The 56,038-nt window shown below is 62.4% G+C and carries 57 protein-coding genes (1 of these 57 cut by a window edge); 25 read left to right on the top strand and 32 right to left on the bottom strand.

Going from position 1 to position 56,038, the window contains the following annotated elements:
- Both HWE17_RS19110 and HWE17_RS19105 read right to left on the bottom strand, forming a co-directional pair.
- Positions 1-382, bottom strand: the 5' portion of a protein-coding gene (locus HWE17_RS19110; RefSeq protein ID WP_176389814.1) for a phytase. It extends 1,478 nt beyond the left edge of the window; 382 of the gene's 1,860 nt are visible here — the first part of the coding sequence; it begins with the start codon at positions 380-382; its stop codon lies beyond the left edge, outside the window.
- A gap of 17 nt (positions 383-399) precedes the next feature.
- Positions 400-2,937, bottom strand: coding sequence for a TonB-dependent receptor (locus HWE17_RS19105; RefSeq protein WP_176389813.1), 2,538 nt, complete (start codon positions 2,935-2,937; stop codon positions 400-402).
- A 306-nt stretch (positions 2,938-3,243) separates the two neighbouring features.
- On the opposite strand from HWE17_RS19105, the gene HWE17_RS19100 reads away from it, so the two are divergent.
- The 6 genes from HWE17_RS19100 to HWE17_RS19075 all read left to right on the top strand — a co-directional run bounded on the left by HWE17_RS19100 (position 3,244) and on the right by HWE17_RS19075 (position 10,278).
- The gene (locus HWE17_RS19100) at positions 3,244-4,146 is read left to right on the top strand and encodes a GGDEF domain-containing protein (RefSeq protein ID WP_099402085.1); all 903 of its coding nucleotides are present in this window, start codon (positions 3,244-3,246) and stop codon (positions 4,144-4,146) included.
- Complete coding sequence (locus HWE17_RS19095) at positions 4,146-5,171, top strand: AraC family transcriptional regulator (RefSeq protein ID WP_099377250.1); 1,026 nt, start codon at positions 4,146-4,148, stop codon at positions 5,169-5,171. The genes HWE17_RS19100 and HWE17_RS19095 overlap by 1 nt, the downstream gene beginning before the upstream one ends.
- Before the next feature lie 264 nt (positions 5,172-5,435).
- Positions 5,436-6,830 carry a class I SAM-dependent methyltransferase gene (locus tag HWE17_RS19090; RefSeq protein WP_099402083.1) on the top strand — a complete coding sequence of 465 codons (1,395 nt, stop codon included), beginning with the start codon at positions 5,436-5,438 and terminating at the stop codon, positions 6,828-6,830.
- Positions 6,830-8,173 (top strand): sensor histidine kinase, encoded by a 1,344-nt coding sequence (locus HWE17_RS19085; RefSeq protein WP_176389812.1) that lies wholly within the window; start codon positions 6,830-6,832, stop codon positions 8,171-8,173. The genes HWE17_RS19090 and HWE17_RS19085 overlap by 1 nt, the downstream gene beginning before the upstream one ends.
- 1 nt (position 8,174) lies before the next feature.
- The gene (locus HWE17_RS19080) at positions 8,175-9,272 is read left to right on the top strand and encodes a hybrid sensor histidine kinase/response regulator (protein ID WP_176389811.1); all 1,098 of its coding nucleotides are present in this window, start codon (positions 8,175-8,177) and stop codon (positions 9,270-9,272) included.
- Complete coding sequence (locus HWE17_RS19075) at positions 9,265-10,278, top strand: response regulator (RefSeq protein ID WP_051958603.1); 1,014 nt, start codon at positions 9,265-9,267, stop codon at positions 10,276-10,278. Before HWE17_RS19080 ends, HWE17_RS19075 begins: the two co-directional genes overlap by 8 nt.
- A gap of 58 nt (positions 10,279-10,336) precedes the next feature.
- Here the strand turns inward: HWE17_RS19075 and HWE17_RS19070 are convergent, their stop codons facing one another.
- Entirely contained in the window at positions 10,337-10,864 is a 528-nt protein-coding gene (locus HWE17_RS19070) for an SRPBCC family protein (RefSeq protein WP_176389810.1), read from the bottom strand.
- Positions 10,865-11,068: 204 nt separating this feature from the next.
- Here HWE17_RS19070 and HWE17_RS19065 point away from each other — a divergent pair, with 204 nt between their 5' ends.
- Together HWE17_RS19065 and HWE17_RS19060 are read left to right on the top strand one after the other, a co-directional pair.
- Positions 11,069-11,854: a DNA/RNA non-specific endonuclease gene (locus tag HWE17_RS19065; RefSeq protein ID WP_176389809.1), complete on the top strand. Its 786-nt coding sequence runs from the start codon at positions 11,069-11,071 to the stop codon at positions 11,852-11,854.
- Positions 11,855-11,878: 24 nt separating this feature from the next.
- The gene (locus HWE17_RS19060) at positions 11,879-12,133 is read left to right on the top strand and encodes a hypothetical protein (RefSeq protein WP_176389808.1); all 255 of its coding nucleotides are present in this window, start codon (positions 11,879-11,881) and stop codon (positions 12,131-12,133) included.
- Between the two features lie 15 nt (positions 12,134-12,148).
- On the opposite strand, the gene HWE17_RS19055 is transcribed toward HWE17_RS19060, so the two are convergent.
- The 6 genes from HWE17_RS19055 to HWE17_RS19030 all read right to left on the bottom strand — a co-directional run bounded on the left by HWE17_RS19055 (position 12,149) and on the right by HWE17_RS19030 (position 20,329).
- A complete protein-coding gene (locus HWE17_RS19055; protein ID WP_176389807.1) occupies positions 12,149-14,485 on the bottom strand; it encodes a M28 family metallopeptidase in 2,337 nt (778 codons plus the stop codon).
- 185 nt (positions 14,486-14,670) lie between these two features.
- Complete coding sequence (locus HWE17_RS19050; protein ID WP_176389806.1) at positions 14,671-17,556, bottom strand: pitrilysin family protein; 2,886 nt, start codon at positions 17,554-17,556, stop codon at positions 14,671-14,673.
- Positions 17,557-17,632: 76 nt separating this feature from the next.
- Positions 17,633-17,965: a type II toxin-antitoxin system RelE/ParE family toxin gene (locus HWE17_RS19045; RefSeq protein WP_176389805.1), complete on the bottom strand. Its 333-nt coding sequence runs from the start codon at positions 17,963-17,965 to the stop codon at positions 17,633-17,635.
- Between the two features lies 1 nt (position 17,966).
- Positions 17,967-18,254 carry a type II toxin-antitoxin system Phd/YefM family antitoxin gene (locus HWE17_RS19040; protein ID WP_099377240.1) on the bottom strand — a complete coding sequence of 96 codons (288 nt, stop codon included), beginning with the start codon at positions 18,252-18,254 and terminating at the stop codon, positions 17,967-17,969.
- Positions 18,255-18,335: 81 nt separating this feature from the next.
- Positions 18,336-19,334 (bottom strand): diguanylate cyclase, encoded by a 999-nt coding sequence (locus tag HWE17_RS19035; protein ID WP_176389804.1) that lies wholly within the window; start codon positions 19,332-19,334, stop codon positions 18,336-18,338.
- An 89-nt stretch (positions 19,335-19,423) separates the two neighbouring features.
- Positions 19,424-20,329, bottom strand: coding sequence for a sensor histidine kinase (locus tag HWE17_RS19030; protein WP_176389803.1), 906 nt, complete (start codon positions 20,327-20,329; stop codon positions 19,424-19,426).
- Positions 20,330-20,615: 286 nt separating this feature from the next.
- Here HWE17_RS19030 and queE point away from each other — a divergent pair, with 286 nt between their 5' ends.
- The 8 genes from queE to HWE17_RS18990 all read left to right on the top strand — a co-directional run bounded on the left by queE (position 20,616) and on the right by HWE17_RS18990 (position 29,262).
- Positions 20,616-21,251: a 7-carboxy-7-deazaguanine synthase gene (gene queE / locus HWE17_RS19025; protein ID WP_035819193.1), complete on the top strand. Its 636-nt coding sequence runs from the start codon at positions 20,616-20,618 to the stop codon at positions 21,249-21,251.
- A gap of 22 nt (positions 21,252-21,273) precedes the next feature.
- Positions 21,274-21,720, top strand: a complete 447-nt coding sequence (gene queD / locus HWE17_RS19020; protein ID WP_035819191.1) for a 6-carboxytetrahydropterin synthase QueD — start codon at positions 21,274-21,276, stop codon at positions 21,718-21,720.
- Positions 21,713-22,225, top strand: a complete 513-nt coding sequence (gene tadA, locus HWE17_RS19015; protein WP_035819189.1) for a tRNA adenosine(34) deaminase TadA — start codon at positions 21,713-21,715, stop codon at positions 22,223-22,225. Before queD ends, tadA begins: the two co-directional genes overlap by 8 nt.
- Before the next feature lie 228 nt (positions 22,226-22,453).
- Positions 22,454-24,811, top strand: a complete 2,358-nt coding sequence (locus tag HWE17_RS19010) for a TonB-dependent hemoglobin/transferrin/lactoferrin family receptor (protein ID WP_176389802.1) — start codon at positions 22,454-22,456, stop codon at positions 24,809-24,811.
- A gap of 63 nt (positions 24,812-24,874) precedes the next feature.
- On the top strand, positions 24,875-26,029 hold the full coding sequence (locus HWE17_RS19005; RefSeq protein ID WP_176389801.1) for a hemin-degrading factor: 1,155 nt from the start codon (positions 24,875-24,877) through the stop codon (positions 26,027-26,029).
- Positions 26,030-26,191: 162 nt separating this feature from the next.
- On the top strand, positions 26,192-27,109 hold the full coding sequence (locus HWE17_RS19000) for an alpha/beta fold hydrolase (RefSeq protein WP_035819182.1): 918 nt from the start codon (positions 26,192-26,194) through the stop codon (positions 27,107-27,109).
- 42 nt (positions 27,110-27,151) lie between these two features.
- Positions 27,152-28,069: a muramoyltetrapeptide carboxypeptidase gene (gene ldcA, locus HWE17_RS18995; RefSeq protein ID WP_176389800.1), complete on the top strand. Its 918-nt coding sequence runs from the start codon at positions 27,152-27,154 to the stop codon at positions 28,067-28,069.
- A gap of 50 nt (positions 28,070-28,119) precedes the next feature.
- Positions 28,120-29,262, top strand: coding sequence for a DUF418 domain-containing protein (locus HWE17_RS18990; RefSeq protein ID WP_369681750.1), 1,143 nt, complete (start codon positions 28,120-28,122; stop codon positions 29,260-29,262).
- 9 nt (positions 29,263-29,271) lie between these two features.
- Here the strand turns inward: HWE17_RS18990 and HWE17_RS18985 are convergent, their stop codons facing one another.
- Positions 29,272-29,988, bottom strand: coding sequence for an SOS response-associated peptidase (locus tag HWE17_RS18985; RefSeq protein WP_176389799.1), 717 nt, complete (start codon positions 29,986-29,988; stop codon positions 29,272-29,274).
- A gap of 145 nt (positions 29,989-30,133) precedes the next feature.
- Between HWE17_RS18985 and HWE17_RS18980 the strand changes: the two genes are divergently transcribed.
- Positions 30,134-30,355, top strand: coding sequence for a hypothetical protein (locus HWE17_RS18980; protein WP_035819178.1), 222 nt, complete (start codon positions 30,134-30,136; stop codon positions 30,353-30,355).
- 7 nt (positions 30,356-30,362) lie between these two features.
- Here the strand turns inward: HWE17_RS18980 and HWE17_RS18975 are convergent, their stop codons facing one another.
- The 10 genes from HWE17_RS18975 to HWE17_RS18930 form a co-directional block, all read right to left on the bottom strand.
- Positions 30,363-30,608, bottom strand: coding sequence for a hypothetical protein (locus tag HWE17_RS18975; protein WP_035819175.1), 246 nt, complete (start codon positions 30,606-30,608; stop codon positions 30,363-30,365).
- 72 nt (positions 30,609-30,680) lie between these two features.
- Positions 30,681-30,986 (bottom strand): hypothetical protein, encoded by a 306-nt coding sequence (locus HWE17_RS18970; protein WP_176389798.1) that lies wholly within the window; start codon positions 30,984-30,986, stop codon positions 30,681-30,683.
- A gap of 237 nt (positions 30,987-31,223) precedes the next feature.
- A complete protein-coding gene (locus HWE17_RS18965) occupies positions 31,224-31,430 on the bottom strand; it encodes a hypothetical protein (protein ID WP_070259409.1) in 207 nt (68 codons plus the stop codon).
- Between the two features lie 106 nt (positions 31,431-31,536).
- Positions 31,537-32,106, bottom strand: a complete 570-nt coding sequence (gene mntP / locus HWE17_RS18960; protein WP_070218395.1) for a manganese efflux pump MntP — start codon at positions 32,104-32,106, stop codon at positions 31,537-31,539.
- A gap of 57 nt (positions 32,107-32,163) precedes the next feature.
- A complete protein-coding gene (locus tag HWE17_RS18955; RefSeq protein WP_176389797.1) occupies positions 32,164-33,018 on the bottom strand; it encodes an undecaprenyl-diphosphate phosphatase in 855 nt (284 codons plus the stop codon).
- Positions 33,019-33,112: 94 nt separating this feature from the next.
- The gene (locus tag HWE17_RS18950; RefSeq protein ID WP_176389796.1) at positions 33,113-33,979 is read right to left on the bottom strand and encodes an alpha/beta hydrolase; all 867 of its coding nucleotides are present in this window, start codon (positions 33,977-33,979) and stop codon (positions 33,113-33,115) included.
- A gap of 85 nt (positions 33,980-34,064) precedes the next feature.
- Positions 34,065-34,706 carry a hypothetical protein gene (locus HWE17_RS18945; RefSeq protein WP_176389795.1) on the bottom strand — a complete coding sequence of 214 codons (642 nt, stop codon included), beginning with the start codon at positions 34,704-34,706 and terminating at the stop codon, positions 34,065-34,067.
- Between the two features lie 93 nt (positions 34,707-34,799).
- On the bottom strand, positions 34,800-35,132 hold the full coding sequence (locus HWE17_RS18940) for a hypothetical protein (protein WP_176389794.1): 333 nt from the start codon (positions 35,130-35,132) through the stop codon (positions 34,800-34,802).
- A gap of 25 nt (positions 35,133-35,157) precedes the next feature.
- Positions 35,158-35,844: a hypothetical protein gene (locus tag HWE17_RS18935; RefSeq protein ID WP_176389793.1), complete on the bottom strand. Its 687-nt coding sequence runs from the start codon at positions 35,842-35,844 to the stop codon at positions 35,158-35,160.
- Positions 35,845-35,947: 103 nt separating this feature from the next.
- Positions 35,948-37,612: a DUF6138 family protein gene (locus HWE17_RS18930; RefSeq protein WP_176389792.1), complete on the bottom strand. Its 1,665-nt coding sequence runs from the start codon at positions 37,610-37,612 to the stop codon at positions 35,948-35,950.
- A 431-nt stretch (positions 37,613-38,043) separates the two neighbouring features.
- Here HWE17_RS18930 and HWE17_RS18925 point away from each other — a divergent pair, with 431 nt between their 5' ends.
- Entirely contained in the window at positions 38,044-38,736 is a 693-nt protein-coding gene (locus HWE17_RS18925; RefSeq protein WP_034784631.1) for a DUF3334 family protein, read from the top strand.
- A gap of 70 nt (positions 38,737-38,806) precedes the next feature.
- On the opposite strand, the gene HWE17_RS18920 is transcribed toward HWE17_RS18925, so the two are convergent.
- From HWE17_RS18920 to HWE17_RS18910, 3 genes are read right to left on the bottom strand one after another with little or no spacing between them, the layout of a single operon-like run.
- Complete coding sequence (locus HWE17_RS18920) at positions 38,807-39,253, bottom strand: GNAT family N-acetyltransferase (protein ID WP_176389791.1); 447 nt, start codon at positions 39,251-39,253, stop codon at positions 38,807-38,809.
- Between the two features lie 48 nt (positions 39,254-39,301).
- Positions 39,302-39,973: a hypothetical protein gene (locus tag HWE17_RS18915; protein WP_176389790.1), complete on the bottom strand. Its 672-nt coding sequence runs from the start codon at positions 39,971-39,973 to the stop codon at positions 39,302-39,304.
- A gap of 12 nt (positions 39,974-39,985) precedes the next feature.
- Entirely contained in the window at positions 39,986-40,528 is a 543-nt protein-coding gene (locus HWE17_RS18910) for a DUF2939 domain-containing protein (RefSeq protein WP_176389789.1), read from the bottom strand.
- 210 nt (positions 40,529-40,738) lie between these two features.
- Between HWE17_RS18910 and HWE17_RS18905 the strand changes: the two genes are divergently transcribed.
- The 4 genes from HWE17_RS18905 to HWE17_RS18890 all read left to right on the top strand — a co-directional run bounded on the left by HWE17_RS18905 (position 40,739) and on the right by HWE17_RS18890 (position 45,326).
- Entirely contained in the window at positions 40,739-42,337 is a 1,599-nt protein-coding gene (locus HWE17_RS18905; protein ID WP_034756044.1) for an ABC-F family ATPase, read from the top strand.
- A gap of 228 nt (positions 42,338-42,565) precedes the next feature.
- Entirely contained in the window at positions 42,566-43,699 is a 1,134-nt protein-coding gene (nadA, locus tag HWE17_RS18900; RefSeq protein WP_035819150.1) for a quinolinate synthase NadA, read from the top strand.
- The gene (gene nadC / locus HWE17_RS18895) at positions 43,696-44,562 is read left to right on the top strand and encodes a carboxylating nicotinate-nucleotide diphosphorylase (protein ID WP_176389788.1); all 867 of its coding nucleotides are present in this window, start codon (positions 43,696-43,698) and stop codon (positions 44,560-44,562) included. The genes nadA and nadC overlap by 4 nt, the downstream gene beginning before the upstream one ends.
- Positions 44,562-45,326 carry an ABC transporter substrate-binding protein gene (locus HWE17_RS18890; protein ID WP_176389787.1) on the top strand — a complete coding sequence of 255 codons (765 nt, stop codon included), beginning with the start codon at positions 44,562-44,564 and terminating at the stop codon, positions 45,324-45,326. Before nadC ends, HWE17_RS18890 begins: the two co-directional genes overlap by 1 nt.
- A gap of 45 nt (positions 45,327-45,371) precedes the next feature.
- On the opposite strand, the gene HWE17_RS18885 is transcribed toward HWE17_RS18890, so the two are convergent.
- Positions 45,372-46,265: a neutral zinc metallopeptidase gene (locus HWE17_RS18885; protein ID WP_176389786.1), complete on the bottom strand. Its 894-nt coding sequence runs from the start codon at positions 46,263-46,265 to the stop codon at positions 45,372-45,374.
- A 165-nt stretch (positions 46,266-46,430) separates the two neighbouring features.
- On the opposite strand from HWE17_RS18885, the gene HWE17_RS28735 reads away from it, so the two are divergent.
- Positions 46,431-47,324: a GNAT family N-acetyltransferase gene (locus HWE17_RS28735; RefSeq protein WP_255206307.1), complete on the top strand. Its 894-nt coding sequence runs from the start codon at positions 46,431-46,433 to the stop codon at positions 47,322-47,324.
- Positions 47,325-47,333: 9 nt separating this feature from the next.
- On the opposite strand, the gene HWE17_RS18870 is transcribed toward HWE17_RS28735, so the two are convergent.
- A complete protein-coding gene (locus HWE17_RS18870) occupies positions 47,334-48,032 on the bottom strand; it encodes a hydrolase (protein ID WP_176389785.1) in 699 nt (232 codons plus the stop codon).
- A gap of 107 nt (positions 48,033-48,139) precedes the next feature.
- Here HWE17_RS18870 and HWE17_RS18865 point away from each other — a divergent pair, with 107 nt between their 5' ends.
- Positions 48,140-48,814, top strand: coding sequence for a TetR/AcrR family transcriptional regulator (locus HWE17_RS18865; RefSeq protein WP_176389784.1), 675 nt, complete (start codon positions 48,140-48,142; stop codon positions 48,812-48,814).
- On the opposite strand, the gene HWE17_RS18860 is transcribed toward HWE17_RS18865, so the two are convergent.
- The 7 genes from HWE17_RS18860 to HWE17_RS18830 all read right to left on the bottom strand — a co-directional run bounded on the left by HWE17_RS18860 (position 48,777) and on the right by HWE17_RS18830 (position 54,126).
- Entirely contained in the window at positions 48,777-49,457 is a 681-nt protein-coding gene (locus HWE17_RS18860) for a DNA alkylation repair protein (RefSeq protein ID WP_176389783.1), read from the bottom strand. The genes HWE17_RS18865 and HWE17_RS18860 overlap by 38 nt on opposite strands.
- Positions 49,458-49,523: 66 nt before the next feature.
- Positions 49,524-50,300, bottom strand: coding sequence for a peptidylprolyl isomerase (locus tag HWE17_RS18855; protein WP_034756072.1), 777 nt, complete (start codon positions 50,298-50,300; stop codon positions 49,524-49,526).
- Between the two features lie 111 nt (positions 50,301-50,411).
- Entirely contained in the window at positions 50,412-51,191 is a 780-nt protein-coding gene (locus HWE17_RS18850) for a peptidyl-prolyl cis-trans isomerase (protein WP_131686481.1), read from the bottom strand.
- A gap of 84 nt (positions 51,192-51,275) precedes the next feature.
- On the bottom strand, positions 51,276-51,563 hold the full coding sequence (locus tag HWE17_RS18845; RefSeq protein WP_035819127.1) for a BolA family transcriptional regulator: 288 nt from the start codon (positions 51,561-51,563) through the stop codon (positions 51,276-51,278).
- Positions 51,560-52,189, bottom strand: a complete 630-nt coding sequence (locus tag HWE17_RS18840; protein WP_099402052.1) for a septation protein A — start codon at positions 52,187-52,189, stop codon at positions 51,560-51,562. Before HWE17_RS18840 ends, HWE17_RS18845 begins: the two co-directional genes overlap by 4 nt.
- A gap of 83 nt (positions 52,190-52,272) precedes the next feature.
- The gene (msrB, locus tag HWE17_RS18835; RefSeq protein WP_035819122.1) at positions 52,273-52,674 is read right to left on the bottom strand and encodes a peptide-methionine (R)-S-oxide reductase MsrB; all 402 of its coding nucleotides are present in this window, start codon (positions 52,672-52,674) and stop codon (positions 52,273-52,275) included.
- Between the two features lie 9 nt (positions 52,675-52,683).
- Positions 52,684-54,126: a YdiU family protein gene (locus tag HWE17_RS18830; RefSeq protein ID WP_255206310.1), complete on the bottom strand. Its 1,443-nt coding sequence runs from the start codon at positions 54,124-54,126 to the stop codon at positions 52,684-52,686.
- Between the two features lie 260 nt (positions 54,127-54,386).
- Here HWE17_RS18830 and HWE17_RS18825 point away from each other — a divergent pair.
- On the top strand, positions 54,387-56,038 hold a 1,652-nt coding region (locus tag HWE17_RS18825; protein ID WP_099402051.1), incomplete at its 3' end, for a 3-(methylthio)propionyl-CoA ligase.

Raw genomic sequence — 56,038 nt, 5'->3', positions numbered from 1 at the left:
CGCGGTACAAACACGACGCTTCCACGGAAAAGGTGGGGACGGGAAACGGCGCCAGCTTGACCAGCTTGCCGGCCTGCACATCGACGGACACGGGAAGCGGGCGCTGCGTGTCCGCTTCCAGGAACACGGCCAGCACCTTGCCGCCATCGATGCGCGTGTCGAGCTGCTTGGCACGCACGGCGATGCTGTCCTGTTCCTGGCCGGCAGCGTTGAACAGATGCAAGCCATGCTTGTCGAGAAGCAACCAGCCGCCGCCGGGCAGACGCGCCAGTTCTTCCGCTTCCTGCGTGAAGGAAGGAACAGTCTGGTTAGGTGCGGCTTGCACCGTGCCCGCGAGGCAAAAGGCAGCCAGCAAAGCGCTGCAGAGTACGGTTTTTTTCATGGTAGGTAAAATCATCATCAGAAGGCGCTGGCTTTCAGGCTCACTTTGAAAGTGCGGCCGTATTGTTCGTTCTGCACGTTGTATTGCTTCGTGCCTTGGTAAACATAGTATTTCTCGTTGTTCAGGTTGGCCGCCTCGAACATCAGCTGGAACTGTTTGTTGATCTGGTAGGACAGCGAGAAATCGAGCTGCTTTTGGCTGGCGACGATATGGTCCTGGCTTTGGTCGAGGATATCGTTGCCCATTTCCAGCAGATACGGCGACTTGTAGTTGAGGGCCAGGCGGGCGCTCACCGGTCCCGTTTCATAGCCCAGCATCAAGTTCATCACCTGGTTCGACTGGCCCGGCAGGCGGATGTCGCGGTTCATCTGTTTGTTGCTGGCCTTGTCGAAGCGGCCGATTTGCGCGCTCGACGTGCTCAGGGTGCCATTCACGCCGACGAGGAATTTATTGAACGGCGCCGGCAGCATGCGCAGCGGCTGCATGTAAGCCAGTTCGATGCCTTTGACTTTGGCTGCGTCGCCGTTCGCATACGAGGTGGCCATCGTGTAGCCCGTCCATTGACCCGTGCCGGCCAGGTTGGTCGTGTAGGTAAAATTCTTGATGTCCTTGTAGAAACCGTAAGCCGACATCACGCCGTCGTTGCCCAGGACTCTTTCGATGCCGAGGTCCAGATTGTTTGCTTTCAAGGGTTTCAAGTCCGGGTTACCGATCACGGCTTCCGTGTTGCTGGCCAGGCTGATGCCCGGCGCCAGCTGGCTGAAGTTGGCGCGCACCACGGCTTGCGTCCACGCGGCCCGCACGCTGGTCTTTTGATCCAGGTCATAACGGGTTTGCAGGTTTGGCAGCCAGTTGGTGTACGAACGTTCGCGCGTCAATGGCGTCGCGACGCCGGCGCTGTTCACTTGCGAGCCGGTCGCCTCGAAACTGGTACGTTCGGCGCGCACGCCGCCGAGGATGTGCCAGGCGTCGAAGTCGTAGCTGTTTTGCACATACATGGCGTTGATGTCTTCATGCATGCGGTAGTCGTTGATGATCGATTCCGTGGCCAGGCGCGCCTTGGCGCGGTCCAGGCCGGCCACTCTGGCGCGGATCAGCGTGGGGTCGAGCGCCACGCCGATGTTGCCCAGGTCGTAGTCGAGGGTATGGCCTTGCACGAAATTGCTCATCGAGGTGGAACCGCCACCCCAGTAATTGCCGCTCGTGGCCTTGCTGCTGTTATACGCCCATTGATCCGTGTCATTGGTTTTTTCGCGGCGGCTGACTTTCGCGCCGAATTTCAGGGTAGCGATGTCGAACTTGCGCGCCAGGTCGATGCGTGCATGGTGTTCATTGTCCTTCGAGTAGCGCTTTTGCAGCGTGATGGCATTGAGCGCGTAATTGGCCGGGTCGTACAGCGAGGCGGGGCCGCTCAATTTCGGCTCCTGCGTATCCGTGAAGCTGATGCCGTTAAAGTTGCTGAGGCCCCGGAAACGGCCGTCGTTCAGGGATTCCGGCGTGTCCTCGGTGGCGCGGCTCATGCCGCCTTTCACGTCCAGAGTCCAGTCGCCCGATTTCTGCTGCGTGCCCAGCACGAGCGAACGCACTTGCTGCGTGTATTTGCGCTGGCGGATGCGGCGCTCGGCGCGCGCGCTGGCCGTCTGCTCTTCGGCCAGGCTGCCGCCCGCGATATTGCTGATGGTCAGGCGGTCGCGCACTTCATTGTCGGAAAATTCGCTCACAAAAGAGCGCAGGAACCAGCTGTTGCCCGCTTCGGGGCGGTAGTCGAGATTGACGGCCAGGGCGCCGCGCTTGCGCACGGGCAGGTAGTCGCGCAATTCCAGGCCCGACAATTTCCCCTTGCTCCAGGCGCCACCCGTTTCCACGTCATCGGAACCGAACGAGCGCTTTTCCGCGCTCAGGCCGGCTGCCACGCCCAGCTTGCCGTCGAGGAAGCGCTGGGCCCACAGGGCGCCGCCGCTGGGGCTGGTTTTGCCCGTCTTTTCATCGTAGCTGGCGCCCACGTTGGCCGACAGCAGCTTGCCCGGCAAGTCGAAGGCGGACAGCGATTTGACTTCGACCGTGGCGCCCAGCGAGTTGGCGTCCATTTCTGGCAGCAAGGTTTTCGACACTTCAAGAGTGCGGATCAGGCCGGCAGGCAGGATGTCGAGCGCCACAGCGCGGCGGCCCGCTTCCGGCGACGGTACGAGGGCGCCGTTGATGGTGACGGCGTTCAAGTCCGGCCCAAGACCACGCACCGTGATATAGCGGCCTTCGCCCTGGTCGCGCTGCACGGATACGCCGGGCAAGCGGGCCAGCGCTTCGGCCGCGTTTTTGTCCGGCAAGCCGCCGATATCGTCGCTGCTGATGACGCTGATGATGTTGTCGGCTTTCTCTTGCGCGGCGATGGCGTTGCGCAGGCTGGCGCGCTGGCCGCTGACGACCACGGTGGCGGCCGGCTGGCCGTCCTCACCTTGCGCTTGTGCATGGCTTTGACCGCTGAAGACGGCCATGATGCCGAGGGCCACGGCCGTCAGGCGCAGCGGGGAGGGGAACGATGTGTGCATGGTTTTCATGAAGAGCTCGGTTAGGGGAGGGAACCGGGCGGATTCTAGGCAGCAAATATGACGGTTGCGTGACAGGCAAGGGCTTGCCGCCCTGAAAACAACGGCCTGTGAACGCTTTGCGGCCAGAAATGAAACATGGTGAGCTGAAATGACCTGCCGCCGCAGGGCGCATGGGCAATGGCATGCCGTATTTGCATCAGCGCCCAAGGTAATGCTGAGCCGTTTGCACCTGCCGCACGGGCGTGGGGCATGTCATCGTGCCGTCATGGGCGGGCGCTATCGTGGCGACAGCACCACTTTTAAAGGTTTTCCCACATGCTGCCATTGCACCGTAACAGCCTGATTGCCGCCGCACTGGCCTTGCCCTTGTTCTTGTTCCTGTACGCCACTTTAGGGCACCCTAAACCGATTGCCGTCTGGAAGTGGATGGATATCGTCTGTGAAGGCGGCACGGCCGTCATGGCAGGCATCTGGTTTTTGTTTACCCTCAGCAGCCGTCCGCGCGGACTGGTGACGAGTTTGATCGCGGGCGGCCTGTGCGCCATCATGCTGGGCTCCTGGGCCGATTGCCTCGATGAATTCTTTGCCGTCGATAAGAGCGCCGTATGGGATAACTGGCTCGAAGCCTTGATTCCGTTCGGCATGCTGGTGCTGACGATCGGCATGTATTACTGGCGCCAGGAACAGTTTCGTCTGAACGAGCACCTGCAAAAGCGCGAACGCCTGTTCCGCGACCACCGCGCCTTCGACCGCATCACGCAGCTGGCCGACGCCAGCTATCTGCGCACGCAGATGCGCCTGGAGCAGGAGCGCCGGCCCGGCCTCGATTGCGCGCTGGTCTTGCTCGACATCGACAGCTTTCATTTGATTAACCGCGAATACGGCCACCGCGAAGGCGACCGCGTGCTGCAAGCCGTCGGCCACATGCTGCTGTTGAACTTGCGCAATGACGATTTGCTGTGCCGCTATGCGGGCGACCGCTTTGCCGTGCTGATGCCGGGCGTGTCGCGCGAGGATGCGGCCGTGAAGGCGCGCCACCTGTGCGCCATGGTGGGGCAGATGCGCCACCACGCCAACGATAACCGTGAAATCCGCCTGAGCCTGCGGCATGCGTGCTCGCTCACGGATGGCGTGCCGGAAGTGGTGCTGGCCGAGCTGAGCCGGGCCGTGGAAACGCCACGCTCCGGTGCCGGGATCAGTGCCGCCGCGCCTGCCTGATGCCGCTGAACCAGCAGGGCGATCCCAGCATCGCTGCCCACCATCAGCCGGCACTGGTGCTCGATTACGCGCGCAGCAGGGAACTGGCTGTGGCGCCGCTGCTCAAGGGCACGGGTCTCGACGGGGGCGCGCTGCCGTCCGCGGAAAGCCAGGTCAGCGCCGCGCAATACCTGCAATTGCTGGCCAACGTGGCGCGCGGCCTGGACAGTGCCGACACCAGCTTCATGCTGGGCCAGCAAATGCTGCCCGGCCATTACGGCGCGGCCAGCCACGCCTTGCTGCAGGCGCAGAATCTGCGCCAGGCGCTCAGCATCCTGTGCGACTTTCATACCTTGCTGTGCCCGTTGCTGCAACCGCGCTTGCGCGAGGCTGGCGACATGCACGTGCTGTACTGGGTCGATGCGTTCGGCGCGCCGAGCCAGCTGCCTTTTCTGGTCGAAATGCACATGACGGCGCTGGCGGCCATGTGCCGCTGGCTGGCCGGAGAGTCCTTGCCGTGGCGCTTCTGCTTCAACCGCGCGCGGCCCCGCCACGTGGAGCAGCATGAAGTGCACCTGGGCCAGGCCCTGCGTTTCGATTGCCAGGTCGACGCCATGCTCATCGATTCCAGCTGGCTCGATAAACCCTGGCCACGCGGCAATGCCACAGCAGCCGCGCTGGCCTTGCGCGCGGCGGCCCTGGCGCCCGTGCCCGCCGCCAGCCTGCTCGGCGCGCTGTACGACTATCTGCTGGCGAACATCCGCTGCGCCCCCACGCTGGAGCGCACGGCGCAGGAATTCGGCGTCAGTCCCGCCACCCTGAAGCGCCACCTGGCGCGCCATGGCACGCATTTCCAGGCCGAGCTGGACCAGGTGCGCGCGCACAAGGCGATTTATCTGTTCCAGGCGCATGGCTACGACAACGATGCCGTGGCCGCCTACCTTGGCTTTCATGATGCCACCAACTTCCGCCGCTCGTTCAAGCGCTGGACGGGGCAAACGCCGCAACTATTGCGTCACGCGCTGGCCTTGTTCGTCGCTGGATGATCGAAGGCGTTGCGCGCCAGCGCCACGGACAGTCGTTCCTGAGGGAACAATTGCTCGTTCTGCTACATCCATAGTACACTCGATCAGAGAGCGAACAGACGCGCTTTGAGGCGCTCCGGCACGGCGTCACGCGACGCCGCAATACCGCCATTTTGATGGCGGTGCCGGCGGCAAACGACCGGTGTGCCGTGCCTTAACCCAGCCTGGAATCTGGTGTCACCAGTGTGGTGCGCCGGGAACCGGGCAACTTGATAATGCTCAATCGTGTATTCACAATCGCAGATCGATCCAGTCGTCAGTTTCCGCAACACCCAGGGTGAGGCGGTGCGCGGCACGATTTTCAACTTGCAGCGCAATTCGCTGGTCATGGAAATCTACAATCCATACTCGATTGTGCAGGTCAGCGAAGTGCTCAATGACGTGACGGTGCGCATGGGGGCGAAAAACGCCTACGTGGGCAAGGCCGTCGTCATCAGCAGCGTCAACACGGGCCTGACCGCCATCGTTTCCGTGACCCTGATCGACGAGTGGCGCGAGCTGAGCGACGTGGTCGTCGTCAAGGGCGCCGTATTGAAAGAGTCCAGCGCCTTTGTCGCCGGCTGGGGCGAGCGCTTCCGCATCCGCCGCGATTACCAGATCGTTGTCAACGAAATGCGCGCCTTTTTGTCGGAAGTGGCGCGCTGGGTCGAGCAGGTCGACTTGTCCGATTCGCTGCCGAAGGAAAACGGCCGCCTGCGCCCCGACATCTTCGATGAACTGGCCCTGCCGCTGATGGAGCAGACCCAGCTGTACCTGCGCCAGCTCGAGGTGGAAGCGTCGCTCGTCGAGGAAGAGCGGGCGCCGGCCCACCGCGCCTTCGCCCAAGCCGCGCTGCACCCCTTGATCCTGCGCGCGCCGTTCGTCTTCCGCACGTTTACCAAGCCGCTCGGCTATGCGGGCGACTACCAGATGGTCAACCAGCTGCTCGACGATCCACGGCAAGGGCCGAGCACCTATTTTCAGATCGTCAATGCGGCCTTTTTGCAGGCGGCCGTGGCCACGGCGCACCGTAACCGCATCGATATCCTGACGGAATTCCTGTCGCAAAAGGCGGCCGCGGCGCGCGTTGCCGGGCGTGTGTATAAAGTGCTCAACGTGGGCTGCGGCCCCGCCATTGAAGTGCAGCGTTTCCTGGAAACCTGTCCGGACGCGCAGTGGCTGGCCTTCGAGCTGGTCGACTTCAGCAGCGAGACCCTGGACTGGACGCGTGCGCGGTTGACCACCATCATGCAGCGCACGGGAAGAGTGGTCGAGATCGATTACGTGCACGACTCCGTGCACAACCTGCTCAAGCGCCGCCATGGCTCGGGCGTCACGGGCTTGCCCGGCAGTTTCGACGCCGTGTATTGCGCCGGCCTGTTCGATTACCTGTCCGACAAGGTCTGTGCGCGCCTGCTGATGCACTTCGCCTCGCGCGTGGGGCCGGGCGGACGTTTGCTCGTCACCAATGTGCACGCGAACAATCCGGGCAAGTTCGGCATGGAGCATTTGCTCGAATGGCATTTGATCTATCGCAATGAAGAGGGGCTGTCAGCCTTGCTGCCCGAGCACGCGACGGATCCGCTGATCTATGTCGATCCCACGGGCGTGAATGTGTTCGCGGAAGTGAGCATTCCTTGATGGACACTCCAGGCCTGCACGCTGGCTACACGGCCGTTTTGCGCGACTTCCGCCTGGAATTCAGCCGTGGCGGGGCCTACACGGGCATCGTGCTGATCTTGCTGGGCATGGGCCTCGATTCTGCCCTGTATCCGGACAAGCAATCGGCGTTCACCAGTGCGCGCATCCTGGTGTCGGTGCTGATTTTTTGCGTCGTGCTGGCCATGCGCACGCGCTGGGCGCAAGACCGCATTCAGGGCCTGACCTTTGTCTGGCTGATCCTGCCGCAAATCATGATCGCCTGGATGATCGCCGTCACGGAAGGCGCCACCTCGATCTATTATGTGGGCATGACCCTGGCCATCTATTCGTCGGGCATCGTGCTGGCTTTCGGGCTGTGGCAAAACATGGTCTTCGGCGCCATCTCCTGCCTGCTGTACGTGGCCGCCTGCGCCTGGCATGCGGGCGGCTTCGACCTGGCCGGCACGTTCGTCGTCAACTGTCTGTTCCTCATCATGTCGGCCAGCATCAGCGCCGTATTTACCTATTTTAATGAGCGCGCCCGCTTCATGCTGTTCCAGTTGAAGGCGGAAGTGGCGCAAAAGAATACGCAGCTGGAAGAAACGAATAAGAGCCTGGCCGATATCAAGGGGCAGATGCTGCAGCAAGAGAAAATGGCGGCCATCGGCACCCTGGCCGCCGGCATGCTGCATGAAGTCAATAATCCCGTGAATTTCTGCATGATGGCCATCGAGGTGGCCATCGAAGACCCGGCCGCCAAGCAAAGCGCGCTGGTGAGCGAATGCCTGGCCGACGCCAAGCAAGGCATGCTGCGCGTGCAGCACATCGTGTCCGACTTGAAAACCTTTGCCTATCGCAAGAGCGGCAACCAGCTGGAGACGGGACACTTCCAGTTTCGCAGCGCGCTCGACGCGGCCATCCGCCTGGTGGGCCATGAAACGAAAAATGTCAGCATCAGCCACGACTTGCCGGTCGATACCCTGGTGCGCGGCGACGAGGCGGCCATCGTGGGCGTGCTGATCAACTTGTTGGGCAATGCCGTGCTGTCCATGCGCAAGGGCAATGCGCCGCCGTTCGAGATCCGCATCACGGCCCACTGGGACGACAACCGCCTGCGCATCAGCGTGCGTGACAATGGTCCCGGCATCGCGCCGGAAAACCTGGCGCGCGTGTTCGAACCGTTCTTTACCACGCGTGAAGTGGGGCAGGGCCTGGGCCTGGGCCTGAGCATCAGCTATGGCGTGATCGAGCGCCACGGCGGCACTCTCAGCGCCGAAAGCGAGCTGGGCGCGTGGGCCAGCATGAATTTCGACTTGCAGCGCTCCGATTGGGAGGGCCGCTAGCATGGACAGCGATAGCCGCGCCAGCGTGCTGTACGTGGACGACGAAGCGCTTGCCTGCAAGTATTTCGAGCGCGCCGTCGGTTCCCGCTACCGGGTGCTGACGGCGCAGAGCGTCGATGCGGCGCTCGCTCTGCTGCAGGACGAGGCTGGCCAGATCGACGTGCTCGTCACCGATTACCGCATGCCGGACCGCCTGGGCAGCGAGCTGCTGCAGGAAGTGGCGCAGCGCTATCCGCACATCGTCTGCATGCTGGTGACCGCGTATGCGGACAAGGACGTGCTGCTCGAACTGATCAACGGCGGCTCGCTGTTCCGCCTGCTGGAAAAGCCGCTCGACCTGGCCGCCATGCAAACGGCGCTGGAACTGGCCGTGCAGACGGGACGCGAGCGCGCCGCGCGCCGCCAGGGCCTGGTGGCGATGGAAGAATCGCTGGCCTTCCTTGCGCATGAATTGAACACGCCGCTGGCGGCCATCGCCAATTTTGCGCGCGGCATCGCGCGCCGCGCGCAGGCGGATTCCGCACCGCAGGCCGAGATCGGCGAAGCGGCCGCCTTGATGCACGACAATGCGCGTTATTGCCTGTCCGTGCTGGCCAGCTTTATCGACACGGTGCGCCTGGCCAGCGCCGGGCCCGGCATGCAGGGTGGCCGCCGCGCCGGCAGCGCGCGCCAGTTGCTGGACGCCTTGCTCGACAGCTATCCCTTGAGCGCGGCACAGCGCGCCGCCATCACGGTCGACATGGGCGACGATTTCTCCATCGCCGAGTCGCCCAATTGCGTCGCCCTGATTTTATCGTCCGTGCTGGCAAATGCCTTGCGTTCGGCCGGCGAGCAAGCCCATCCGGCGATCGGCATCCGCATTGACGCCGGCCGCATCACGGTGCGCGACAACGGCGCCGGCATTGCCCCCGAGATCGTCGAACAGCTGTTGATCGACCCCGTCAGTGCCAGCGGCGGCGAAGGCAAGGGCTGGGGCATGGTGTTTTGCCACCGCATGATGCAGTCGTTCGGCGGCAACCTCGATATCGCCACCGAGTTTGGCACTTCCACCACGGTAACCCTGAATTTTCCAGTACATATAAGGAACGAGCATGATTGACGCCAATCTGCGTTTGCCGGCTCAGCGTGAGTCGGCGCAAGGCTTGCCGACGATACTCTATGTCGATGACGAGGCCAACGCCCTCAAATATTTCCAGCGCGCCATCGCGCCGCTGGCCGACGTGCTGACGGCTACCTCGGTCGAGGAGGGCAAGCGCATCCTCGACGAGCAAGCCGACCGCATCGCCGTGCTGGTGTCGGACCAGCGCATGCCCGGCGCCTACGGCAACGAATTGCTGTCGTATTGCTGGGACCGCCATCCGCACATCGTGCGCATTTTGACCACCGCGTATTCCGAGCTGGAGCACACGGTGGAAGCCGTCAACCAGGGGCAGATCCACCGCTACATCCAGAAGCCGTGGGATATCGCGGCCCTGCGCATGGAACTCAAGCAGGCATTGGAACTGGCGCGCTTGCGCAACGAACACGCCCAGTTGCTGCGCGAAAAGCTGATGGTGCGCCAGCGGCAAGCCGTCGCCAACCGCATCGGCACCCTGTACGCCCTGTGCGCCAGCCTGGCCGGTCCGGAGCAGCAGTTGCCGGTGGAAGCGTATTTGTCGGCGGCCCTGACGGCCGGGGTCACGCCGCCCGAGCCGGACTGGCTGTTGATGGACTATGCCGACCTGGTCAGCTCGGAAGCCTTCCGCGGCACGGCGTTTGCCGCCGCCGTGCGCCAGCAGCTCGACACGCTCGAGCGCGAGCATCCGGGGCGCGGCGTGGAGCATGTGATCGACATGCTGCTGCCTGTGGTGGGCGCGGCGCTGCAAAACCAGGGCGGCACGGCGCTGTTTCTCGACGGCCGGCTGCTGACGGAATTCCTGGAAACACCGACCACGGCGCCTGTCTCGGCCCTGCACTCGTTCTGGCTGGCTACCTTGCTGTGGCTGGCGCGGCGAGGCTGGTCCTTGCAGCTGAGCAAGACGGAACTGGGTTTGCAAGGCAAGATGGTGCAGGCTGAACCGGCACTCACACCAGACCACCTGGCGGCCTGGATCGAGCAGTTCTGATCGGGTATCAAGTAAAACAGGGCCGCGCGGGCCCTGTTTCTCGTGGCGGTGAGCAGGCTTAGCGCTCCGACGCCGCCTTCAGGCTGTTCAAGCCTTTTTCAAAGTCCTTGCCGATCATGCTATCCATGCTGACGAAGACCGTCATGACCTTGCTGACGTAAGGGCTGGGGCCCGTCATGGTCCAGTTCACCCTGGTGCTGTCGCCTTCTGGTGTCATGGTAAAGGTGGTGGTGTTGTGGCTTTCGAACGGTTTCAGGAAGTCGAGCTTGATGACGGTGCGTTCGGGCTGGGCCGCTTCCGTGATTTCCATGCGGCCGGCGCCCACCTTGTCATTGCCCGTCCAGGCATATTGCGCGCCCAGGCCGTTGGCCGGACCCGTAAACGTGCGGCGCATGGCCGGATCGAGCTTTTCCCACGGCGACCAGGCGGCCCAGTAATGGAAGTCCGTGATCAGGGCGGCGATTTTCTCGGGCGGGGCCTTGATGGTGATTTCGCGCTGGACACTGAAGGTGTCGGGTTTGGTGGTGGCATAGCCGAGGATGGCGGCGACGACGACAACGATCAGCAGCAGGGTTTTTTTGATCATATGCTCTCCAAATCTTGAATGGTCGATGCGAACGAATCAAGGCAATCTTAGCAGATATGAATGGCTGTGCGCGGCCTGTTGGCCTTTATTTGCGCCAGCGCGTGGCAGGGCCGCATGCGGCCTTGCACAGGGGCGCACGGCAGGATTGTGGTAGGGCGCCCGCGTCCGCTAGAATGCTGGCCTGCAAAGATTTCAGAGGGAAATATGATTCAACGATCGATCGCCAGGCTGACTCTGGCGTGCGGCTTGCTGGCGTCCGCCTTTGCCGCGAACCTGGCGCATGCCGATGCCTGTCCCGCCCATTACGTCGATGGCCGCAAGCCGGAAATTACCAACCCCAAGCTGGACGTCGCAACCAAGGAACTGTGCTACAACGTGTTTGGCGTGATGCACTCGGGGATTACGCGCACGCCGCTGTGGTCGGCTGAGCACTTGACGGCGAACAACCTCGAAGCGGCGCAGGATTTGTCGCGCGAAAATTCCTTCCATGCCGAACGCAAGCTGCCCGCCGCCCAGCGCGCGGAACTGGCCGACTATGCGCGCAGCGGCTTCGACCGTGGCCACATGGCGCCCAACGGCGACATGCCGGATCGCCAGAGCCAGCGCGACAGCTTTACCCTGGCCAACATGGTGCCGCAGGATGCGCGCAACAACCGCTACGTATGGGCCGGCATCGAGGGCGCCGTGCGCAAGATGGCGAAGAAAGAGGGCGATCTGTACGTGATCACGGGGCCGGCTTTTATTGGCGGCAACCTGCGCAAGGTGGGAAGAGTCATCGTGCCCAGCCATTTGTACAAGGCCGTGTACAGCCCGCGCCAGCGCGCCGGCGCCGCCTATTTCATAACAAACACCGATACCAAGGCCTACGAGGTGTTGAGCATTGCGCAACTGGAAGACAGGATAGGCATCGATCTGTTACCGTCGCTGACGCGCCAGCAAAAGTTGCGCATGCTGAGTTTGCCCAAGATCAATAGCAAGTCCAGGAAATAACAAGACCGTCGAAAAGGAAATACCATGTGCGCAAAGAAATTCGTCCCGTATGCCAATGAAAGCGATGTGCTGGAGATTGGCAACCTGAGCATCGAAAACCGCATCGACCGCATCAGCCTCAGCGGCGACATCGACCTGACCCTGGACAAGCCGGGCCTGGCCCTGGCGAAACAGCTGCAAAAACTGCTGGCCGACGTGGTGGCGCAGCTGGAAAAGCAGGACCTGCCCGACCAGCTGCCGCCGCCCGAGGTGACGTCGGTGGCCAATCCCTTCGAGTGACGCTGGCGGGAAAGTCTACTGTGCCGCTTTGGCGGCGCGATAATAGCCTTTCCTGCTGATCTCTTCCGGCGCGTTCGCCACTGCATACGCGCTCAGGGCGATGGCGATGGCCGAGTATTGCTGCGCCGCGCTGAAAGGCTGCACCTTGTCATACGTGTCGAGCAGCGTGTGATGCACGCGCGCATAGTCGAAATCGCCGAGCACGGTAAATTTCGGCGTCGGCACGCCATGCAGGCTGAAGACGGCGTCATCGCTGCCGGCCCGCGCGTTCATTGCCTTGCTGGCATCGCGCGGCACGTCATTGATGCTGGCGGCGAAGCCAAACACGGGGTGGATGTCTTGCAGCGCCCGTTCGACCCGGCCAAACACGGGTTGCCAGGCCGTGGGAATCGCGATGCCGTCGATGGCGCCGGGCCGGCCGTCGCGGTTGAGCATCATGACGATATTCTTCAATTCACCCGCATGCCGCTCGGCGAACGCGAACGATCCCTTGCGGCCGATTTCCTCCGCGCCGAAGGCGACAAACATGATGGTGCGGCGCGGCTTCGCTTCGGATAACGCCAGCAGGCGCATCGCTTCGAGCATGGTGGACACGCCGCCGCCATTGTCGGCCGCGCCCGTGCCGCCATCGTAGCTGTCGAGGTGGGCGCCGATCAGCACGATTTCCTCGGGCTTGTCCGTGCCGGGAATGCGGGCGACGACGTTGTGATACGTCACCGGGCCAGGATAGAACCAGTTGCGGATGTCAAATTCCAGCGTGACGGTTTCGCCGCGCGCCAGGCGCTGGCGCATGTCCGTGTACTGTGGCGCGGCCAGCTTGATGTCTGGCAAAGTCGGCAGGGCCGCCCAGGTGGCGGGCGCGGCGCTGGCGGCATACAGCGGTTCTTCGCCGGACTGGATGGTGCCGAGGGCGCCAGCGGCCATCAGCACTTGCGTGATGGCCCTGGGCTTGTGGATGGTGCTGCCATCGCGCCCGCCGCCACCGTTTTCGCCGCCCGTCAGCACCCATTTGCCCTTGAATTGCGCGGCGCGTTGCCGCGCCTCTTCCACGGTGGCTGGCCCCACGATGGCCAGTCCCTGCTGCACGCCATGCGTGCCGGCCGTGTAGGCGGGTGTCGCCAGGCGCAGGGGCTGCGCCTGGGGCGCCAGCATCCTGCCCGACCAGGGACCGCGGTTGAAGCCGACGGGCATCTGGCCCGCTTCTTCCAGCTCGGCTTGCACGCCCCATTGCCGCAGTTGCATGCGCGCCCATTGCGCCGCATGCGTGTAGGCATCGCTGCCGGCCATGCGGCCGCCAAAGCGGTTGCTGAGGATGTCGAGCCACTCCATCGCGCGCGGCTCGCTGGTGCCCAGCGCCACGATCCGGCGCGCCGTGGCGTCGTCCGATGGCGATGATGCAGGCTGGATGACGGCATCCCTGCCGGACAGCGCGGCCAGGAAAGCGGGCAGCCTGTCTTGCTGGCGCGCCGCCAGCGCCGCATCCAGCTTGGCGGAACGGTGCCGCTTATCCTGGCGCAGCAGTGTTTCATAGGCGCCCAGCACGCCCTGCATCCCCGCCAGGTCGCTGGCGCCTTGTTGCCCGGCCTGCTCCCGGTGTTCGATCTGGAAAGCCATCACGCTGGCCAGGTATTGAAACACCAGCGCCTCGCGGATAGTCGCCTGGCTGGCGATGGAGAGCCAGCTTTCCAGCGCGCTGGCCGGTAGCGTGAAGTCGGGAATTGCCTCAATCCATTCTGTTAGCCAGGCGCCGTCGCGCTGTTGCACGGCCAGGGGATCGCGCTGCGCCTGTGTTGCCATCCGCAGCACGCGCGCGCGCTCGGTCGGTGTGGACGGGCCGCGCGCGGTGCCGCCTGATGTTGCTGCTGCGGGCGGCAGCGCCGGCGGCACATAGCGTTCCTGCAGCCGCGTGCCGCTCACGGGCTTGGGTTCGTTCTCATCGGTTTCGACCAGGCGTTCGCCGCTCAGCACGTCGCCCTTGGCTTGCAAGGTCCAGCGTATCGTTACCTCGGTGCTGACCTCCTTGCCGTTGCGCCCAGTGCTGACGCGCTTGCCGCTGTGCCGGAGGATGGTGCCGTCGGGGCCGGCCGTGCCATGCACCGTGCGCGGCGGCGTAAGCTGGCCCCGTTCGTCGAGCCACGCGATCGTCGCGCGCAAGCCGCCTGGCTCTTCGCTAATGTCGAGTATGCCCGTGTCGATCAGGTCGACGTCGACGCCATTTGTCGTGGCCGTGCCCGTCGCCGTCTGGAATTGCCACTGTCCGGCGAGGGAGGGAGCCTGGGCGTACAGGGCGCCCGGCAGGGCGGCAACGGCGAGGACGCAGGTGGCGTAAAGGTGGGGAGGGAACAGGTGCATGGATATCCTTGTCGTGGTTTTCGCTCTGGAAGAGTCGAAAAACAGTATGCGGATAACCAGATTGCCAAGATGCTACTTTCCGACCAAGGCCGGGATTGGCGGACTGAAGGCGGGTTTGGCCGGGCCGAAGAATAGATCAACCTCATCCGGCAAGCTGCGTCGGACGAGGTTGATCTGGCACAAACTTACTTGGCGAAGGCCTGCGCCGCCGGCGTCACGGTGACGGCGGACGGCTGGATGTTCAGCTTCATCGCGCCGATGACCTTGTCTTCATCGAGCAGGGCCTGCGGCTTGTTGCCGTCGTACTTGATGGGAGAAAACGCGTCACTGACGAGCTTTTCCTTCAAGCCGGCCCCATCCTTGGCAACGATCACCACGGACAGGTTTTTCGCCGACAGATGTTGCTTGATGGCGCGGTTGACGTCTTGTACCGTCAGCTTCGACAAGCCATCACGCATCAGCTTGGTAAATTCCGGCGTGCCATACCATTGCGAATCGAGCGCATAACCGAGTTGCTGGTCCTGCGTCGACGTCATGACGAAGACGTTCTTCATCAGGTAGTCGCGCGTGGTGGCGAAGTCATCCTGCGTCAAGCCGTTGTCGATGAGCTTGCCCAGTTCCGTCAGGGCCACGCGTAGCGCGAAGTGGGCGTTGTCGGGCGCCACGGGGCGTATCCAGATTTCGAACAGCTGCGCCTTGCGGCCCAGGTTCGGGTTCGGGAAGAACTGGTACATGCCGCGCGGGAAGGCTTCGATGTATGCGTAATCGCCATAGTTCATGCCGCGGAGTTCGCGGATGCGCTGGTACAGGTAGGAATTCGAGGCGCGGTGCTCGCCCAGCCACGTCTTCGCCAGCCACAGGGCGGGGAAGTCCGGGTGCGTGCGTGTCACGTCGAGCGGCAGGCCGAACGAGATGGCCGTGGCACGCGTGTTTTTCTCGATGATTTCCACTTCCAGGCCCTGTGCCTTACGGCCCGCAGGTTTCACGGTGGCCGGCAAGCCGGGGCCGGCCGGCAAGCTTGTCAGCGACTGCGTCAGCGACGCCGTCATGGCGTCCGTCACATCGCCGGAAATGCCCACCTTGACGGCGCCTTGCGCATACGCGCTCTTCCAGAATTGTTTCACGTCGTCCAGGGTGATGGCGTCGATGCCGGCAAGCGTGCCCAGCACCGGGTGGCCGTACGGCGTGCCCGCATACACATTCGTTTGCAGGCGTTCCTTGGCGAATTCTTCTTCGTTATTGTCCTTCAGGTCCAGCAGCAGCGCATTCTTTTGCGCATCCTTCAGGCGGCGGAAGTCGTCTTCGCGAAAACCCGGCGAGAGCAGCAGCGGCAGGGCGATGGCGTTGAACTGCGTCCAGTTATCCCGGTGGATGGAACCCGTAAAGGTCGTCATTTCCTTGTCCGTCTGCTGGCTGAAACTGCCGGCCAGCGGGAACAGGGCCTGGTTGACTTCGTCGGTCTTGCGCTCGGACGAACCACCGGACGCCACCATGGCGGCCGTCAGCGCGGCCAGGCCTTCCTTGCCTTGCGGATCTTGCGCGGAACCGGCCGTAAACAGCAGCTTGTAGCGGATCTGCGGCAGCGCGGATTTTTGCACGAGCACATCGAACTTCGCGGTCGAGGCGGACGGCAGCAGGCTGGCCAGTTTTGGCGTGGTGGCGATGGCGGCCGCCATCGGCTGGTGCGACAGGGTCGTCACCACCAGGCCCTCGTCCGTCAGGTATTTGCGCGCGGCTGCCTGCAGGTCGGCTGGCGTCAGCGTATCGATCAGGCGGTAGTACTGGTTGATGGTGGCGTACGAGCGGTCGAAATGCACGAACGACGCCAGGGTGCCGGCGATTTGCTCCGTGTTGTCGAGCGAGCGTATCAAGCCGTATTTTTCGGCCGACTTGGCGTCCGCCAGGTCTTTTTCGCTCACTGGCGTATCGCGCAACTGGGCCACGGTTTTCAGGATGGCGTCGCGCACATAGACGGCGTCATCGATGTTTTTCACGCGCGCACCCAGCACGGCCAGGGTCGGGTCGACCCGGTCCGGCGTCATGTCGAACAATTGGTCGACCTTTTGCTCGTTTTGCACCAGGCGTTTATACAGCGGCGAGGTGCGGCCGAACGACAGCGACAGCAAGGTTGCCAGCGCGGCCTGGTCCTTGTCCTTCACGGAAAACGCGGGCGCGTGGAAGCCGACGGCCACCCACGGCAGGGTCGGGGTGGGCCAGGCCACGTGCTTGTAGACGGGGCCGCGTGGCGCGGGTTCCTCGGGCACGGCCGCCTGTTGCTTGCCACGCTGCCAGGTGCTCCAGTATTTTTCCACCAGCGCGATGGCTTGCTGCGGCTCCACGTCGCCGGCGATGATGATGGTGGTGCGCTCGGGACGGTACCAGCGGTCGAAGAAGAGCTTCGAATACGCGTACTGGTTCGGCATGTCTTCGATGTCCTGGATAAAACCCATCGTCGTGTGCTTGTAGGTATGCGTCGTGTAAGCGCTGTCGCGCATCACTTCGAACAGTTTCGAGACGGGATTGGCGCTGTTCTTGTTGTACTCGCCCAGCACGGCCCGCGATTCCGTCTTGAACGCGTCTTCCGCATAGTCGAGGTGCTGGAAGCGGTCCGCCTCCACCTTCAGCACGGTTTCCAGGTCTTGCTTGGCAAACGTCGTGTGGTAATTCGTCAGGTCGTCGCTCGTGTACGCGTTCTGGCGCGCGCCGGCGCGGGTGATGACTTCCTGGTATTTCTCGGGCGGATAGGCCTTGGTGCCGCGGAACATCATGTGTTCGAAGAAGTGGGCAAAGCCGGACTTGCCCGGCTCGACTTCATTGCGCGAGCCCGTCTGCACGGGAATCTGCAGGGAGACGAGGTTCGGGAAACCGGTCGGCACGATGATGATCTTCAAGCCATTGGGCAGGGTCTTTTCCGTCGCCTTGAACGGCAGCAAATCGGCTTTGCTGGCGGCGGCGGCGGCGGCGGTGTTGGCGGCAGCCGGTTTGACGGGCGCGGCGCCCAGATTCGACGCGGCCATGGCCGAAAGGGCCAGGGCGAAAGCGGGTAATAAAACGGGCATGATTCTTGACACGGGGGCTCCTTCTTTTCTTGGAATGTGGAAAGTGCAACGCCGCAGCATAGAATATTCACGCCGCCCTGCATAGGGGCTAAAAGTCGGGCCGCAGGATGCGTGTCGTGAGATGGCTGAGAAAATCGCGCCGGGTGGGCAGGAACATGCGGATATACACGATGCCGTGCGCACGGTCGTGGTGGTAGATCACGCGGATCTCCTCGCACAGGCGTTGCCGCACATCCATGCCGACTTCGCGGGCGGCCTCGACGGGCGTGTCGCTGTCGGGAAAGGCTTTCAGATCAGCGAATAATTGCCGGAAAGCGGCGCTGAGCTGCGCCTGGGCGGCGGCCGTGTGGCGCGCCTTGAAGTCGCTGCGCAGCGCATTGAAATCGGCTTGCGCGCTGTTCAGCACGACGATGCGCGCCATCTCAAGCCTGATCTAGGCTGGACAGGAAGTCTTCTTCGGACACCACGTCGCCGCGCGCGATTTCCTGGTTGCCCATGGCGATCAATTTCATGAACGCATGCTGTTCCTGCATCTGCCGCGCTTGCCGCTTGCCTTCCTGGTAGGCGTGCATGGACAGCACGACCATCTTCGCCTCGCCATTTTGCGTGATGATGATGGGCTCATCCTGGCCAGCGTCAAAGCTGTTGACGATTTCCGTCGTATTGGCCTTGAGATAGGAGATCGGCTTGATGCGTTCCTTGAGATTCATGGCGGCTCCGAATGAGATAAACTGCGACACGACCAAATATACACCAAATTTGGTCGTGTTACTTGGACGCGTATTTGCTGCTTACGTCAGCGTCGTTTCCGGCAGGCTGATGCGGTTGCGGCCCAGGTGCTTGGCGCGGTACAGGGCGCAATCGGCCGTGTGTATCAATTGCCCCAGTTCCGTGCCGGGGCCGGGCAGGGCCGTGGCGGCGCCGATGCTGACGGTGACGCAGGCACTGGCACTGGCGCCATCGGCGCGCTTGCGCGGCAGCTGCAGCCGCTCCACGCGCTGGCGGATGCGTTCGGCAACGATGGCCGCGCCCTTGAGCGACTGGTTCGGCAGGATGACGGCAAATTCCTCGCCGCCGTAGCGGGCCACCAGGTCGTTCGTGCGCATTTCGCTGGCCACGGCGCCGGCCACCTTGCGCAGGCACAGGTCGCCGCCCTGGTGGCCGTGGTTATCGTTATATTCCTTGAAATTATCGACATCGACCATCAGCAGCGACAGGGGCTGGCCTTGCCGCTGGGCGCGCTGCCACTCGGCCAGGATGGTGTCGTCGAAGCAGCGCCGGTTGGCCAGGCCCGTCAGGCCGTCGCGCGTGGCCAGGCGCTCCAGTTCGACATGCGCGCGTTTTTCATCCGTCATGTCGCGCAGGGTTTCGACGACCGCGATCAGTTCGCCGTGATTGCCATAGATGGGGCTGGCATCGACGGCCAGGTAGCGCCGCCGTCCCGTGCGCGGCATGTCGCACCAGTTTTCCGCGCACAGATTGCTGCCCGTGCTGCTGCGGTATTGCTGCTGTGCATGCAGCGCGCGCATGTCGCCGCCGCGCCCGGCCAGCAGCAGGTCGGCCAGGGTGGGGCGCTCGTCGTTGTAGAAGCAGCGGCCCGGCTCGCGCGTGCGCAGCACTTCGGCCGCCGGCACGCCCGTCAGCTGCTCGCAGGCGCGGTTCCAGATCATCACCTGGCCATGCATGTCGAGGACAAAGGTGGGCACGACCAGCAATTCCATCATCTTGACGGCGAAACCCTGGGCTGCATCGCAGGGCGCAGCGCTGGCCTGTGCATGGCTATCCGGCATGTAAACATCCTTCTTGGGGTGAATGGGGCTGGCTCGCTGGCCATGATGCAGCGCAGCGAGACGGGGGATGTTGATATTGAGCAATATTTTCAGCGATGCGCCATCGCCTCATCGTGGCAACCTGGCAGGGGCAGCGACACGCGCAAGGTGGTGCCGGCGCCGCTGAGGCTTTCGATGTGCAGGCTGCCGCCGGCGGCGGCCACGCGCTCATGCATGCCGGACAGGCCGCAACCGAGGCGCGGTGGCGAACCCGACAGCCCGACGCCGTCGTCGCTGATGCGGCATGCCAGGGTGGCGCCCGTTTGTTGCAGGCTCAGCTGGACATGCGTGGCGCGCGCATGGCGGGCGATGTTCGCCAGCGCTTCCTGCAGCGCGTGGTACAGCAGGGGGCCATGTGCGCTGCCGGCGGCCGCGTCGAGCTGGTAATCGCAGCTGCAATCGATGCCTGTGGTGCGCTTGAAGTCCGCCAGCAAGCCGTCGCACGCCGCCTGCAGACCTGCGTCGAGGGCGGGAGGGCGCAGGTCGTGGATGACGCAGCGCAGCGCCGCGATGCTGAGGTCGACATTGCGCGCCATCACGGCCAGTTGCCGCGCCAGCAAGGGCGCCGCGTCATGCGTGCTGGTCTGCAGCATGGCCAGGTCGAATTTCAGGGTCAGCAGATGCTGGCCCAGGTCGTCGTGGATGTCGCGCCCGATGCGCAGGCGTTCCTGTGCGCGCGCCTTGTTTTGCTCAGCGGCCAGGCGCGCCTGTTCGGCGTCCGCGCGCAGCTGTTCCAGCGCCTGCAGGCGCAATGCCAGGCGGCGCTGGCGCCACAGCAGCAGCGCCAGCGCAGCGAGCAGGATGGCGCAGGCCAGCATCAAGGGGCCGGACCTGCCATCCTGCGGGCGCGGCCCGGCGGCGTGGCCGGCGTGCAGGGAAGCGACTGCGATGGCCGCCAGGCAGACCAGAATGCTCAGGCGGTACGGCGGACGTATCCAGCGTTGCAGCATCTCCATGCTCCCCAAAAATGTTTTCCATCAGGCAATGTTATTACAGAAAATATATTAACTTGGGGCTATTTATATTGTCTAAACGCAAAAGCTGCGCAGTTATGCCCGCCAATGTGGCTTTCTGGTCCGCTGGATGCCGCGGCGGCAGGTGGCGGGCACGGCATTTGCACGGGAAGTGTCGTGGCGGCATATAATAGAGGGTTGTCAATCGGCTTTTGCGGTGACGGCGCATTGCGCCGGCCTCGATGCGCTCGCCCTGCGCGATGGCGCCAGCCAGCTCTTAGGAAATACAGTGACTTATAGCATTAAAGAGATTTTTTACACCCTGCAGGGCGAAGGCGCGCACGCGGGCCGTCCGGCCGTGTTTTGCCGTTTTTCCGGCTGCAACCTGTGGACGGGCCGCGAAAGCGACCGCGCCACGGCCGTGTGCCAGTTCTGCGACACGGATTTCGTCGGTACCGACGGCGAACTGGGCGGCAAGTTCAAGACGCCGCAGGAACTGGCCGCGCTGATCGACAGCCTGTGGCCGGCCAGCTACGCGCCCAGCAAATACGTGGTGTTTACGGGCGGCGAACCGCTGCTGCAACTCGACACGGCCCTGATAGCCGCCATGCACGCGGTGGGCTTTACCATCGCCATCGAAACCAACGGTACCTTGCCCGTGCCGGCCGGCGTGGACTGGATCTGCGTCAGCCCGAAGATGGGTTCGACACTGGTCGTGCACAAGGGTAACGAAATCAAGGTGGTCATTCCCCAGTTCCAGCAAGACCTGGCCGCCTACGAACAACTGGACTTCGAGAACTTCTTCGTGCAGGCGATGGATGGTCCTTTGGCCGCGCACAACATGAAGCTGGCCATCGAAACATGCAAAAGCAACCCGAAGTGGAAGCTGAGCCTGCAAACCCACAAACTCCTGCAAATTCCTTAAATACTAGTATCAATACAATAATATGCTGACTATCACACGCAAGCTCGAATTCGACGCGGGCCACCGCATTCCCGACCACAAAAGCCAGTGCCGCAACCTGCACGGCCACCGCTATACGGTGGAAATCACCCTGGTCGGCAAGGTCATCGAAGCGGAAGGCAATTCCGACAATGGCATGATCATGGACTTTTCCGACGTGAAAACCCTGGCCAAGCAGCACCTGGTCGACGTCTGGGACCACGCCTTCCTCGTCTACGAAAAAGACACGGCCGTGCGCGACTTCCTGGCCAGCCTGCCCGACCATAAGACCGTCGTCATCGATCGCATCCCGACCGTGGAAAACCTGGCGCGCATCGCCTTCGAGATCCTCAAGGCCGCATTTACCGACCACTTTGGCACGGGCTTGCACCTGCATAAGCTGGTGCTGCATGAAACGCCGAATTGCTGGGCAGAAGTGACCGATGACTGAAACGCACGCTGGCGCGCAGGACGCGCGCTATATGCAGCTGGCCCTGGAGCAGGCCCAGCACGCATGGGACCTGGGTGAAGTGCCCGTCGGCGCCGTCGTCGTCAAGGATGGCGAAGTCATCGCCGTCGGCTACAACCAGCCCATCGGCCGCCACGACCCCACGGCGCACGCGGAAGTGATGGCGCTGCGCGCGGCCGCTGAAAAGCTGGGCAACTACCGCTTGCCCGGCTGCGAGCTGTACGTGACCCTGGAGCCGTGCGTGATGTGTTCGGGCGCCATGCTGCATGCGCGCCTGGCGCGCGTGGTGTACGGTGCGGGCGACCCGAAGACGGGCGCCTGCGGTTCCGTGCTGAACCTGTTCGAGCAGCCGGCCCTGAATCACCAGACGGCGATACAGGGCGGCGTGCTGGCGGACGAATGCGGCGCTTTCCTCAAGCGTTTTTTTGCCGAGCGCCGCCGCGCGCAGGCGGAAGCGCGCAAGCTGGCCAATCCGCCGGCCTGCTAGCCAGGTCTTGCCAGCCATGCCAGCCATGCCAGCCATGCCAGCCATTGCGGCTGGCATTTTTTATAACTGTTGCGAAATAACATCTGTATAGACCAATTTGCCATTCTCAAATGAGAATGATTCGTGTTACAGTATTGTTTTCGCCAGCAAACTTTCCTTATGCATCGTTAACACTTTCGTTATCGATCCGGGTTCAAGAGCCAGCCTCCACTCTTACACCGGATCATCATGACTACAGTGCTTCTGCAGCGCTCCGCTGCGCCCGTCGTATCTCCCGTTTCTGCCCGCCGTCATAACCTGGTGCTGCGCGCCGCCTTGCTGGGCCTGTTCGCCGCGCCGCTGCTGCCGGTTTGCGCGCAAAATGCCGCCATTAACGCGGGCACGGCCGCGCAGGAGCCGGCCAAGCTGCCTGTCTTCCCGGAAATCGTCGTCAATGCCAAGCAGGACTATGAGCGCCGCGCCGGCACCAGGACGGTCGTCACGGCGGATGACCTGGAGCGCCGCAATGTCACGGACATGGGCGGCATCGTGCGCTACCTGCCTTTGATTACCGCGCCAGCGGCGGCCTCGGGCAGCGGCAGCGTCTGGGATGGTTCTGGCAATACCGGTTACAACATCCGCGGCCTGGAAGGCAACCGGGTCAGCCTGGAGCTCGACGGCATCTCGCTGCCCGACGCGGCACCCAAGCCTGACGGCAACACCCTGAACGCCTTCGCCACGGGCCGTGATTATTTTGACCCGGAAACCTTCCGCGAAGTGCGCATCGATTCGGGCACGACGGCCGCCAGCGGCGCCAATCCCGGCCTGGGCGGCGGCGTGGCCTTCATCACCAAGTCGCCCGAAGATTACCTGGGCGAGGGGCGGGATCATTATGTCGCCTATAAATACGGCCGCGCCACGGCCGACCGCAGCAATGCGCATACCCTGACGGGCGCGGCCAGGCTCGGCGCCAGCCTGCAAGGCCTGGCCGTGTACGTGCACCGCGATGGCGAACAGACGGACAGCCGCGGCACCACGCCGCCCAACCCAGATGACTGGCATTCGAATGCCTTGCTGTCCAAGCTGGTGTGGACCCTGCCTGGCGAGCAGAAGCTGGACCTGACGGTCGACATGTTCGAGCGCAAGAACAAGCGCGATCTGCGCAGCAAAGTCAGCACGTATTATCCGACAGGCGTGCAGCAGGATTCCACCACCAAGCGCACGCGCGTGAGCCTGGGCCACGACGTGGTGCTGAAGGATTTCGCCCTGTTCGATCGCCTGACGTCGAAAGTGTATCTGCAGAATGCGAACACCGATGACAAGACGCAAGGCCGCTACACCTTTGGCAGCCCGGCGCAGCGTTCCATTGAAACGAGCTTCAAGAACGACAGCATCGGCTTGAGCTCCGAAGCGTTCAAGCAGCTCAACGCCGACAACGCGCTGTTGTACGGCGTGCAGCTGGAACAGCTGAAAACGCGCCGTCCGTGGCGTGAAGACCGTCGCATCATCGCCACCGGCCAGCATCAGATCACCAACAAGAACCGCATGGCCGACATGGATACGAGCAAGCTGGCCGTGTATGTGCGCGATGACCTCAGCTTTGATCTTGCTGGCAAGAAAGCCGTGCTGACGCCGGGCTTGCGTGCCGATTACCGCAAGGACGCGCCGAAAAACCTGCAAGGCTATGCCATCGGCGTGCCGGGCGCGTCCAAAGAGGTGCGCAAGCAGAGCGACACGTATTTCACGCCCAGCCTGAGCCTGTCCGTGGAAGTTTTGCCGCAAATGAATGCCTACGCCACCGTGACGCGCGGCACGCGCCTGCCGACGGCGGCCGAGCGCACGGGCACCTATGATTCCATCAGCTATACGGGCACGGGCAGGGGGTATGCCGTGCTGGGCAATGCGAATCTGCGCAAGGAAACCAGCCAGGCCTATGAACTGGGCTTGAAGGGTGACGTCGTCAAGGGCTTGAGCATGCACGCCTCCGTCTACCAGACGGAATACAAAAACATGATCGAGTATGTGATGCAGGAAGATGACCCGGTCAACTATCCCACCATCACCCAGGGCCTGTTCCGTCCGGAAAACATCGGCAATGCCCGTACCTGGGGCGCCGAGCTGACCCTGCGCGCGGAACTGGGCGCCTGGGCGCCGGCCATGCAGGGCTACCACGTCGACCTGGCGACCGGTGTGGCCAAGGGCCGCTCCTTCAATACCCTGACGGGCGACAGCGGCGGCCTGGCCTCGGTGGCGCCGGCCAAGTCGGCCTTGACCTTTGGCTACGACCATGTGGGCGAACTGTTCGGCCTGGCCCTGACGGCCGTGCATGCGGGCGACAAACAGGCACCGAATGACTTGCTGATGGGCACGACCGCGCCCCGCTTCACCGTGCCGTCGTACACGGTCTTTGACTTGTCGACCTACTGGAACGTGCACAAGAACGCCAAGATCGTCGTCGGCGTGTACAACTTGACGGACCGCAAGTACTGGGATTACGCCGCCGCGCGCAGCCTGTCCGCCGGCACCACGGCCGCCAATCGCGCCGAGATTGAGCGCTATGCCAAGCCGGGCCGCAACGTCGCCGCCAGCCTCAGCGTCAATTTCTAAATTTTTTACCGGGGAGGGGTGCTTGCCCCTCTTTTTTTCCATGTTTGATTGAATGGTCTCTCTATGAAGTTATCCAAACTCGTTCTATCCCTGCTAGGCAGCCTGCTGATTGCAAACGCATACGCGGCCCCAGCCACCTTGGCGGAACGCTGGTCCACCTTGCGTACCGAGCAGCCGAAGTTGCAGATCCGCGACGCGGCGCGTGCGCTGGGTGTGTCCGAAGCGCAATTGCTGGCAACCAACATCGGCAAGGGCGTCACGCGCCTGCAGGCCGACGGCAACCAGCCGCGCGAAATCATGCGCGCCGCGCTGGACCTGGGCATCGTGCAAGCGATCACGCGCAATGAAAACGGCGTCATCGAAACGACGGGCGTGGCCAGCAAGTTCAAGCAGGCGGGCGACAAGTCCGAGCAGGCCGACGCCAAGGACCCGGAAACGCAAGCGCGCCAGCGCAATATCGCCGGCGGCTACCTGGGCGGCCAGATCGACCTGCGTTTCCACTTTGAAAACTGGAAATACGCATTTGCCGTGGAACAAGCAGGCCGCGATGGCAAACCGACGCGCAGCCTGCAATTTTTTGACGCCAACGGCACGGCCGTGCACAAGATCTACCTGCGCAACGAGCCGGGCGTGGCCGTCTACGATAAATTGGTGGCGACGTTCCGCCTGCCGCAGCAAAGCGCGGAGCTGAACGTGCTGGCCATGGCGCCCAAGGCCGCTGAAAAGCCGGATGCCGAGATCGACGTCAAGGAATTCCAGCTGGCCTGGAAAGACATGACGGACGTGCACCAGTTCGCGCAAATCATGCGTGAATTCCACCTGACGCGCGAACAGGCCTTGCGCCTGGCGCCGGCCGGCGTGGTCGAGCGCGTGACGCCGCAAGCGCTGCGCACCCTGCTGGAAAACGCGGCCAAGGACAAGGTCGCCATCATGGTATTCCTGGGCAATGAGGGCTTGACGCAGATCTACAGCGGCAAGATCGAGAAAACCATGGCCGCCGGCGGTTTCTTCAACGTGCTGGACCCGGACTTCAACCTGCACATCCGCGACACGGCCCTGCGCAGCGGCTGGGTCGTCAAGCGCGGCGGCGTCACTTCCGTCGAATTCTTCGACAACGACGGCACGCAAGTGGTCTCCTTCTTCGGCGTGCGCGAGCGCGGCAAACCGCAGCCGCAAAGCTGGGTGGACTTGGCCGATTCCTTGCCTAAGGCAAAGTAAGCAGCACCGTTGTTCAGCACAGTTGCCGTGCGCCGTACCGGCGCGGCAACACTTCAGCTGAGTACCGCGTGCCGGTCTCATGTCTGAAGCACAATAGTGGTATGCTGATTGCAAGGCCGCAGCGATCGTGTCTGCGTGCTGGTTCCTGTAAGAGAGGCAATCATGGCAACCATCATGGCGAACGGCCTCAACATAGCTTATGAAAGCCACGGCGACCCCGACGATCCGTGCGTGCTGCTGGTCATGGGCCTGGGCATGCAACTGATCGCCTGGCCGGCGGACTTCGTCGAAGGCATCGTCGAGCAAGGCTTTCGGGTGCTGCGTTTCGACAACCGCGACAGCGGACTGTCGAGCAAGATGGCGCTGGCGGGCAAACCGTATCTGCCGCTGGCCTACGTGAAAAACCTGCTCGGCTGGCCTCTCAAAACTTCCTATACCCTCAATGACATGGCGGACGACGCGCTGGGCTTGCTGGCGGCCTTGCGCATTGCGCAGGCGCACGTGATCGGCGTGTCGATGGGCGGCATGATCGCGCAAGTGATGGCGGCGCGCGCGCCGCAGCAGGTGCTCAGCCTGACGTCCATCATGTCGAGCAGCGGCCGGCGCGGCTTGCCCGGCCCCACGCGGGCGGCGCGCAATGCGCTATTGCAACGTCCGAAACGCAATGCCAGCCGCGCCGAACTGATGGCGCACATGGCAGCCACGGTGCGCGTCATCGGCAGTCCCGCCTATCCCGTGTCGGAAAAATTGCTGTACCAGCGCATCGAAGCGGCGCTGCAGCGCGGCAGTTGCCCGGAAGGCGTGGCGCGGCAGATGGTGGCCATTGCCGCCTCGGGCGAGCGTACGGCCTTGTTGCCAAGCATCAGCTGTCCGGCGCTGGTGATCCATGGCGCGGACGACCCCTTGATCCCCGTCGCCTGCGGCATCGATACGGCGGCGCTGATTCCGGGCGCCCGGCTGGAAGTGATCGAAGGCATGGGACACGACATGCCGCCCCAGCTGATCGAGCGCCTGCTCGCCTTGATCGATGTGCATCTGCAAGGTAAGATGGCGCCCCAGATGCGCTCCCAGCCAGCTTAAAAGTAACTCGGCGCGCCCACAACTTTTGAAGGCACGGGCATTTTGAAGACACCTGAGATTGGCATCGCCATCGTGGCACCGGGCGGTTATGCGCCCGACGCGGCGGCTTTGGAACGCGGCATCGCCCGCTTGCAGGCGCAAGGCGCCACCGTCCACAATTACTACGACCACGAGCACATATTCCAGCGCTTCGGCGGCACGGATGGGGGCCGTTTGGCGCAGCTGCACGCGGCCGCCGCCGACCCGGACGTGCAGGTGGTGATCGCCTTGCGCGGCAGCTACGGCATCAGCCGCCTCCTGCCCGACATCGATTTCGACGGCATGGCGGACAGTGGCAAGCTGTTTGTCGGCTACAGCGATTTCACGGCCTTCCACATGGGCTTGATGGCGAAAACGGGCCGCGCCAGCTTTGCCGGCCCCATGCTCTGCGACGATTTTACGCGCGACGAGCCCGAGCAATTTACACTGGATCAACTATGGTCGTGCCTGGCAGGTCCCACGCACACGGTCACGGGCACGGCGGCGGGCAATCCGCAGGTCGAAGTCAGCGGTAAATTATGGGGCGGTAACCTGGCCATGCTGGTTCACTTGCTGGGCACGCCGTATTTCCCGGAAATCGATGGCGGCATTTTGTTCCTGGAAGACGTCAACGAACACCCGTACCGGGTCGAGCGCATGCTGCTGCAATTGCTGCACGCGGGCGTGATCGGGCGCCAGCAAGCCGTGGTGCTCGGTGATTTTTCCGCCTATAAATTGAGCCCCATGGATAACGGTTATGATTTCGACGCCATGCTGGCCTATGTGCGCCAGCGCCTGCCCGTGCCCGTGCTGACGGGACTGGAATTCGGCCATATACGCCGCCGCGTCACCTTGCCGTTCGGCGGCCACGCGCGCCTGCAGTCGGATGCGTCCGGCTTCAGCTTGCAGGTGACCGACTACCCGACCCTGGCGCGCCCCTGAACTCCCTGAACGCCAAGTCCGCCAAGCCCGGCAGGTTGCTGCAGCTCGACGTGCTGCGCGGTCTTGCCGTGTTTGGCATCCTGCTGGTGAATATCTGGGGCTTTGCCTGGGGCACGATTTCCTTGCGCTACGGCACCTTGCCGGCACAGCCGCCTGTGCTCGACCAGCTCGTCATTTTCGGGATTGCGGCGCTGGCGCAATTCAAGTTCTATCCCATCTTCGCGTTTTTGTTTGGCGCCGGTTTTGCCCTGCAGACACGTTCGCTGCAACGCCAGCTGGGCAGCTGGGAGCAGGCGCAAGCGGTCTACCGGCGCCGGCTGCGCTGGCTGCTCGTGTTTGGTCTGCTGCACGGTTTCCTCATCTGGAGCGGCGACGTGCTGACCTCGTATGCCGTGGCCGGCATGCTGATCCTGCCGCTGGCATCCGCCAGGCTCAGCCGCATACGCAACCGCGCCTGGCTGGTGGCCGCCGGTTTTCTGCTGTTCATGTGCCTGTTGATTCCCGTGGGCCAGCAGGGCGGCGCGCCGGACATCGCGCGCGACCTGCAAGGCTTTGCGCAGCGGTACGCCACCTACACGCAAGGCGGCGCATGGGCCGTGGCCAGGTTGCGCGCCAACGATTTCCTCGTCTCCTTGCTGTACGCCACCGTCATGCTGCCGCATATCATCGTGCTGTTCCTGCTGGGCATCTTGTCCGTGCGTTGTGGCTGGCTGACGCAGCCGCAGCGCCACCAGCGCCTGTGGCGCCGGGTGCGCGCTGTGGGACTGGGCCTGGGCTTGCCGTTCAACCTGCTGGCGGCCGGGGCCGTCGCCTGGCAGGTAGCCGATCCGTATCAAACCGTGTTCGATACGGCCCTGTTCGAAGTGGGCCTGTTCGCCGGCGGCCCCGTGCTGGCGGCCGGCTACGTGGCCGCGCTGATGCTGGCCGGTCCCTTCATGCTGCGCTGGCTTGGAACATGGCTGGCGCCCGTGGGACGCATGGCGTTGAGCAACTATCTGCTGCAGTCGCTGATCGGCACGTGGCTGCTGCAGGGGCCGGGCCTGGGCTGGGGCGCCAGTTTGCGTCCGGCCGAGATGCTGGGCCTGGCCGTGCTGATCATGGCGGGGCAGGTGGTGCTGAGCCGTTACTGGCTGCGTTACTTTCGGCAAGGGCCGATGGAGGCGCTGTGGCGCCGGCTGGCGCGCTTGCCTTAATCCATTGCCTTAGTCCGTTCCCCAGTCAAACGTGCTTTGCGCCGCGGCCGGCGATGGTGCTTTGGCCTTGGCGGTCGGCACCAGCGGATTGTCGACGGCATGCCACTCGAACAGTTCCACATCCAGCATGCAGGTGCGCGCCAGGTGCAGGGCTTGCTCGGGTGTCAGGGCGGGATCGAGCCAGCGGTGCGCGTCTTCCTGGCTGACGGCCACGGGGCGGCGGTCGTGGATATCGACCATGCCGCCCAGGCTGTCGGCCGTCACCAGCACGAAGCCTGCTTCCTCGCGATTGACCTTGTATGGCCCGAACTGGGCCAGCGCCAGCAGGAACAGGGGCGCCCGGTCGCGGCGGTGGATGTGCCACGGCTGCTTCGTGCCTTTTTCCCCAGTCCATTCATACCAGCCATGTACGCAAACGATGCCGCGCCCCGCGCGCAGCAAGGGTTTCCAGTAGGCGCCGGCGAGTTTTTCCAGGCGGGCATTGATGGCAATGGGGATTTTTTTCTTGCCGGGAGCGGGTGTGGCCGCGGTTGCCCAGGCGGGCCGGTAGCCCCAGAAGACATCGTCGACCCTGTGCACGCCATCCTGGATGTGCAGCACGGGCCGGTACGTGCCGGGCGACACGTTCAGGTGCGGCTCGGCTTCGCTGTCGAATACGGCGTCGGTCCAGCCGAAGGACGACGCCAGCACGGGCGCCGTGTCATTTTGATCGAATCGTCCACACATGGCGAAATCATACCCGATCGCCGGGCGCCGCGCGGGCAGGCGCGTGCGCGCTTCCTGTGTGTGATCAAACGTACAGACTGCCAGCGGCGCGTGGCGCACAGTAGGGACCAGTCAGCTTCCTGACGCTTCTTGCACCGGAGGAAATATGTCTTTTGAAAATCCCACCATCCATAAAGGCTTTATCATCAGCGCCACGGCCAGCCAGCGCCGCGATGGCCGCTGGGTCGGCTCGTATGTGAGCCAGAACCAGGCCTGCGGCGCGTATGCGGACACTTGCGACTACGACGATTGCAGCAATGAAAAAGAGGCGCAGCAACTGGCGCTGTCCATCGGCTGGCGCCTGGCCGATGGCGTGTCGGCACGTTGAAACTGCCTTAGCGCTTGCCCCGCAGGGCCAGCAGCAGGCCGGCCAGGGGGAAGAGCAGGGTAGCGCCCAGCCGTACGGAGGTCAGTGAGGCGGTCTCCACACCCAGCACATGTGGCAAGGCCAGCAGCAACAGGGGCACGGGCACGGCGATGGCAAAGAAAAACAGGTACCACGAATAGCCATTCTTCTTGGCCAGCAAGGCGATCAGCGCGCAGCCGACGAGGAAGACCAGCGGCAAGTTCACATATTCCATTGTTCTGTGTTTTCATCCGGGAAAGCGCGTCATTATACGCGCCGCCAAGGCGTCCGGATGGGCTTGCCGGCGTCAGTTGCCGACGAAATCCGGCGGCTGCGGCGCCTGCTTTCCCGCGAGCGGCGCATCGGCCGGCAGCAGCGCCTTGATGGCGCCGTTATAGATGAGTTCCTGGGCATACGCCGAGGCCTCGATCAAAGCCGCATGCACGGACTTGAAACTGCTCGGCGTTTCAACCAGCACGGGCTTGGCGTACACCTGCTGCGTATCGCCGCGCTTGCTGATCAAAATCATGCCCCGGTAGCGCCCATCCTTCTCCAGCGCCCCCGCCACATGAAATTCATAGCCCCTGATCTGGTGTTTTTGTCCCTGATCCATGTCTCCCGCCTCCAGACCCGATTGTCGTGGCCCGGACCTTTTTATGCGTATCGAACAGCTGAGTGTTTGATTTGGCTCAAGACCGCCAATTCAAGCAACGGTTCAACTAGCGTATCGACGCTTGCTGCAAGCGTAGCGAGCGGTGGCGATTTGTGGCCGAGAAGCGCAACCGTACATAAGTACGGTGAGCATCGCAGGCCGCAAAGCGCCCCGCGCAGTAGCTTGCGGCAAGCGTCATCACCCCGCGCGAATGGCGCGGATCTGCTGGGCGGTTTCCTCGATCTCCCGATACGCTTCCTGGATATAGCCATTGATCGGATGCCCATCCATCCACTCGAAATAGGCGCGCTCGTCGTGTTTGATGGCAAATGGGACGTGGTGATCGCGTATCGATTCAGCCGTTTCGCGCACCAGCGAGGCAAAAAGCAGCTCAAGAGTTTCCATGATGGTCACCTTGCGAGACAGGAATGCAGAGCCTTGAATGTAGCACAAAGCGCGTCGCCAGCCACGCTGGTGCCTGTGGCGTGCGCGCCCGTTGCCCGGCCCACCATCAGGCCGGATGGCCGATATGCTCGTACAGAATCACGCAGCCGATGACGATCAGCACCAGGCCACCCACCAGTTCGGCGCGCCGGCCCGCCACCGTGCCCAGCACGCGGCCCAGCATCACGCCCAGGGTCACCATGACGAAGGTGGAAAAACCGATGGCGGCGGCAGTCACGACAATATTTGCGCCCAGCAGGGCCAGGCCAGCGCCCACCACCATGGCGTCGATGCTGGTGGCCAGGCCCGTCACGGCCAGCACCCAGAACGAGTGCGACTGGGCCGGCGCCTCTTCCTCGTCGGCATCGGAAAGGGCGTTGCGTATCATCAGCAAGCCGATGATGCCCAGCAGGCTGAAGGCGATCCAGTGGTCCCACGCTTCCACGTAAGGTGCGGCCACGCTGCCCAGGGCCCAGCCGATGATGGGCGTGATGGCTTCGATGACGCCAAAGATCAGGCCCGTGCGCAGCGCCTCGCGCCATTGCGGCTTGTGCAGGGCGGCGCCCTTGCCCACGGCGGCCGCGAAGGCGTCGGTGGACATGGCAAGCGAGAGGGCGGCGGTGGCGGCGAAATTCATCGTTGGCTTTCTGTAAACCTGGCTGGGATGTGTGTATAAACTGCAAACCCGGCGATTTTACCCCAGGTACAGCACTACCAAGGAGGCCAGCAGGCAATACGCGCCAAAGAAATGCCAGCGCCCTTGCTCGAGCCAGCGTGACAGCCAGCGCAGGGCCAGCAAGCCGGCCAGGAAGGACAGCAGCATGCCCAGCAGGCTGGGGCCGAGCAGGTGCAGCAGGCTGTTGCCGTGTTCCAGATGGTCCAGGCTGCCATTTGCCACGGCCTGGTAAAAGCGCCAGCCTTCCTTGACCAGCACGGCCGGCGTCAGTACGACGGCTAGGGCAAAGCTGAATTCCTCGGCGCGGCGCTGCGGCACGCCCATGGCGATGCCGGCGGAAATGGTGGCGCCCGAGCGGGAAAAGCCCCGGAAAGGCAGGCACAGGCCTTGCACGGCGCCGATCACCATCGCCTTGCCGATGGACAAGGTGCCATGCTGGCGCGCTTGCAGGCGCGACGACACAATGATCAGCACGCCGGCGGCAGCCAGCGCGGCGGCCATCAGCTTCGCGTTGCCGAACAGGTGCTCGATTTCAAAACCGGGCGCATCCTTGCTCATGACGTGCGTAATGCCCTTCAGCAATCCGAAGCCGACGATGCCCGTCAGGGCCGTGGCGGCCGCGAGCAGCAGCACATTGCTGCGGAAGGCGCTGGCCGAACTGAAATACGTGGCGCGCCAGGATTTCCAGAAATACACGATGACGGCGAACATGGTGCCCGTATGCAGCATCACCAGCAGCATGGTCAGCTCCGGCGAGGTGGGATCGAGGCCCATCCATTTTTCCGCCATGATGACGTGGGCGGAGCTGGACACGGGCAGCAGCTCGGCGAAGCCCTGGACGATGGAAAGTATAAATAATTGCAAGAAGCTCATGGGTATCGGACTCGGGCGGGGAAAGCAGGGCCGCCGATTTTACCCGCCCGATCCTGCGGCTACGCCCCTCGCCAGATTACAGTTTGTCCATGTCTTACTGCCTGGCCGGTGCCTGCGGCTGGAAAACGCTGCGGAACGCCTTCAGGGCTGCCGGGTGATAGATCGTGCCGTGGGTTTCTTCCGGCATTTTTTCCACATGCCATTGCAGGCCGCGCGGCGCCTGTTTCTCCAGCACCTCGGCCAGGCGCTGCACTTCGATGGCGATGCCTGACTCGCTGCTGGACGCCAGATACAGGCTGTGCTTGCCTGGTGTGCCCTTGGCTACCAGCCCGGCCGCCTGGCGCGGCAGGGCGCCGTGATTCCACCACAGGCTGGGGTCGAAGGCCAGGTAATGGTCGAACAGCTGCGGTTCCAGCAGATAGGTTTCCACAACGAACAGGCCGGCCAGCGATTCGCCGACGATGGCCGTCTCACCCGTCGTGCGGTAGCGGCGCCTGACTTCCGGCATCAGTTCGTCGCGGATGAAGGCCCGGTAGGCCGACGCGCCACCCACAATGGGGGCGATCTTGCGGTCTTCCGCATTCTCCGTCGGCCCCGTCAAATCGCGCCGGCGCTGCGTGTTTTGCATGCCGACCAGCATGAAAGGGCGCATCGTGCCATTCGCTACCGACACTTGCAGCAAGCCGGCCACGTGCAAAAAATCTTCCGCTACGCCGCCGTCCGGCATGTACAGCACGGGCAGCGGCGCATCGGGCGGCGTATCCCAGGCGCGCGCCATGTACACATTGATGTGGCGCTTTTCTTTCAGCGCCAGCGAATCGATGCTGAAACTTTCGCCGATGACGAGGGGCGTGGCCGCGCTGGAGGAAGCGGTGGCGGCGGGCGCGGCAATGGCGAGGTGGAAGGGGCTGGACAGCAGCAGGGCGGCGGCGAGGTGCAGTGCAAGGCAGGAGCGGCGCATGGTTTCCCGTGATAAGTAGTGGATAGATGGCATGTACGTGTATGGACATGCCATCGGGCAATTCTATCTTATCTTTGATGCAGTATTACTTGATCGTCAAGAGTTTCCGCTCGCGCACGATACCTGCCTTGTCGATCGTGTAGGCGACCAGCAGGGCGCCATCCTCGGCGCAGGCGTGGCAGGTGATCAGGGGCGTGGAAAACAGCACGCTCTGGCCGCCATCGCTGGTCGCCGTGCTGCCGACGAAGTCGGCGGGTGCAAACGGGACAGAGTCCGGATGGGCGGCGGCAAACGCGCGCCAGGCCGGCGTGGCGCGGTCTTCCTCGCCCACGGAGCCTTCGTCGACGTCGATGGCGGCGCCATCGCTGCCGATCAGCAAGGTGCCTTCATTCGTGTTGGCGCGGAATGGATAGGTAACGGTGGCCAAGGCCGCCTTGCCCAGCGGGCGCCAGGCGGAGATGAAGCCGGCGTTGTTTGCCTTCACCAGCATCCTGGCGGCGGCGATGGCTTGCGGATGCGCGCCGCTGCGCTGCATGGTGCGCAGCAGGCAGACGTCGGGCGCGGTCGTCGATTGTTCGCTGCGGCAAGCCGACAGCGAGCGTTCCTGCCACACGGCGCGCGCGTCGACGGGGCCGATGGGCGGAAGGCTGGCCGCCTGAACAGCCGCCAGGCTGGACAGTGCCAGCATGGCGCAGCCAAATACGTAGCGGGAAAATTGTGTGGGCATGGGGAACTTTCTGTAGCGGAAACAATAGAGCCTCCGATTATAGGAGGGGGCCGGCGAGCTTGCCCACACGAAACGGCCTTGCTTGCGCCTTGATCAGCGCTTCTTCGCCGCCGCCTGGCGCAAGGCCTTCGCTTCCTGCTTGTTGGGGATATGCGGGCGCGTGGCCAGTTCCGCCTTGACGGCGGCGATGGCGGCGCCAAAAAGCTGTTCGGCCTGTTCGACGCTCGCGCCCGCATAATGCTGCTGGTTGGATTGGGCTGCACGCAGCCGGCGCAGCAGCGCCAGCAATTGCTTGCCGTGAAGGGCGCGCAAGTCCTGCGCCAGCACTTGCGCGCCCAGCGTGACCTCCACATGCTCGGGGGCGAGCAGCTGCAGCAAGGCCAGGCCTGCAGGCTGGGCGACTGGGGTCAGTTTGGGCTTGTCCATCGGCAGTTTAAAGCTCCGTGTAGGATTACAAGTATTCCCAGATTTCATCGAAGGTTTCGCGCGCGAAATCGTTGCGCCACGCTTCCGAGTTCTTTTCGCGGCTGACGCCAAACACGGCGCGCCACGTCTGCTTCGGCGAGTTCGTGTAGGTTGCGGCGATCTTTTCCAGGCCGGCCTTGCATTGCTCGACCTTGCAGCCGCTCTTCGCCAGTTGCTGGGCCGCAGGCGCCCAGGCGACAGGCGCCTTGACGACCTGGCATTCGAAGCTGACGGCGACCGTCTGCATGCCGTTTTCCACCGTGACCGGGTCCGCCTTGGTGGCCTGGCAGGCGGCGCCATTCTTGGCGGCGATAACGTTCGCGGCCAGCTGTTCGGCGGCCGGCGTCAGGGCCGCGCGCATGGTCGCGGGGAACAGGTCGGCGATCAGCTTGCCCGTTTGCGTTGGGAACTTGGCATCCGCTTCCTTCAAGCCGCTGTACGATGCGTATTCGGCGCTTTGATGGCCCGCCAGGCGGGTCGGGCGCAGGTAGGCGTTGAGTTTGGCAACGCTGGCTTCTTCCTGGTTGATGATGGTCTTGATGTACAGATTGGCCACGTCCAGCGGAGCCAGTTCCGCAGTGTCGGCGGCGATGGCGGGCTGGGCCAGCGCCAAGGCGGCGGCCATGCTTGCCGCCAGCAGGGCGGCGCGCGAGGTTGTGTGTGTGTTTTGCATGTATTTTCTCCACGATTCAATGTCAGGCGCCAAAAGATGCTTTAAAGAAATTTTAGCGCCCGCATTATAAATGGTGAAAGTCATAACGTTGCACACATTTGGCCTACGCCTTGCTGGCCGCTTCAAGCAAGGCCAGCAGCAGCTCCTTGCGCCGGCCTTGCGCCTTGCGCGCCAGCGTCGCCAGTTTTTCCAGCTTGCCCCAGACTGGATACAGCATGTGTTCCACCTGATAGCCTTCCAGCCCTTGCAGTTGCTGGAAGAATAGTTCCAGTTTCTCGACATCTTCCAGTTCCGCCTGGATTTTCACTTTGGCGTTATCCGTGCACGCGCGCAGGCAGGCCGCCAGCACGGGGACGGAGTCTGGCGTGACGCCATGCTTTTCAGCAAAGGCCGCCGTGAACTGGTCTTGCACACACTGGTGTTCCTCGTCGACGTTCGCCATGTAGTGCTGCACCAGCGGGAAATAGCGAGCGTCGAGCAGGCCCAGCCCAAACGTGGCGTAACTGCCTGGCATGCAGTTCTTTTCGCCTTCCGTGTCGGCATAAAATTCGAATTGCTCGATGGCGGCGCGCGCATACGCTTCCAGCTGCGGCTGCAGGGCGGGCCAGGCGAGGGCGTTGGCAAAGAAGCGGTGCGTGTCGGATTTCGCCAGTCCCTTGAGCGGCAGATATGCCTTGACCTTCGATTTGAGCTTGATCTGGTAGCTTTTCGGAAAGCCGTTGTTCAGCAAATGCGTGACGAACGCCAACGCCTGCGCATACGCGTCTTCCTCTTCCTGGACGATGCTGATGTTGATCGTGGCAAACACATCGTTGGCGCGGCATTCCAGCTGGGCATTTTTCAGGTGGATGGCGTCGGGCGCGAAAGTGCCGCTGCCTTCCTTGAGCATGCGCACGGCCCGTTCGCTACCCAGTTCGCGCGCGATTTCCAGGAATTTCAGGCCCGTCGATTTGGCGTAGCTCGGTTCGTGGCGCAAGATCATCACGGCGCCATACAGCAGCAGGTCGATCGGCGCCAGCGCCTGCGCGTCTGGCGCCGCGCCCGCTTTCAAGCTGTATTCGGCGCTGCGGTAGCTCGATTTCTGCACGTCATAGAACTGCGGCAGGAACTGCTTTTCCGCCCAGGCCGTCACGGCCTGGATGATGTCGCTGCGATGCTCTGCCAGCGCTTGCGGGCGCGACTTGTTCAGTTGCTCGATGCGCTCGAATAGGGCGATCGTCCAGGCGATATCGGGCTGTGGAAACAGCAGGGGATCGAGCAGGTGGCGCGCGAGGAAGAAGGTTTCCAGTTTTTTCGTCGGCCGGTTGCCGTGCTCGAGTTTTTGCGTGACGTAAGTATGTATGCGTTCGAGCAGGGTTTGGCGCTTGCCTTCGTTGACGTATTCCAGCAAGGTCAGGTGCAGCTTGCCCTGCGCCGTCTGGAATTTGCCGCGAAAGCTGAAGCGGTAGTCGATCATCGGTGTGTCGGCCAGCGCCTCCAGCTTCGCTTGCACCATGGCAACCAGTTGGGGGGCGATGCTGTCGCGCACGACGGCTTCATCGAGGCGCGCCGGCGTGCGGGGACGCACGTCGTCGTCGAAGCCCAGGTCGATCTCGTCGGCGGTGGTGCGTCCTGGTTTGTAGTCGAGCAAGAAATCATTAAAGATGCCCATCTGCAGGGTGGTCCGATTCACGGCGCTTTCCAGATCGGTGCGCTTCAGGCGCTCGGCAAACCACGCCTCCACGGCCGCCATCATTTCCGCCGTTGCCTGTTCTTGCAGTGTACTCATCCTCTCATGCCTTTCGCTGGTTGTTGTCCTGGCGGCGCCGTTGCGTCCCGCGGGGGCAGTATACGTGATGCTGCCTTTTCGCCATGGTTTCAAGCGTGCCAGGCTGATTCTTTCTGCATGCTTATCTTCCGCATAATGTTGCCTTGCGATGTATTGGTATTTCCGCACAGATCGTCAAGTAAATGCAGGTATGGCTGGACGGAAATGTTACATCTGGGTATTCTGCGCATGATACTTATTTCTATACAGTTATTTCTATACAGAAAAAGGTAAGAGGGCGGTTCGTACCGGCGGCAACGCGGCGCGCCCCGCCACGCAAGGTCAGGCATGCAAAGGTGAAGTCGTCCGCCTGCTGAGTGAAACTGTCAGTTTCGGCTCGCGGCGGGCAGGGAACAGTGCTGTCATCTTAAAAATAGTAGGAGAGGTTGCTCATGGATGCAGAAAAGGATGTTGTGTACGGTACAGAAGATTTGTTGATGAGTTTGTGCAACTCGGTGGTTCGGGTGCTCAACGTTGCAACGCAAAGTAAAGTCAATTATTCAGGCATGGTGCAGCGCATTACGAAGACCGGCCTGAAGCCGGACATCGGCTGTTTCGTCATGTTCGATGGCGGTTTCACAGGCCTGGTGGTGCTCAATTTTGCCGCCGATACGGCAATGGAAATCTACGAGCGCTACATGTTGCACATGGGCATGCCGAAGTCGGAACTGGCCAGCTTCTACACGTCGGACGAAGTGTCGAACATCATGGGCGAGCTGATGAACCAGATCGTGGGCGACTTCACGGGCAAGGTGCGGCGCGAACTGCAAACGAACATCACCCAGAGCCAGCCGAAGATGCTGGTGCTGAACAAGCAGGTGATGCTTAGCGTCGACACGCCGCTGGACCGCCCGGAAATGCGCCGCGTCACGTTCTATACGGAAAAGAACAATATTTTCTATCTGGAACTGGCGATCGACCGTACCGAGTTCATCAAGCTGCACGATTTCGATTCGCGCGAAGTCGACGCCGACTCGCTGATGGATGGCGAATTCGCGAACCGCGAACGGGACGCCGCTCCGGCGCCTGCAGCGGAACCGGAAGACGACGACAACGCCGACCTGCTCAAGTCGCTGGGCATGTAAGCAGCGGTTGTTGACCGTGCTTGATAGTGGCTGGTGGCAGGTTTGCCGTCAGCCATTGTCGTTTATATGCCTACAAGGCCTTGCTCATGAATACCCGGCTCGTGCCTTCCGGGCTGCAGGCGATGTCGCCGAAGCGGCGCCAGCCGCGCCGTTCGTAAAATTCGGGCGCCTGGAAACTGATGGTGTACAGTACCGCCGAAGCGCAGCCGCGCCGGCGTCCTTCCTCTTCGAATTGCGCCAGTATCTGGCTGCCCAGGCCCAGCCCGCGCAAGGCGGCGGGCAAATAAAACAGATCGAGAAACAGCAGGCCCAGCGAGGTTCGGCCCATGGCGCCGCCCAGCACCCGCTGGCTGTCGCGGTCGCGCACGACCACGCTCAATACCTGCCTGTCGCTATAGCCGGTGATGGCATCGTTGTAGGCGTTCAAGCCATCGAGGATGGTTTGCTCGACCTCCGCGTCGATCGTGGCGCTGACGCAGATGGTGTAGGGCAAGGCGTTGTGCGGGTGTGCAGGCATGGCGGACAGGAGAATAGTCGATAACTGTATAAATATACAGTATATTGACTAATTTTGCCCGGCTTGTTGCGGCAACGTTAATGTTTCCATCCGGCGCATGCCGACCATGCCGCTTTGCTGGCTGTCATCGAGCGACCAGTACTCAAGCGCATACGCATAGCTGCCATCGATGATGGTCAGCGATTCCTTCTGGCGTCCGTTGGGCGCCTTGTAATACAGGCGCCGCGCGGGCCTGCCATCCACAGTCTGCTTGAACGATTGCACCGACATGCTGGCGCGCTTGCCAGTTTTGCCCGCCATCGACATGGCCGTGATCGTCACATAGGCCCGGTCCGGGCAGCGGGCCAGCAGGTGCGCGCCGCTCAGGACGGTGGGCTGCGCTTGTTCCAGCGGGAAACCGAACGGCTGCACGCCGACGATATCCATACAGCCCATTTGCTGCGCCAGAGTGCTCAGCACGGCCGGATCGAGCGCGCTGGTATAGTGTTTTTCAGCGGCCTGCGCCTGGCCCAATGCCAGACGGCGCTCCAGTTCGGCCAGCGAAATGTCGCTGGGCACGGGCAGCGGGGCGGGAGCGTCGGGATCGGCGGCCGTGGAAGTTTCCGTCTGCATGCGCGCGGCAACAGAGTGGCTGCTCCCGGCTGTGCCATCGAGGGCGTGGGCGAGTGATGTGGCGCTGGCAATGACCATGGCCAGCGATAAAGCTGGGTGTTTCAGCATGAAATTTCCCGCTTAACGTGCGGCCATCGCCGACGCAATCTCGATTGAACTGAGTTTCCAGCCCCACACGCCATGGCGCAGCAGGACCAGTGCGCCGTCCTGCGCATTACCGTCTTTCGCACGCACGACAAAGGTGTTCACGCCAGCATAGCCTGCCGAATACTCGGCCTTTTTCTGCGCGCCATCGGCGGGTGCATTCGCCGTCTCACTTGCTTGCGGGCCGACGGCGCTCTTGTTGACCAGCGCGACGACGCCTGCCGGCGAGACCATGGTATCGACCATCTTGCCCAGCATGGCGCTGGCAACCCGCTGGCCCAGGGCGGCGAGCGGGTTGCCGCTGCCGGCGGTCGCTTCGATGCTGCGCGCCATGCTGGCCTCCAGCTGCGTCTTGACGCTGGCGCGCAAGGCGGGGAAGTCCACGTGTGCGGCCAGGGCTTCTGCGTTGCGTTCGGCCAGCGCGGTCTTGATCTGGTGCAAGGCGTAGTAGGGCGAGGCATAGGCGGTGGCGGCGACGGCAACGGCGGCCACGGCGGCGGCGATGGTGATTTTTTTCAAGTGAGGCCTGTAAGGTGGAGGGGAGAAAACGGATGCCGCGCAGCGTATCTGCTAAATGGGAATACGGCAATCGTATTTTCTTGCCATTATTTCTTTGCATTGATTTCCAACGTCCTGGCTGGCCCCCTATAGAGGGAAGAGGGTGGGTGCTGTATAATGGGTGCAAAGTACCTAACTAGCTGTTTTAACTGAATAAAGACCCAATATCACATGCTATCTACAGCAAATATTACGATGCAGTTTGGCGCAAAGCCATTGTTTGAGAATATCTCCGTCAAGTTCGGCGACGGCAACCGCTATGGTTTGATCGGCGCGAACGGCTGCGGCAAGTCGACGTTCATGAAGATCCTGGGCGGCGATCTGGATCCGTCGGGCGGCAACGTCATGCTCGATACCAACGAGCGCCTGGGCAAGCTGCGCCAGGACCAGTTTGCCTTTGAAGACATGCGCGTCCTCGACGTCGTCATGATGGGCCACACGGAAATGTGGGCCGCCATCCAGCAACGCGACGCGATCTACGCGAACCCGGAAGCGACGGACGACGACTACATGCAGGCCGCCGAGCTGGAAGGCAAGGTCTCCGAATACGACGGCTACACGGCCGAATCGCGCGCCGGCGAACTGCTGCTGGGCGCCGGTGTCGCCATCGACCTGCATCAAGGCCCGATGAGCAATGTCTCGCCAGGCTGGAAGCTGCGCGTGCTGCTGGCGCAGGCGCTGTTCTCGAACCCGGACATCCTGCTGCTCGACGAGCCGACGAATAACCTCGATATCAACACGATTCGCTGGCTGGAAGACGTGCTCAACGAGCGCAACTCCACCATGATCATCATTTCCCATGATCGCCACTTCCTGAACCAGGTCTGCACCCACGTGGCCGACATGGACTACGGCACCCTGAAGATTTACCCAGGCAATTACGACGAATACATGTTCGCTTCGACCCAGGCGCGCAACCAGCAGCTGGCCAACAACGCGAAAGCGAAAGACAAGGTTGCCGAGCTGCAGGAATTCGTGCGCCGCTTCGCCGCGAACAAGTCGAAGGCCCGCCAGGCCACGTCGCGCGCCAAGCAGATCGAAAAGATCAAGGTCGACGACATCAAGCCATCGTCGCGCGCCTATCCCTTCGTGCGTTTCGACGGCGAAAAGAAATTGCACCGCCTGGCCGTGGAAGTGGAGAACATCTCGAAAGGTTTCGACCGGCAGCTGTTCAAGAACTTCAGCATCATGGTCGAGGCGGGCGAACGCATCGCCATCATCGGCGCCAACGGCGCCGGCAAGACCACCATGCTGCGCTGCATCGCGGGCGACATCGCCGGCTTGCAGCCTGACCAGGGCCGCGTGAAGTGGGCGGAAAACGCCAACGTGGGCTACATGCCGCAAGATCCGACGGAAGATTTCGCCAAAGACACGAACCTGACCGACTGGATCGGCCAGTGGACGAAAGAGGGCGACGACGACCAGGCCGTGCGCTCCATCCTGGGCCGCTTGCTGTTCGGCGGCGACGATGTCAAGAAGGCCGTCAAGGTACTGTCCGGTGGTGAAAAAGGCCGCATGATGTACGGCAAGCTGATGCTGGGCCGCCACAACGTGCTGATGCTCGATGAACCGACCAACCACATGGACATGGAATCGATCGAGTCCCTGAACATCGCGCTGGAAAAATACGCTGGCACCCTGATCTTCGTGTCGCATGACCGCGAATTCGTCTCCTCGCTGGCGAACCGCATCATCGAGATCAAGGAAGATGAAGTGGTCGATTACCGTGGCAACTACGAAGACTATTTGAAGAGCCAGGGTATTGATTAATTTGTAGTGTAACGTTGCGTCGGATTACGCGCTGTGCGCTAATCCGACCTACGTCAGGGTGAGTTGGTCGCGTAGGTCGGATTAGCGGGGCCGCCGAGGTGGAGCGTAATCCGACAATTCCGGCCAGCTGCCACCCAGCACCACACCGACGCGCCGCGGTCCTTTCGTTCCGGCGCACCTGCTTTATTGCAATCGTGCCGGTCTATCCCGTTTTTGTTTGACACAGCCATGCAAACTTTAGCCATCAAATCCGTCGAGTACGAACATCCACAAGACGGAGCCAGCTGCACTGCCCACGCCTGGGCACGCACGCCAGCGACGCCTTCCCCGGCTGAAAAAGCCGAATTGATCACGCGCATCAAGCGCCTGCTGATCGAGCGCGAAGCCGTGCTCGTTGCCCACTACTACGTTGATGCTGACCTGCAAGACCTGGCCGAAGCCACGGGCGGCTGCGTCTCCGATTCCCTGGAAATGGCCCGCTTCGGGCGCGACCATCCGGCCAAGACCCTGGTCGTGGCCGGCGTGCGCTTCATGGGCGAAACGGCAAAGATCCTCAGTCCCGAGAAAACCGTGCTGATGCCCGACCTCGACGCGACCTGCTCGCTCGACCTCGGCTGCCCGGCCGATGAATTCACGGCCTTCTGCGACGCCCATCCGGACCGCACGGTCGTCGTCTACGCCAACACCAGCGCGGCCGTCAAAGCGCGCGCGGACTGGATGGTGACCTCGTCCATCGGACTCGATATCGTTGCCCACCTGCATGCGCAGGGCAAGAAAATCCTGTGGGCGCCCGACAAGCACCTGGGCGGGTATATTCAAAAGCAGACGGGCGCCGACATGCTGCTGTGGCAGGGCTCCTGCCTCGTGCATGACGAATTCAAGGGCATCGAACTCGATTTGCTCAAGGAAGAGTATCCGCAAGCCAAGGTGCTCGTGCATCCGGAGTCGCCCGCGAACGTGGTGGCGCTGGCCGATATGGTCGGTTCCACGTCGCAAATGATTGCGGCGGCGCAAACCATGGACACGGACACCTTCATTGTCGCCACCGACAACGGCATCCTGCACAAGATGCGCGCGGCCGCACCGGGCAAACGCTTCATCGAAGCGCCCACGGCCGGCAACAGCGCCACCTGCAAAAGCTGCGCACATTGCCCGTGGATGGCCATGAACGGCTTGCTGAACCTGGCGCAAACGCTGGAAAACATGCACAACGAAATCCACGTCGATCCCGCCGTCGGCCAGTTGGCCGTGCGCTCGATCAATCGCATGCTCGACTTCGCCGCCGCCAAGAAGGCAGGCCTCAAGCCGGGCGCGGACCTGGCAAAAGAAACCACATTGTTCCAAGGAATCGGTCCAGCATGAGTACCCTCGTTAATTCTTTCGCTCCTTTTGATGCGGCCCTGGCGCGCGCGTTCGAAGGCAATTTGCTGGTCGCCTTGCTGGAAGACGTGGGTCAATGCGACCTGACGGGCGAGCTGGTACCGCCCGACCATATCGTCACGGCACGTGTCATCGTGCGCGAAGCGGCCGTGCTGTGCGGCGCGCCGTGGTTCGAAGGCATCATGAAAAGCCTGGACCGCAGCATCGACATTGCCTGGCATTACGCCGAAGGCGACCTGATGACGGCCGACAGCGTCGTCTGCACGATTCAAGCGCCGGCGCGCGCCTTGCTCACGGCCGAGCGCAGCGCCCTCAATTTCCTGCAACTGCTGTCGGCCGTGGCCACGGCCACGCGCCAGTATGTCGATGTGGTCGCCGGCACCAAGGCGTCCATTTTAGATACGCGCAAGACCTTGCCTGGCCTGCGCCTGGCGCAAAAGTATGCGGTGCGCGTCGGCGGCGGCAAGAATCAGCGCTTGGCCCTGTATGACGGCATTTTGATCAAGGAAAACCATATCGCGGCCGCGGGCGGCGTCAGCCAGGCCCTGGAAAACGCGCGCAACCTCGACGCGGGCGTGCCCGTGCAGATCGAGGTGGAAACCCTGGCGCAATTGCAGGAAGCGCTCGATGCGGGCGCCGTCTCCGTCCTGCTCGACAACTTCAGCAACGACATGATGCGCGAGGCCGTGGCCATCACCAAAGGCCGCGCCTTGCTGGAAGCGTCCGGCGGCATCAACGTCGACACCGTGCGCGCCATCGCCGAAACAGGCGTGGACCGCATCTCGATCGGCAGCCTGACCAAGGATGTGCGGGCTACCGATTACTCCTTGCGCATCGTCGGCTGATGAAAAAAGCAGGGCGGCGCCTGCTGGCCCTGGCGCTGCTGTGGCCCGTGCTGCTTGTGCCATCGCAGGCGCCAGCCCGGGAACTGCTGGCCGTGGGCGCGCAGTTCGAGCGCGTGTTCGAGTATCAAAACAGCGGTGAATATGGCGGACTGGGCGCGGAACTGCTGCGCCTGATGGCGGCACGCACGGGCAACACCGTGCGTTTTCGCATGGTGCCGTGGGCGCGCGCGCAAGCCATGCTGGTGCAAGGCCAGGCCGATATCCTGATCGGCCCCTACAAGACGCCCGAGCGCATCGCCAGCATGGCGTTTTCCGACAAGCCGTTTTACCAGGACCAGATGGTGTTTTATACGCGCCAGGACGCCAGCTTTGGCTGGGATGGCGACTACGCGGTGCTGAAGAACCGCCGGGTGGTACTGCTCAATGGCTGGGCCTATGGCGCGGACTGGGAGCGCGTGCGGCCCGGCTTGCAGGCCAGCGTGGCCAACAACGTGGAAAACGGCTTGAAGATGCTGGTGCACAACCACGTCGACGTGTTCGTCAGCAACCGCCGCAATACTGATCCCTTGATTGCCCGTCTGGGCTACGGCCGCCAGGTGAAACCCCTGCCCAAAGTCATCGAGATACAAAACGGCTATTTCGCCTTCCCCCGTTCGCCCACTTTCGACAAGCTGCGCCTGCAGTTCGACCAGGAACTGAACAGCCTGATCGAGACGGGCGAGCTGAAACGACTGGGCAAGCGCTACGACGTCGGCGTGCCTTGATGGCGGTGCATGCCGGCCCGCGCGGGGCGGCATGCGTGGATTCATTTACAACTGGCGCGCCTCGAACGTATTGCACTGGGCAATCTGGCCGCTTTCGATGCCCTTGGTAAACCAGCGCACGCGCTGTTCCGAGGTGCCGTGCGTAAACGAGTCGGGTACGACGTGGCCTTGCGCCTGGCGCTGCAGCGCATCGTCGCCGATGGCCGTGGCCGCTTTCAGGGCCGCTTCCACATCGCCTTGCTCGAGGATCTTGCGGTCGGCGTTCGCGTGATACGCCCACACGCCGGCAAAGCAGTCGGCCTGCAATTCCAGGCGCACGGACATGGCGTTAGCCTGGCGCTCCGAGGCCGTGCGGCGTGCATTGTCGACCTTCTCGGACAAGCCCATCAGGTTCTGCACGTGGTGGCCCACTTCATGCGCGATCACGTAGGCTTCGGCAAACTCGCCCGAGACCTTGAAGCGCTGCTGCATCAAGTTGAAGAAATCGAGGTCCAGATAGACTTTCTGGTCGCCGGGGCAGTAGAACGGCCCGCTGGCGCTCTGGCCCGTGCCGCAGGCGGTCGGAATGCTGCCCGAGAACAATACCAGCTTGGGCTTCACATAGTTGCCGCCTTCGGCCTTGAACAGGGCGCCCCACGTGTCTTCCGTATCGGCCAGCACGGTTTTCACGAAGCGGGCCATGTCGTCCGATTCGGGCGGCTGACGCGCCGGCGCCTGGCTTTGCTGGGTGCTGATCTGGCCGCCACCGCCGCTGAGCAGGTTCAGCAAGGTCAGGGGATTGACGCCCAGCACATACGAGCCGACGAGGGCGATGACGATGGTGCCGATGCCGATCGAGCGCCCGCCAAAACCAAAGCCGCCGCCACCGCCGCTCCCACCACCGTCTTCGCCACGGCGATCTTCCACATTGTCGCTTTCGCGATTGCCTTCCCATTTCATGATATTTACTCCTGCTGCGATTTGCGATTGATTGGTGACGCCGCAAGATGTCTCTTGCGGTGAATCTTATAACGAATCTTACAATTATCGCAGCAAACTGCGCCGCGACAGGAGCGACAGTGTTACGCTTTGCAACTTTCCAACCACATCACAACAGGTGCACGCATGGCGCTTGCCAACGATACACTTATTTCGCCAACGGCGGTGGTCCAGGCCCAACTGGACGCCTACAACGCACACGACGTACCAGCCTTGCTGGCCATCTACGCCGATGACGCACAGCAATTCCAGCATCCCGATACCTTGCTGGCGCAAGGCAGCGCGCAGATTGGCCCCCGTTTCACGGCACGTTTCGCCGCCAGCCGGCCGCGGGCGCAGTTGCTCAACCGCATAGCCTGCGGCAAGCTGGTGATCGACCATGAAATCGTCCACGGCGACACGGACGATGGCGTGTCGGCCCAGGAACTGGTGGCGACGTATGAAGTGGAGCAGGGCCGCATCCGCCGTGCCTGGTTCAGCTTTGGCGCTCTGAGCAGCTTGCGCGTGGCGCTGCCGGCCGACGTACCCGCCATGAATGCGCTGATCGCCCGTTCCGGCGTGGAACTGAGCGCGGGATTTTATACGCAGGAACAGGCCGAGTCCGTCACGCGCCACGTGTTCGGCGTCGATACGCAGCTCGTTGCCGACCGGACGTATTTCGTCATCGAACGCGATGGCGCCATGCTGGCCTGCGGCGGCTGGAGCCAGCGCGCCACCCTGTATGGGGCCGACCGCGCCAAGAGCGGGCCGGACCCGCTGCTCGATCCGGCCAGCCAGCCGGGCCGCATCCGCGCCTTCTTTGTGGAGCCTGCGGCCGCGCGCCAGGGACTGGGCAGCATGCTGATGCGCCATTGCGAACGGCAGGCCCTGGCCGCCGGTTTTACCGCCCTGGAACTGGCCGCCACCTTGCCCGGCGTGCCGCTGTACCTGGCCAGCGGCTTTGTCGTGACGGAAGAGTTTCATCTGGACTTGCCTGATGACATCAAACTGCCGCTGGCGCGCATGCACAAGCAGTTGTAAAACCATGTTTTACCAGGGCAGCGGCGCCTTTTCCCCGTTGGCGTGCTCGCCGTAGTACAGCGACGGCAGGAAGCGCGACAGATAGGTAAATTCGCTGTAGCAATGGCGCAGCAAATTGAGGCCCAGCACGTCGGGCACGTCGCGCACGGGATTCAGGCTATTGCGGCCCAGCAAGAAGCGGCTGCGCAGCACGCAGCCCGTGGGCGTGTCGCGCGTCAGGTGCAGCATTTCGCCATCGAGCGGATCGCCCTGCGGGTCCAGCTGTACATGTTCGCCAAAGCCGATGCGCGCGCAAATGGCGGCCGACAGGGCGCCGCTGTCCTGGGCCTGTTGCAGTCGCGCCGGATCAAATACTTCCTTCGGGTCATGGAACTTCAGCTTGGCTTTCACGGGCGGAATGTCGCCCAGGGATTCCACCGCCTCGATCGAGGCGCCGTAGTAACGCTCTCCCTTTTTCCACGCGCTGTTCCAGCCGTGATGGGCCACGTGATCGTGCGGGTGCCACCATTTGATGTGCTGCGTCGTCTCGAAAAACGTAAACCACCAGTCCAGCATGCGTCCGCTGCAGCCGTGCAGCTCCGTGCGCGCCGCCACCAGCAGGCAGCCGTCGGGCAGGCGCGTGATGCCCGTTTCCAGGTGCAGGGGAAACGGGTCGAGCAAGTCGCCCGTGTTGGTGATGCTCCATGGGAATTCAATATGCTGCGTCATGTCCTTCTCCTTTGTTGGGGTGAGCCAATTATATATTAAAGAAACGTAAAACGTTTCCAAAATATGTTTCAGTGTAAAATTGCTTATCGATCAAGCTGGGAGATGGCATGCAGGAAGAAGAGAGCAAGGCTGTGCGCGGACGGGGCCGTCCGGCGCGGCCGCCCGGGGAAGCGCGCGAGGCGGCCTTGCAGGCGGCCACCTGGCTGCTGCTGCAGGAAGGCTATGCGGCCACGACGATGGAAGCGGTGGCGCGCCACGCGGGCATGGCCAAGAAGTCGCTGTATCAGTACGCGGCCAACCGCGAGGAACTGGTCGCTCTGGTGGTGCGCGGCTGGACGGACGCCTTTTTGCCGGCCATGGCGCACGATGCGACCGCGCCCGCTGAGGTCTTGCCGTTATTGAAGGAGGTCTTGCAGACGATGGCGGCGCGCGTGCTGACGGCGGACGCCGTGGGCCTGTTCCGCCTGCTGTGCACGGAGTTTCCCGCGCGCGCCGATTTACTTGCCGTGTATCAGCGCAACGGCATCGAGCGGGGCACGGCCATGCTGGCCGAGTGGCTGCAGCGCCAGGCCACGCGGGGCCACGTGATGCTCGGCGATGCGTCGGAGCTGGCCGGTTTGCTGCTGGCCATGGTGATTGCCGAGCCCCTGCGGCAGATGGCGCTGGGTTTGCTGGCTCCCGTGCCGGCCTGGGATGCCGGCCCCCGCATCGACGCCGCGCTGCGTCTGCTGGGAGGATCGGCGTTCAAGGTGGCTGGTGCTTCAGTGCTTCGCGGTAGCTGAGCGGCGACAGTTGCTGGCGGTGCGTGTTGGCAAACGTCGTCACGGCCTCAGGCGCGTGGCGCGTATAATCGCGCAAGGCCCAGCCGATGGCCTTGCGGATGAAAAACTCGTCTTCGTGGGCCAGGGCCAATGCCGCGTCGAATAGCCAGGCCACATCCGTGTCGGCGCGCCAGCCCAGCTGGTGCAGCATGGCGATGCGGCGCAGCCAGAAGTCTTGGTGGTGCAGCGCGTCATCCATGTGCGCATGGCCGTCGCCGCCGCGCTGGTGCGCCGCCTGCAGCACCTCGCCGACGATGCCGGCCATGCCGTCCACGCTGTCCCACCATGCGCGCTGGCGCGCCAGGCCGAGCAGGGCGGGGATGTGTTCAACGTCCAGCTGGCGCCGGTGCAGGGCCAGCATGTCGAGCGCCACGTGCTGGTATTCGCGCTGCGGCTGCTGCCACAGCCGTTGCGCGTGTTCCAGCAAGGTCGCGGCATCGATGCCCTTCAAGCTTGCCAGCAAGCCCTTGGCGGCCATCCGCCGCTGCGGCGCGGCCACGCCCAGGAAAACGAACTGGTCGCGCATATAGGCTTGCATGGGCGCCGCGCGGCCCGGTTCGGCAACCGCTTCCAGCGCGATTTTTAATTCTGCATGTAGATCCATCCCAGCTCGCTTTCTCCAGGCGTAAAAAAAGCGCCCCAGGGAGCGCTTTTTCATGCCGATCCAATATTACTGAATCTTGGCTTTTTTCATCAGTTCGTCGCGGTAGGCGGCGAGTTTCTTCTGTTGCAGCGACTCGGCCACTTGGCCCTTGACTTCTTCCAGTGCCGGCAGCTTCGTCGGACGGGTTTCTTCCAGCTTGATCACGTGGAAGCCGAATTGCGATTGCACTGGCGTTTGCGTGACCTGGCCTGGTTTCAGGGCGACCATGGCGTCGGAGAATGGCTTGACGTACGAAGCTGGGCTAGCCCAGTCCAGGTCGCCGCCATTGGCTGCGGAACCGTCTTTCGATACTTTTGCCAGTTCTTCGAACTTGGCGCCGCCTTTCAGCTTGGCGATGATGTCTTTCGCTTCCGCTTCGGTGGCCACCAGGATGTGGCGTGCATGGTATTCCTTGTCGCCGGCCTGTGCCTTGAACTTGTCGTACTCGGCCTTGATTTCAGCGTCCTTGACGGGATTTTTCTTGACGTAGTCGGCCAGCAGGGCGTTGATGATGATGCTTTGACGGGCATTGTCGATCTGCGACTTGACTTCCGGACGCGTGCCGTAGCCTTGCTTGTCGGCTTCCTGGATCAGCACTTCGCGGCCGATCAGGTCTTTCTTGATGGCTTCGCGCAATTGCGGCGAATCCGCTTGTTTGCCTTGGGCGACGACTTGCTTGACGACCTGGTCGACGCGCGACGAAGGGATGGCCTTGCCATTCACGGTGGCCACGTTTTGCGCGAACGCAGGGATCGCTACAACGGCGACCAGGGCTAAGATCAGGCGGGCTGGCTTCAAAATCATGTTCATTCCTAATAAATATACTAAAAATCGATACGCGCGACTGCCGTGCAGTGCGCATTCAGGCGCAGAATACACGACCGGCGCCGAAAAGGGCGCCGGGGAGGTCAGTTCTTACTGAACTTTCGCTTTTTTGATCATTTCTTCCTGATACGCTTGCAGTTTCTTTTGCTGCAGCGCTTCGGCGATCTGTGGCTTGACTTCTTCCAGGGTCGGCAGTTTTGCCGCGCGGGTGTCGTCCAGCTTGATCACGTGGAAACCGTTAGGCGTTTGCACCGGGGTGTCGGTGACCTGGCCTTTTTGCAGTTTCACGAAGGCGTCCGAGAACACTTTCGGGAACGACGATGGGGCTGCCCAGTCCAGGTCGCCGCCATTGTCGGCCGAACCGGCATCTTTCGATTGCTTGGCCAGGTCTTCGAACTTGGCGCCGCCTTTCAGCTTGGCGATGATGTCTTTCGCTTCCGCTTCGGTGGCCACCAGGATGTGGCGCACGTGGTATTCCTTGTCGCCGGTCTGGGCCACGAACTTGTCGTATTCCGCCTTGATTTCAGCGTCGTTGACGGGGTTCTTTTTCAGGTAGTCGCCGACCAGGGCGTTGATGACGATGGCCTGGCGTGCGTTCTCGATTTGCTGCTTGACGGCTGCATCTTTACCGAAACCTTTGTTTTCCGCTTCTTGCATCAGCACTTCACGGCCGATCAAGTCCTTCTTGATCATTTCGCGCAGTTGCGGCGAATCCGGTTGCTGGCCTTGGGCGACGACTTGTTTGACGACTGCATCAACGCGCGACGATGGGATAGGCTTGCCATTAACAACGGCAACATTTTGCGCAAAAACAGGTACCGCGACAACGGCGAGTAGTGCGATCAGCAAGCGGGCTGGCTTAAAAGTCATTATTAAATCCTGTTAGGGAAAGTTTCGTAAAAAACGCATGGAAAGAAATTGATAACATGGCTCGGGTACGCCAAAACGCCATCCTTACACTACTTCGGACGGCGCCAGGGCCACAATCGCCAATGCATGTATCTCATTATGCATCATATCGTGCACGGAATCATACACCAGTCGATGGCGCATGACGAGCCTGAGCCCCTCAAATTGACTAGAAATAATGCGTAGATTGTAATGGCCTCCGCCCGAGGCGGCGCCAGCATGGCCCCGGTGGCGCGCCGAGTCGTCTTCCAGCACGCATTCCAGAGGAGAAAGTGCCGTTTCCAGGCGGGTACGAATGCGCTCCATGCGCGTTGTCGTGTCGTTCGTCATCATGCGTCTTCCTTGATATGTTTGGCCAGGAACAGGGTTTGCGCCACGATGAAGGCAAAGAAAATGCCCGTCGCGCCAAACGCCTTGAAGCTAACCCAGGCAGCCATGTCGCCCTGGTACAGCACGAAGGCGACGAACAGGTTCAGTGCGCCCAAAAGGCCGAAGAAAATGATCCAGGCGGCCAGCAGCTGCTTCCATACGGCATCGGGCAATTGCACTTGCGCTTCCATGGTCTTGCGGATCAGGTTTTTCTTGAAGCCAACATGCGCGATCAGCAGGGCCAGGCCGGACAGCCAGTAAATCAGGGTCGGCTTCCATTTCAGGAAGAAATCGTCATGCAGGTAAATGCTGGCGCCGCCGAACACGACAAAGATGAACAGCGACAGCCACAGCATGCCGTCCACCTTGCGTCCGCGCAGCAGCAGATAGCTGACCTGGCAGGCGGTGGCGATGATGCCGACGAGGGTGGCGAGTATCCACGGCGCCTGGTCGGCCTTGATCAGGCCGCCTGACACGAAGCCGGACAAATATTGCTGCACGAAATCGTGCGTGGCCGCTTCATACATGCCGCCCAGCTTGAAGGCGGCGAAGAAGGCGATCAGGGGGAATAGGTCGAATAGAAATTTCATGGCGAGACTTTACACTGGTCTTATTAGAATCATCTTAGGAATGGCTTAGGAGCAACCGAATCGCTCCCAAGCATTCCTGTGTCTCACGGCTGCGGGTCGAAGCGCAAGGAGGCCGAATTGATGCAATAGCGCAAGCCGGTCGGCGGCGGGCCGTCCGGGAAGACGTGGCCCAGGTGGGCGTCGCAGACGGCGCAGATAATTTCCGTGCGCAGCATGCCATGGCTGCGGTCGGTGATTTCCGTCACATTGGCAGGGTCGAGGGCCTGGAAATAGCTGGGCCAGCCGCAGCCGGAATCGAACTTCGTATCCGAGGCGAACAGGGGCGTGTTGCAGCAGACGCAGGTATAGACGCCGTGTTCATGGTGGTCCCAGAACTTGCCCGTGAAGGCCCGTTCCGTAGCGGCGTGGCGCGTGACTTCGTATTGCATCGAGTCGAGCATGGCGCGCCATTCGGCGTCGGTTTTCTTGACTTTATTCGTGGTCATAATGACTCCTCAGGATGAGCAACTGACTTCAAGGTGGCTGGCCCAGTCGGGCGGCAGGGCCGCATAGTGCTGGTGTTCGGGCTGTTCGTCAAATGGCTTTTGCAATATTTCCAGCAGTTTCGCCACTTCCGTGTAATCGTGCTGCTGGGCTTTTTCGATGGCCACTTGCGCCAGGTAGTTGCGCAACACGTATTTCGGGTTGACCAGGTTCATCGCCTCTTGCCGTTCGGCATCGACGCTGTGCTCCTGCCGCAGACGCGCGCGGTATTGCGCCGCCCATGTATCGAAGGCGGGGCGGTCGATGAACATGTCGCGCAGCACCGTGTCGTGCTCGGGAGTATCTACTTGCAGTGTCGACAGGGCGCGGAAGAAGTTGGTGAAATCCACGTGATTGGCTTGCATCAGCGCAAACATGCTGTCGAACAGGGCCGTATCGTCGTCGTGTTGCGTGCGCAAGCCCAGCTTGGCGCGCAGCAAGGCATTCATCTTGTCTGCAAAAGCGGGCTGGTAGCTGTCCAGCGCCGCCTGCGCCAATTCCACTTCGCCGATCAAGGGCAGCAGTGCCTGGCCCAGCGCATAGCAGTTCCAGTGGCCCACCTGCGGCTGGTTGGCGTAGGAATAGCGGCCTTGCTGGTCCGTATGGTTGCAAATGTGTTCGGCATCAAACGCTTCCATGAAGCCGAAGGGACCGTAATCGAGCGTCAGGCCCAGGATCGACATATTGTCCGTATTCATGACGCCATGCATGAAGCCCACGGCTTGCCAGTGCGCAATCATGTGCGCCGTGCGCACGCACACTTCGGCCAGCAAGGCTTGATATGGATTTGATGCAGCGCGCAAGTGGGGATAAAAACTGTCGATGACGTAATCGGCGAGGATTTTCAGCTCGTCCGGCTGCTTGCGGTAAAACCAGTGTTCGAACGAGCCGAAGCGAACAAAACTAGGCGCCATGCGCGTCACGACGGCGGCCGTCTCGACGGTTTCGCGCATGATGCCTTGCTGCGAACCCATGATGGACAGCGCGCGCGACGTGGGTATGCCCAGCGCCGCCATGGCTTCCGAGCACAGGAATTCGCGGATGGACGAGCGCAGCACGGCGCGGCCGTCGCCCATGCGCGAATACGGCGTGGCGCCGGCGCCTTTCAGCTGCAGCTCCATGGGGCCGTGCTCGGTGGCGATATCGCCCAGCAGGATGGCGCGGCCATCGCCCAGCTGGCCGGCCCAGACGCCGAACTGGTGGCCCGAATACACGGCTGACAATGGTTGCGAGCGCTCGGCAACCGCATTGCCGCTCAGCAGCGCCACGTAGTCCGGCTCGGCCAGGCGCGCCGCATCGAGGCCGATGAGGGCTGCGGCGGGTGCGCTGGCGGCCACGAAATACGGGGCGGGCAGGGGCGTGGGCATCAAGCGCGTATAGAACGCGGGCGGCAAGGCCGCAAAGGCGTTATCCAGTGGTAAGGTATGAGCGGTGATGGCAATTCCAGTCAGTAAGATGGACCGGCAAGGTGCGCCAGCCTGGAGTACGATTTTACCGCACGGCGCCAAGGCGCGTGGCGGGCACTCTTGCAGCTGTTTGCATAGCAAGAAACGGAATCAAGAATTCCATGTTGCATCGCAATATCGAAATGCGTTGACGATTTCCGCACGACCGTACGAAAGTAAGGAAAGTCTTTAAATTCCAACAACAAGCAAGTATCCACCCAGGAGAGACGATGTCGGCATTCCCCTTGAGTCCAGTGATGGGCCAGATGATGAATCAGCCCCTGCTGATTTCCAGCATTATCGAGTTTGCAGCGCGTCATTACGGGGGCAGCGAAATCATTTCGCGGCGGGTGGAAGGCGATATGCACCGCTACACCTACCGTGATTGCCACCAGCGCGCGCGGCGCCTGGCGAACGCCTTGCACGGCCTCGGTGTCGGCATGGGCGACCGCGTCGCCACCCTGGCCTGGAATGGTTACCGCCACCTGGAAGCATACTATGCCGTGTCCGGCTCGGGCGCCGTCTTGCACACGATCAATCCGCGCCTGTTTCCCGACCAGATCGCCTATATCTCGAATCACGCGGAAGACCAGGTCTTGCTGTTTGACCTGACCTTCCTGCCCGTGGTGGAAAAGATCGCCGCCGACTGCACCTTTGTCCGTCATTTCGTGCTGATGTGCGACCGTGACCGGATGCCCGCCAGCAGCACGATTCCCGACCTGCTGTGCTATGAAGACTTGATCGCCACGCATTCCGACGATTACGCCTGGCCCTTGTTCGACGAGAATGCGGCCGCTACCCTGTGCTACACGTCGGGCACGACGGGCAACCCCAAGGGCGCCCTGTATTCGCACCGCTCGACCGTGCTGCACGCGTATGCCTCGGCCATGCCCAGTGCGCTGAACGTGCGCGCCTCCGACACGGTCTTGCCCGTCGTGCCCATGTTCCACGTGAATGCCTGGGGCTTGCCGTATTCCGTGCCCTTGTCCGGCGCGCGCATGGTGTTTCCCGGCGCGGCGCTCGATGGCAAGTCGCTCTACGAACTGTTCGAGGCGGAAAAAGTGACGTTCTCGGCCGGCGTACCCACCGTCTGGCTGGGGCTGCTGAACCATGCCTTGCAGAATAACTTGAAATTTTCCACTTTCCGCCGCACGGTGATCGGCGGCGCGGCGTGCCCGCCAGCCATGATGGACACCCTGATCGACAAGTTCGACGTGGAAGTCATCCACGCCTGGGGCATGACGGAAATGTCGCCGCTGGGCACGGCGGGCGGCTTGCAGACCAAGCACCTGGACTTGCCGAAGGACGAACAGCGCAAGATCCTGCAAAAGCAGGGCCATGCGATCTACGGCGTGGACATGAAGATCGTCGACGACGACGGCAAGGAATTGCCGTGGGACGGCATCAGTTATGGCCATTTGCTGGTGAAAGGGCCGTGGATCATTTCCTCGTATTACAAGAACGAGGGCGGCGAGGTGTTGCAGGATGGCTGGTTCCCCACGGGCGACGTGGCCACCATCGACACGGACGGCTATATGCAGATCACGGACCGCAGCAAGGACGTGATCAAGTCCGGCGGCGAGTGGATCGGCACCATCGACCTGGAAAACCTGGCCATGGCGCACCCGGCCGTGCTGCAGGCGGCCTGCATCGGCGTATTCCACCCGAAATGGGACGAGCGCCCCGTGCTCGTCGTGGTGCTGCGTCCCGGCATGACGGTCACGCGCGAAGCGCTGTTGCAATTTTTCGAGGGCAAGATCGCCAAGTGGTGGACACCCGACGACGTGCTCTTTATCGACGCCTTGCCCATGGGCGCCACGGGCAAGATCCAGAAGAACAAGCTGCGCGAGCAGTTCAAGGGGCACCAGCTGCCGGGGATGTG

The sequence above is a fragment of the Janthinobacterium sp. BJB401 genome (assembly GCF_013372745.1).
GTDB classification, from domain to species: Bacteria; Pseudomonadota; Gammaproteobacteria; order Burkholderiales; family Burkholderiaceae_D; genus Janthinobacterium; species Janthinobacterium rivuli.
This window is presented reverse-complemented; position numbering and strand designations above follow the sequence as displayed.

Bases quoted from the DNA above. Each gene is read 5' to 3' on its own strand.
- HWE17_RS19105 (WP_176389813.1), bottom strand. From the start codon at position 2,937: ATGAAAACCATGCACACATCGTTCCCCTCCCCGCTGCGCCTGACGGCC.
- HWE17_RS19100 (WP_099402085.1), top strand. From the start codon at position 3,244: ATGCTGCCATTGCACCGTAACAGCCTGATTGCCGCCGCACTGGCCTTG.
- HWE17_RS19095 (WP_099377250.1), top strand. From the start codon at position 4,146: ATGCCGCTGAACCAGCAGGGCGATCCCAGCATCGCTGCCCACCATCAG.
- HWE17_RS19085 (WP_176389812.1), top strand. From the start codon at position 6,830: ATGGACACTCCAGGCCTGCACGCTGGCTACACGGCCGTTTTGCGCGAC.
- HWE17_RS19080 (WP_176389811.1), top strand. From the start codon at position 8,175: ATGGACAGCGATAGCCGCGCCAGCGTGCTGTACGTGGACGACGAAGCG.
- HWE17_RS19075 (WP_051958603.1), top strand. From the start codon at position 9,265: ATGATTGACGCCAATCTGCGTTTGCCGGCTCAGCGTGAGTCGGCGCAA.
- HWE17_RS19070 (WP_176389810.1), bottom strand. From the start codon at position 10,864: ATGATCAAAAAAACCCTGCTGCTGATCGTTGTCGTCGTCGCCGCCATC.
- HWE17_RS19065 (WP_176389809.1), top strand. From the start codon at position 11,069: ATGATTCAACGATCGATCGCCAGGCTGACTCTGGCGTGCGGCTTGCTG.
- HWE17_RS19060 (WP_176389808.1), top strand. From the start codon at position 11,879: ATGTGCGCAAAGAAATTCGTCCCGTATGCCAATGAAAGCGATGTGCTG.
- HWE17_RS19055 (WP_176389807.1), bottom strand. From the start codon at position 14,485: ATGCACCTGTTCCCTCCCCACCTTTACGCCACCTGCGTCCTCGCCGTT.
- HWE17_RS19045 (WP_176389805.1), bottom strand. From the start codon at position 17,965: ATGGCGCGCATCGTCGTGCTGAACAGCGCGCAAGCCGATTTCAATGCG.
- HWE17_RS19040 (WP_099377240.1), bottom strand. From the start codon at position 18,254: ATGAATCTCAAGGAACGCATCAAGCCGATCTCCTATCTCAAGGCCAAT.
- HWE17_RS19035 (WP_176389804.1), bottom strand. From the start codon at position 19,334: ATGCCGGATAGCCATGCACAGGCCAGCGCTGCGCCCTGCGATGCAGCC.
- HWE17_RS19030 (WP_176389803.1), bottom strand. From the start codon at position 20,329: ATGGAGATGCTGCAACGCTGGATACGTCCGCCGTACCGCCTGAGCATT.
- queD (WP_035819191.1), top strand. From the start codon at position 21,274: ATGCTGACTATCACACGCAAGCTCGAATTCGACGCGGGCCACCGCATT.
- tadA (WP_035819189.1), top strand. From the start codon at position 21,713: ATGACTGAAACGCACGCTGGCGCGCAGGACGCGCGCTATATGCAGCTG.
- HWE17_RS19010 (WP_176389802.1), top strand. From the start codon at position 22,454: ATGACTACAGTGCTTCTGCAGCGCTCCGCTGCGCCCGTCGTATCTCCC.
- HWE17_RS19005 (WP_176389801.1), top strand. From the start codon at position 24,875: ATGAAGTTATCCAAACTCGTTCTATCCCTGCTAGGCAGCCTGCTGATT.
- HWE17_RS19000 (WP_035819182.1), top strand. From the start codon at position 26,192: ATGGCAACCATCATGGCGAACGGCCTCAACATAGCTTATGAAAGCCAC.
- HWE17_RS18985 (WP_176389799.1), bottom strand. From the start codon at position 29,988: ATGTGTGGACGATTCGATCAAAATGACACGGCGCCCGTGCTGGCGTCG.
- HWE17_RS18980 (WP_035819178.1), top strand. From the start codon at position 30,134: ATGTCTTTTGAAAATCCCACCATCCATAAAGGCTTTATCATCAGCGCC.
- HWE17_RS18975 (WP_035819175.1), bottom strand. From the start codon at position 30,608: ATGGAATATGTGAACTTGCCGCTGGTCTTCCTCGTCGGCTGCGCGCTG.
- HWE17_RS18970 (WP_176389798.1), bottom strand. From the start codon at position 30,986: ATGGATCAGGGACAAAAACACCAGATCAGGGGCTATGAATTTCATGTG.
- HWE17_RS18965 (WP_070259409.1), bottom strand. From the start codon at position 31,430: ATGGAAACTCTTGAGCTGCTTTTTGCCTCGCTGGTGCGCGAAACGGCT.
- mntP (WP_070218395.1), bottom strand. From the start codon at position 32,106: ATGAATTTCGCCGCCACCGCCGCCCTCTCGCTTGCCATGTCCACCGAC.
- HWE17_RS18955 (WP_176389797.1), bottom strand. From the start codon at position 33,018: ATGAGCTTCTTGCAATTATTTATACTTTCCATCGTCCAGGGCTTCGCC.
- HWE17_RS18950 (WP_176389796.1), bottom strand. From the start codon at position 33,979: ATGCGCCGCTCCTGCCTTGCACTGCACCTCGCCGCCGCCCTGCTGCTG.
- HWE17_RS18945 (WP_176389795.1), bottom strand. From the start codon at position 34,706: ATGCCCACACAATTTTCCCGCTACGTATTTGGCTGCGCCATGCTGGCA.
- HWE17_RS18940 (WP_176389794.1), bottom strand. From the start codon at position 35,132: ATGGACAAGCCCAAACTGACCCCAGTCGCCCAGCCTGCAGGCCTGGCC.
- HWE17_RS18935 (WP_176389793.1), bottom strand. From the start codon at position 35,844: ATGCAAAACACACACACAACCTCGCGCGCCGCCCTGCTGGCGGCAAGC.
- HWE17_RS18930 (WP_176389792.1), bottom strand. From the start codon at position 37,612: ATGAGTACACTGCAAGAACAGGCAACGGCGGAAATGATGGCGGCCGTG.
- HWE17_RS18925 (WP_034784631.1), top strand. From the start codon at position 38,044: ATGGATGCAGAAAAGGATGTTGTGTACGGTACAGAAGATTTGTTGATG.
- HWE17_RS18920 (WP_176389791.1), bottom strand. From the start codon at position 39,253: ATGCCTGCACACCCGCACAACGCCTTGCCCTACACCATCTGCGTCAGC.
- HWE17_RS18915 (WP_176389790.1), bottom strand. From the start codon at position 39,973: ATGCTGAAACACCCAGCTTTATCGCTGGCCATGGTCATTGCCAGCGCC.
- HWE17_RS18905 (WP_034756044.1), top strand. From the start codon at position 40,739: ATGCTATCTACAGCAAATATTACGATGCAGTTTGGCGCAAAGCCATTG.
- nadA (WP_035819150.1), top strand. From the start codon at position 42,566: ATGCAAACTTTAGCCATCAAATCCGTCGAGTACGAACATCCACAAGAC.
- nadC (WP_176389788.1), top strand. From the start codon at position 43,696: ATGAGTACCCTCGTTAATTCTTTCGCTCCTTTTGATGCGGCCCTGGCG.
- HWE17_RS18890 (WP_176389787.1), top strand. From the start codon at position 44,562: ATGAAAAAAGCAGGGCGGCGCCTGCTGGCCCTGGCGCTGCTGTGGCCC.
- HWE17_RS18885 (WP_176389786.1), bottom strand. From the start codon at position 46,265: ATGAAATGGGAAGGCAATCGCGAAAGCGACAATGTGGAAGATCGCCGT.
- HWE17_RS28735 (WP_255206307.1), top strand. From the start codon at position 46,431: ATGGCGCTTGCCAACGATACACTTATTTCGCCAACGGCGGTGGTCCAG.
- HWE17_RS18870 (WP_176389785.1), bottom strand. From the start codon at position 48,032: ATGACGCAGCATATTGAATTCCCATGGAGCATCACCAACACGGGCGAC.
- HWE17_RS18865 (WP_176389784.1), top strand. From the start codon at position 48,140: ATGCAGGAAGAAGAGAGCAAGGCTGTGCGCGGACGGGGCCGTCCGGCG.
- HWE17_RS18860 (WP_176389783.1), bottom strand. From the start codon at position 49,457: ATGGATCTACATGCAGAATTAAAAATCGCGCTGGAAGCGGTTGCCGAA.
- HWE17_RS18855 (WP_034756072.1), bottom strand. From the start codon at position 50,300: ATGATTTTGAAGCCAGCCCGCCTGATCTTAGCCCTGGTCGCCGTTGTA.
- HWE17_RS18850 (WP_131686481.1), bottom strand. From the start codon at position 51,191: ATGACTTTTAAGCCAGCCCGCTTGCTGATCGCACTACTCGCCGTTGTC.
- HWE17_RS18845 (WP_035819127.1), bottom strand. From the start codon at position 51,563: ATGATGACGAACGACACGACAACGCGCATGGAGCGCATTCGTACCCGC.
- HWE17_RS18840 (WP_099402052.1), bottom strand. From the start codon at position 52,189: ATGAAATTTCTATTCGACCTATTCCCCCTGATCGCCTTCTTCGCCGCC.
- msrB (WP_035819122.1), bottom strand. From the start codon at position 52,674: ATGACCACGAATAAAGTCAAGAAAACCGACGCCGAATGGCGCGCCATG.